58 protein-coding genes, 2 tRNA genes and 1 other annotated feature (1 of these 61 running past the window's edge) are annotated in these 54,201 nt (G+C 59.1%); of the genes, 35 read left to right on the forward strand and 25 right to left on the reverse strand.

From position 1 onward, the window contains the following. The 6 genes in view from EDC28_RS12520 to rnm are tightly spaced (at most 42 nt apart) and all read right to left on the reverse strand, a layout consistent with a single transcriptional unit that may run on beyond the window. A protein-coding gene (locus EDC28_RS12520; protein ID WP_123421839.1) for a c-type cytochrome crosses the window boundary here: on the reverse strand, positions 1–330 show its beginning. The gene continues 408 nt to the left of window position 1, outside the view; 330 of the gene's 738 nt are visible here — the first part of the coding sequence; it begins with the start codon at positions 328–330; its stop codon lies off the left edge, out of view. A gap of 42 nt (positions 331–372) precedes the next feature. Beyond that, complete coding sequence (rluB, locus tag EDC28_RS12525; protein ID WP_123421840.1) at positions 373–1,254, reverse strand: 23S rRNA pseudouridine(2605) synthase RluB; 882 nt, start codon at positions 1,252–1,254, stop codon at positions 373–375. Beyond that, positions 1,247–1,813, reverse strand: a complete 567-nt coding sequence (gene scpB, locus EDC28_RS12530) for an SMC-Scp complex subunit ScpB (RefSeq protein ID WP_123421841.1) — start codon at positions 1,811–1,813, stop codon at positions 1,247–1,249. The genes rluB and scpB overlap by 8 nt, the downstream gene beginning before the upstream one ends. Then, positions 1,797–2,621, reverse strand: coding sequence for a segregation and condensation protein A (locus tag EDC28_RS12535; RefSeq protein ID WP_050659452.1), 825 nt, complete (start codon positions 2,619–2,621; stop codon positions 1,797–1,799). The genes scpB and EDC28_RS12535 overlap by 17 nt, the downstream gene beginning before the upstream one ends. Further along, on the reverse strand, positions 2,618–3,238 hold the full coding sequence (locus EDC28_RS12540) for an L-threonylcarbamoyladenylate synthase (RefSeq protein ID WP_123421842.1): 621 nt from the start codon (positions 3,236–3,238) through the stop codon (positions 2,618–2,620). Before EDC28_RS12540 ends, EDC28_RS12535 begins: the two co-directional genes overlap by 4 nt. Beyond that, the gene (rnm, locus tag EDC28_RS12545) at positions 3,235–4,062 is read right to left on the reverse strand and encodes an RNase RNM (protein WP_123421843.1); all 828 of its coding nucleotides are present in this window, start codon (positions 4,060–4,062) and stop codon (positions 3,235–3,237) included. The genes EDC28_RS12540 and rnm overlap by 4 nt, the downstream gene beginning before the upstream one ends. A gap of 250 nt (positions 4,063–4,312) precedes the next feature. Next, positions 4,313–4,413 (forward strand) — a sequence feature (Trp leader region). Between the two features lie 24 nt (positions 4,414–4,437). Here rnm and aroF point away from each other — a divergent pair. The 8 genes from aroF to EDC28_RS12585 are packed head-to-tail and all read left to right on the forward strand — an operon-like array spanning position 4,438 to position 12,095. Beyond that, the gene (gene aroF, locus EDC28_RS12550) at positions 4,438–5,451 is read left to right on the forward strand and encodes a 3-deoxy-7-phosphoheptulonate synthase (RefSeq protein WP_050659449.1); all 1,014 of its coding nucleotides are present in this window, start codon (positions 4,438–4,440) and stop codon (positions 5,449–5,451) included. Beyond that, entirely contained in the window at positions 5,448–6,962 is a 1,515-nt protein-coding gene (locus tag EDC28_RS12555) for an anthranilate synthase component 1 (protein WP_050659448.1), read from the forward strand. The genes aroF and EDC28_RS12555 overlap by 4 nt, the downstream gene beginning before the upstream one ends. Then, positions 6,959–7,537, forward strand: coding sequence for an anthranilate synthase component II (locus tag EDC28_RS12560; RefSeq protein ID WP_123421844.1), 579 nt, complete (start codon positions 6,959–6,961; stop codon positions 7,535–7,537). The genes EDC28_RS12555 and EDC28_RS12560 overlap by 4 nt, the downstream gene beginning before the upstream one ends. Next, on the forward strand, positions 7,534–8,544 hold the full coding sequence (trpD, locus tag EDC28_RS12565) for an anthranilate phosphoribosyltransferase (protein ID WP_123421845.1): 1,011 nt from the start codon (positions 7,534–7,536) through the stop codon (positions 8,542–8,544). Before EDC28_RS12560 ends, trpD begins: the two co-directional genes overlap by 4 nt. Further along, on the forward strand, positions 8,537–9,877 hold the full coding sequence (gene trpCF, locus EDC28_RS12570) for a bifunctional indole-3-glycerol-phosphate synthase TrpC/phosphoribosylanthranilate isomerase TrpF (RefSeq protein WP_123421910.1): 1,341 nt from the start codon (positions 8,537–8,539) through the stop codon (positions 9,875–9,877). The genes trpD and trpCF overlap by 8 nt, the downstream gene beginning before the upstream one ends. Further along, positions 9,874–11,052, forward strand: coding sequence for a tryptophan synthase subunit beta (gene trpB, locus EDC28_RS12575; RefSeq protein WP_050659444.1), 1,179 nt, complete (start codon positions 9,874–9,876; stop codon positions 11,050–11,052). The genes trpCF and trpB overlap by 4 nt, the downstream gene beginning before the upstream one ends. Then, positions 11,049–11,831, forward strand: coding sequence for a tryptophan synthase subunit alpha (trpA, locus tag EDC28_RS12580; protein WP_123421846.1), 783 nt, complete (start codon positions 11,049–11,051; stop codon positions 11,829–11,831). Before trpB ends, trpA begins: the two co-directional genes overlap by 4 nt. A 42-nt stretch (positions 11,832–11,873) precedes the next feature. Continuing rightward, positions 11,874–12,095 carry a DUF3820 family protein gene (locus EDC28_RS12585; protein ID WP_050659442.1) on the forward strand — a complete coding sequence of 74 codons (222 nt, stop codon included), beginning with the start codon at positions 11,874–11,876 and terminating at the stop codon, positions 12,093–12,095. Positions 12,096–12,141: 46 nt separating this feature from the next. On the opposite strand, the gene cspE is transcribed toward EDC28_RS12585, so the two are convergent. Then, positions 12,142–12,351, reverse strand: a complete 210-nt coding sequence (gene cspE / locus EDC28_RS12590; RefSeq protein ID WP_050659441.1) for a transcription antiterminator/RNA stability regulator CspE — start codon at positions 12,349–12,351, stop codon at positions 12,142–12,144. 279 nt (positions 12,352–12,630) lie between these two features. Continuing rightward, positions 12,631–13,713, reverse strand: a complete 1,083-nt coding sequence (locus EDC28_RS12595; protein WP_123421847.1) for a GNAT family N-acetyltransferase/peptidase C39 family protein — start codon at positions 13,711–13,713, stop codon at positions 12,631–12,633. Positions 13,714–13,863: 150 nt separating this feature from the next. Between EDC28_RS12595 and EDC28_RS12600 the strand changes: the two genes are divergently transcribed. Then, the gene (locus tag EDC28_RS12600; RefSeq protein WP_050659439.1) at positions 13,864–15,282 is read left to right on the forward strand and encodes a RimK family protein; all 1,419 of its coding nucleotides are present in this window, start codon (positions 13,864–13,866) and stop codon (positions 15,280–15,282) included. A 33-nt stretch (positions 15,283–15,315) separates the two neighbouring features. Next, positions 15,316–15,849 (forward strand): septation protein A, encoded by a 534-nt coding sequence (locus tag EDC28_RS12605; RefSeq protein WP_123421848.1) that lies wholly within the window; start codon positions 15,316–15,318, stop codon positions 15,847–15,849. Between the two features lie 24 nt (positions 15,850–15,873). Here the strand turns inward: EDC28_RS12605 and EDC28_RS12610 are convergent, their stop codons facing one another. Beyond that, positions 15,874–17,898 carry a methyl-accepting chemotaxis protein gene (locus EDC28_RS12610; protein ID WP_170164118.1) on the reverse strand — a complete coding sequence of 675 codons (2,025 nt, stop codon included), beginning with the start codon at positions 17,896–17,898 and terminating at the stop codon, positions 15,874–15,876. Between the two features lie 180 nt (positions 17,899–18,078). Next, positions 18,079–19,680, reverse strand: a complete 1,602-nt coding sequence (locus tag EDC28_RS12615; protein WP_050659436.1) for a methyl-accepting chemotaxis protein — start codon at positions 19,678–19,680, stop codon at positions 18,079–18,081. A gap of 331 nt (positions 19,681–20,011) precedes the next feature. On the opposite strand from EDC28_RS12615, the gene EDC28_RS12620 reads away from it, so the two are divergent. Continuing rightward, a complete protein-coding gene (locus EDC28_RS12620) occupies positions 20,012–20,311 on the forward strand; it encodes a YciI family protein (RefSeq protein ID WP_123421850.1) in 300 nt (99 codons plus the stop codon). A 39-nt stretch (positions 20,312–20,350) separates the two neighbouring features. Here EDC28_RS12620 and EDC28_RS12625 read toward each other — a convergent pair whose 3' ends face one another. Then, positions 20,351–21,208: an NAD(P)-dependent oxidoreductase gene (locus tag EDC28_RS12625; RefSeq protein ID WP_123421851.1), complete on the reverse strand. Its 858-nt coding sequence runs from the start codon at positions 21,206–21,208 to the stop codon at positions 20,351–20,353. A 187-nt stretch (positions 21,209–21,395) separates the two neighbouring features. On the opposite strand from EDC28_RS12625, the gene EDC28_RS12630 reads away from it, so the two are divergent. Genes EDC28_RS12630 through cdd form a run of 4 tightly spaced genes read left to right on the forward strand, consistent with a single transcriptional unit; the run spans position 21,396 to position 24,293 of the window. After that, positions 21,396–21,740 (forward strand): CidA/LrgA family protein, encoded by a 345-nt coding sequence (locus EDC28_RS12630; protein WP_244946590.1) that lies wholly within the window; start codon positions 21,396–21,398, stop codon positions 21,738–21,740. Then, positions 21,709–22,425: a CidB/LrgB family autolysis modulator gene (locus tag EDC28_RS12635; RefSeq protein ID WP_123421853.1), complete on the forward strand. Its 717-nt coding sequence runs from the start codon at positions 21,709–21,711 to the stop codon at positions 22,423–22,425. The genes EDC28_RS12630 and EDC28_RS12635 overlap by 32 nt, the downstream gene beginning before the upstream one ends. Then, entirely contained in the window at positions 22,422–23,411 is a 990-nt protein-coding gene (locus EDC28_RS12640; RefSeq protein ID WP_123421854.1) for a 2-hydroxyacid dehydrogenase, read from the forward strand. Before EDC28_RS12635 ends, EDC28_RS12640 begins: the two co-directional genes overlap by 4 nt. A 3-nt stretch (positions 23,412–23,414) precedes the next feature. Beyond that, complete coding sequence (gene cdd / locus EDC28_RS12645; RefSeq protein ID WP_123421855.1) at positions 23,415–24,293, forward strand: cytidine deaminase; 879 nt, start codon at positions 23,415–23,417, stop codon at positions 24,291–24,293. Here the strand turns inward: cdd and EDC28_RS12650 are convergent. Further along, the gene (locus tag EDC28_RS12650) at positions 24,290–24,472 is read right to left on the reverse strand and encodes a type II toxin-antitoxin system antitoxin (RefSeq protein ID WP_050659429.1); all 183 of its coding nucleotides are present in this window, start codon (positions 24,470–24,472) and stop codon (positions 24,290–24,292) included. The two genes, cdd and EDC28_RS12650, sit on opposite strands and share 4 nt — an antisense overlap. A gap of 3 nt (positions 24,473–24,475) precedes the next feature. Beyond that, positions 24,476–25,330, reverse strand: coding sequence for an SPFH domain-containing protein (locus EDC28_RS12655; protein WP_050659428.1), 855 nt, complete (start codon positions 25,328–25,330; stop codon positions 24,476–24,478). 124 nt (positions 25,331–25,454) lie between these two features. Between EDC28_RS12655 and EDC28_RS12660 the strand changes: the two genes are divergently transcribed. The 7 genes from EDC28_RS12660 to EDC28_RS12690 all read left to right on the forward strand — a co-directional run bounded on the left by EDC28_RS12660 (position 25,455) and on the right by EDC28_RS12690 (position 34,342). Further along, on the forward strand, positions 25,455–26,498 hold the full coding sequence (locus EDC28_RS12660) for a patatin-like phospholipase family protein (RefSeq protein WP_148049849.1): 1,044 nt from the start codon (positions 25,455–25,457) through the stop codon (positions 26,496–26,498). Between the two features lie 66 nt (positions 26,499–26,564). After that, positions 26,565–27,317 carry a triose-phosphate isomerase gene (gene tpiA / locus EDC28_RS12665; protein WP_123421857.1) on the forward strand — a complete coding sequence of 251 codons (753 nt, stop codon included), beginning with the start codon at positions 26,565–26,567 and terminating at the stop codon, positions 27,315–27,317. Positions 27,318–27,443: 126 nt separating this feature from the next. Then, positions 27,444–28,376: an isopenicillin N synthase family dioxygenase gene (locus tag EDC28_RS12670; protein ID WP_123421858.1), complete on the forward strand. Its 933-nt coding sequence runs from the start codon at positions 27,444–27,446 to the stop codon at positions 28,374–28,376. A 333-nt stretch (positions 28,377–28,709) separates the two neighbouring features. Next, positions 28,710–30,617, forward strand: a complete 1,908-nt coding sequence (locus tag EDC28_RS12675) for a winged helix-turn-helix domain-containing protein (protein WP_123421859.1) — start codon at positions 28,710–28,712, stop codon at positions 30,615–30,617. 147 nt (positions 30,618–30,764) lie between these two features. Next, positions 30,765–31,832 carry an OmpA family protein gene (locus EDC28_RS12680; RefSeq protein WP_232338724.1) on the forward strand — a complete coding sequence of 356 codons (1,068 nt, stop codon included), beginning with the start codon at positions 30,765–30,767 and terminating at the stop codon, positions 31,830–31,832. 54 nt (positions 31,833–31,886) lie between these two features. Continuing rightward, a complete protein-coding gene (locus EDC28_RS12685; RefSeq protein WP_123421860.1) occupies positions 31,887–32,504 on the forward strand; it encodes a DUF502 domain-containing protein in 618 nt (205 codons plus the stop codon). A gap of 50 nt (positions 32,505–32,554) precedes the next feature. Beyond that, a complete protein-coding gene (locus EDC28_RS12690) occupies positions 32,555–34,342 on the forward strand; it encodes a DUF885 domain-containing protein (RefSeq protein ID WP_123421861.1) in 1,788 nt (595 codons plus the stop codon). Here the strand turns inward: EDC28_RS12690 and EDC28_RS12695 are convergent. After that, the gene (locus EDC28_RS12695; RefSeq protein ID WP_123421862.1) at positions 34,316–34,951 is read right to left on the reverse strand and encodes a putative metalloprotease CJM1_0395 family protein; all 636 of its coding nucleotides are present in this window, start codon (positions 34,949–34,951) and stop codon (positions 34,316–34,318) included. The two genes, EDC28_RS12690 and EDC28_RS12695, sit on opposite strands and share 27 nt — an antisense overlap. Positions 34,952–35,060: 109 nt before the next feature. Between EDC28_RS12695 and yfbR the strand changes: the two genes are divergently transcribed. Both yfbR and EDC28_RS12705 read left to right on the forward strand, forming a co-directional pair. Then, the gene (yfbR, locus tag EDC28_RS12700) at positions 35,061–35,681 is read left to right on the forward strand and encodes a 5'-deoxynucleotidase (protein ID WP_417355231.1); all 621 of its coding nucleotides are present in this window, start codon (positions 35,061–35,063) and stop codon (positions 35,679–35,681) included. Then, the gene (locus EDC28_RS12705) at positions 35,641–36,954 is read left to right on the forward strand and encodes an anti-phage deoxyguanosine triphosphatase (RefSeq protein ID WP_123421863.1); all 1,314 of its coding nucleotides are present in this window, start codon (positions 35,641–35,643) and stop codon (positions 36,952–36,954) included. Before yfbR ends, EDC28_RS12705 begins: the two co-directional genes overlap by 41 nt. A 24-nt stretch (positions 36,955–36,978) precedes the next feature. Here EDC28_RS12705 and EDC28_RS20160 read toward each other — a convergent pair whose 3' ends face one another. Together EDC28_RS20160 and EDC28_RS12710 are read right to left on the reverse strand one after the other, a co-directional pair. Beyond that, the gene (locus tag EDC28_RS20160) at positions 36,979–37,134 is read right to left on the reverse strand and encodes a hypothetical protein (protein WP_170164119.1); all 156 of its coding nucleotides are present in this window, start codon (positions 37,132–37,134) and stop codon (positions 36,979–36,981) included. A gap of 56 nt (positions 37,135–37,190) precedes the next feature. Beyond that, positions 37,191–37,823, reverse strand: coding sequence for a YchE family NAAT transporter (locus EDC28_RS12710; RefSeq protein ID WP_050659418.1), 633 nt, complete (start codon positions 37,821–37,823; stop codon positions 37,191–37,193). Between the two features lie 214 nt (positions 37,824–38,037). Here EDC28_RS12710 and EDC28_RS12715 point away from each other — a divergent pair, with 214 nt between their 5' ends. From EDC28_RS12715 to EDC28_RS12725, 3 genes are all read left to right on the forward strand, one after another. Next, positions 38,038–38,694: a 2OG-Fe dioxygenase family protein gene (locus EDC28_RS12715; RefSeq protein ID WP_050659417.1), complete on the forward strand. Its 657-nt coding sequence runs from the start codon at positions 38,038–38,040 to the stop codon at positions 38,692–38,694. Next, positions 38,684–39,124 (forward strand): YchJ family protein, encoded by a 441-nt coding sequence (locus EDC28_RS12720; protein WP_123421864.1) that lies wholly within the window; start codon positions 38,684–38,686, stop codon positions 39,122–39,124. Before EDC28_RS12715 ends, EDC28_RS12720 begins: the two co-directional genes overlap by 11 nt. A 67-nt stretch (positions 39,125–39,191) precedes the next feature. Then, entirely contained in the window at positions 39,192–40,475 is a 1,284-nt protein-coding gene (locus EDC28_RS12725) for a short-chain fatty acid transporter (protein WP_050659415.1), read from the forward strand. 43 nt (positions 40,476–40,518) lie between these two features. Here EDC28_RS12725 and metA read toward each other — a convergent pair whose 3' ends face one another. The 4 genes from metA to EDC28_RS12745 all read right to left on the reverse strand — a co-directional run bounded on the left by metA (position 40,519) and on the right by EDC28_RS12745 (position 44,058). Beyond that, positions 40,519–41,472, reverse strand: coding sequence for a homoserine O-acetyltransferase MetA (metA, locus tag EDC28_RS12730; RefSeq protein WP_123421865.1), 954 nt, complete (start codon positions 41,470–41,472; stop codon positions 40,519–40,521). 104 nt (positions 41,473–41,576) lie between these two features. Continuing rightward, positions 41,577–42,212 (reverse strand): pyridoxamine 5'-phosphate oxidase, encoded by a 636-nt coding sequence (gene pdxH, locus EDC28_RS12735; protein ID WP_336391534.1) that lies wholly within the window; start codon positions 42,210–42,212, stop codon positions 41,577–41,579. A 42-nt stretch (positions 42,213–42,254) separates the two neighbouring features. Continuing rightward, entirely contained in the window at positions 42,255–43,487 is a 1,233-nt protein-coding gene (locus EDC28_RS12740; protein WP_050659412.1) for a cysteine desulfurase-like protein, read from the reverse strand. Between the two features lie 88 nt (positions 43,488–43,575). Next, complete coding sequence (locus EDC28_RS12745) at positions 43,576–44,058, reverse strand: VC2046/SO_2500 family protein (protein WP_050659411.1); 483 nt, start codon at positions 44,056–44,058, stop codon at positions 43,576–43,578. A gap of 113 nt (positions 44,059–44,171) precedes the next feature. Here EDC28_RS12745 and EDC28_RS12750 point away from each other — a divergent pair. The 7 genes from EDC28_RS12750 (at position 44,172) to EDC28_RS12780 (ending at position 47,413) form a co-directional block, all read left to right on the forward strand. Further along, a tRNA-Tyr gene (locus EDC28_RS12750) sits at positions 44,172–44,256 on the forward strand. A 50-nt stretch (positions 44,257–44,306) separates the two neighbouring features. Beyond that, positions 44,307–44,391, forward strand: a tRNA-Tyr gene (locus EDC28_RS12755). 71 nt (positions 44,392–44,462) lie between these two features. Beyond that, entirely contained in the window at positions 44,463–45,191 is a 729-nt protein-coding gene (locus EDC28_RS12760; RefSeq protein ID WP_050659410.1) for a hypothetical protein, read from the forward strand. Between the two features lie 79 nt (positions 45,192–45,270). Next, positions 45,271–45,567, forward strand: a complete 297-nt coding sequence (locus tag EDC28_RS12765) for a hypothetical protein (RefSeq protein WP_050659409.1) — start codon at positions 45,271–45,273, stop codon at positions 45,565–45,567. Positions 45,568–45,604: 37 nt separating this feature from the next. Beyond that, positions 45,605–45,985 carry a RidA family protein gene (locus tag EDC28_RS12770; RefSeq protein WP_050659408.1) on the forward strand — a complete coding sequence of 127 codons (381 nt, stop codon included), beginning with the start codon at positions 45,605–45,607 and terminating at the stop codon, positions 45,983–45,985. 86 nt (positions 45,986–46,071) lie between these two features. Continuing rightward, positions 46,072–46,881 carry an exodeoxyribonuclease III gene (xthA, locus tag EDC28_RS12775; protein ID WP_123421867.1) on the forward strand — a complete coding sequence of 270 codons (810 nt, stop codon included), beginning with the start codon at positions 46,072–46,074 and terminating at the stop codon, positions 46,879–46,881. Positions 46,882–46,939: 58 nt separating this feature from the next. Next, positions 46,940–47,413: a DMT family transporter gene (locus EDC28_RS12780; protein WP_336391535.1), complete on the forward strand. Its 474-nt coding sequence runs from the start codon at positions 46,940–46,942 to the stop codon at positions 47,411–47,413. Here EDC28_RS12780 and EDC28_RS12785 read toward each other — a convergent pair. The 4 genes from EDC28_RS12785 to EDC28_RS12800 form a co-directional block, all read right to left on the reverse strand. Then, positions 47,410–47,766: a hypothetical protein gene (locus EDC28_RS12785; RefSeq protein WP_123421868.1), complete on the reverse strand. Its 357-nt coding sequence runs from the start codon at positions 47,764–47,766 to the stop codon at positions 47,410–47,412. The two genes, EDC28_RS12780 and EDC28_RS12785, sit on opposite strands and share 4 nt — an antisense overlap. Positions 47,767–47,847: 81 nt before the next feature. After that, positions 47,848–49,539 (reverse strand): NAD-dependent malic enzyme, encoded by a 1,692-nt coding sequence (locus EDC28_RS12790; RefSeq protein WP_050659404.1) that lies wholly within the window; start codon positions 49,537–49,539, stop codon positions 47,848–47,850. A 3-nt stretch (positions 49,540–49,542) separates the two neighbouring features. Further along, positions 49,543–49,941 (reverse strand): acyl-CoA thioester hydrolase YciA, encoded by a 399-nt coding sequence (yciA, locus tag EDC28_RS12795; protein WP_050659403.1) that lies wholly within the window; start codon positions 49,939–49,941, stop codon positions 49,543–49,545. A gap of 58 nt (positions 49,942–49,999) precedes the next feature. Next, positions 50,000–50,431 carry a DUF412 domain-containing protein gene (locus tag EDC28_RS12800; protein ID WP_050659402.1) on the reverse strand — a complete coding sequence of 144 codons (432 nt, stop codon included), beginning with the start codon at positions 50,429–50,431 and terminating at the stop codon, positions 50,000–50,002. A gap of 269 nt (positions 50,432–50,700) precedes the next feature. Here EDC28_RS12800 and pta point away from each other — a divergent pair, with 269 nt between their 5' ends. Beyond that, entirely contained in the window at positions 50,701–52,740 is a 2,040-nt protein-coding gene (gene pta, locus EDC28_RS12805) for a phosphate acetyltransferase (RefSeq protein WP_123421869.1), read from the forward strand. Between the two features lie 336 nt (positions 52,741–53,076). Here pta and rssA read toward each other — a convergent pair whose 3' ends face one another. After that, positions 53,077–54,054 carry a patatin-like phospholipase RssA gene (gene rssA / locus EDC28_RS12810; protein WP_123421870.1) on the reverse strand — a complete coding sequence of 326 codons (978 nt, stop codon included), beginning with the start codon at positions 54,052–54,054 and terminating at the stop codon, positions 53,077–53,079. Positions 54,055–54,201: the final 147 nt, after the last annotated feature.

A 54,201-nucleotide genomic window follows, 5' to 3' on the forward strand; every position in this document is an offset into this window, starting at 1 on the left:
GCTTTTTCCGGGTAGCGCTGGCCAGGGCTGGTCCTCCACGGCCAGCCATGGCTCGCCCTTGGCGATAAGGCGGGTTGGCAGCTGCGCCACAAAGCCGTCGGTGGCGCGAAACGCCAAAGTGCCGTTTGGGGGCACCTTCAGCAGTGCCTTTAACGGCAGCGCCCGGTAATCGGCGGGGCGGTGGTAGGCCACGTCGTCATCCACATGCACCGTTTTGGCTTGCGGGCTGGCCAGCAGCGCCGCGCTGTCAAAGGTCTTCCCCAAAATGGCTATCTCGGCCGCCGAGGCGGGCAATGCCGTCAGCAGCAGCGCGAAAAAGGCGGTTTTCATGGTTCTGTTCTCATAAAAAAACGCCGCTAAGCGGCGTTTTTTTCAGGTCGGCTTACGGGCACGGCGCCCTTGGGTTTGGGTGCTTTCCCGGGCGCGGTCGCGTTTGACGGCGCGGCGAATACGGGCGGCACGCACATAGGGGTTGTCCTTGGCTTCGGCGCGTTCATCAAGCATCGAACGGGTCTCTTCCTTCAGGCCCACCATGGCGCGCAGGTAGTTAACATCTACCTTCTGAAGCTCTTTCCAGCCACCTTGGGGCAGCTTGCGGTCCAGCTCCATTTTGCCGTACTGGGTACGGATAAGGCGCGAGACCTTAACGCCCTGGGACTCCCAGAGACGGCGTACTTCGCGGTTACGGCCTTCGGCCAGGGTAACGGCAAACCACTGGTTGATGCCTTCACCGCCGGTGCGCTTGATGGTATTGAAGCTGGCCGGGCCGTCTTCCAGTTGCACCCCTTTACGCAGGCTTTGCACCATGGCCTCCGGCACCTCGCCAAAGACCCGTACCTGGTATTCCCGCTCCACCTGGTGGCTCGGGTGCATCAGACGGTTGGCAAGCTCGCCGTCGGTGGTAAAAAGCAGCAGGCCTGAGGTGTTGATATCCAGGCGCCCTACCGCCACCCAGCGGCCTTGCTTGAGGCGCGGCAGGCGGTCAAACACGGTCGGGCGGCCTTCGGGATCTTTACGGGAGCACAGCTCGCCTTCGGGCTTGTTGTACATCAACACCCGGCAGATCACCTCTTCTTCGCTGGCAATCGCCACCTGGTGACCGTCGATACGCACCTCGGCGCTGCTGTCGATACGGTCACCCAGGGTAGCGACCTTGCCGTTGACGCTGATGCGGCCGGCGGAGATCAGGGTTTCCAGTTGGCGGCGGGAGCCATGGCCGGCACGGGCCAGGACTTTTTGCAGTTTTTCACTCATGTGTTACCTCTTCGAGCCTCTCGGCTGGGTTGGTGATTTCCATCAGCTCGGGCAATTCGCTCAAGCCTTTTAAATTCATGTCGTCCAGAAACTGGCGGGTGGTGCCATACAGCGATGGCCGCCCCGGTACTTCCTTGGTGCCCACCACTTTTATCCAGCCGCGCTCTTCAAGGGTGCGGATGATCTGGGTGCTGACCGCCACCCCGCGCACTTCTTCGATTTCGCCGCGGGTCACCGGCTGGCGATAGGCGATAAGGGCCAGGGTCTCCAGGGTGGCCCGGGAGTACTTGGGGGCCTTTTCCACCCACAGCCTTGACAGCAGCGGGCTTAGGGCATCGTCAGCCTGAAAGCGCCAGCCGCTGGCCACTTCCACCAGGTGAATGCCGCGGGGCCGGTAGTCCAGCTCCAGCGCTTTAAGCGCCTTGACCAGTTTGGGACGCGAGATTGTAAAGCCTTGGAAGACGCTGTCCAGCAAATCCTGCGGCGTCATGGGCCGGCCGGCCACCAGCAAGGCGGCTTCCAGCACCTGTTTGAGCTGCTCGTCACTGATCTTCGCCATGGCGGATCTCCACACGAATGGGGCTAAGGGGCTCGGGCTGGATAATGCGTATTGCCGCCAGCTTCTGTAACTCAAGGATAGCCACGAAGGTGACCACCACCCCGGCACGCCCCTCTTCGAGGGTAAAAAGCGCCACAAAAGGCAGGTGCCCGGCCTCACTTAAGATCTCCAGCACCCGCGCCATGCGCTCGCGAGTAGACAGCTTTTCCTTGCTGATCTGGTGCTTTTCAAACATGGCGGCGCGCTTGAGCACCCCGGCAAGGGCGGTAACCAGCTCGTCGAGCTCGACATCAGGCAGCAGCCGGATGGGGGCGCAGCTCGGGCCGGTGTCGGCATCGGCGAGGAAGGTATCGCGCTCTACCCGTGGCAGAGCGTCGATGTCTTGGGCAGCCTGTTTGATGATTTCGTATTCTTGCAAGCGGCGAATAAGCTCGGCCCTAGGGTCTACCTCGATTTCGCCGTCTTCGCTGGTGCGCCTTGGCAGCAGCAGCCGCGACTTGATCTCGGCCAAAATGGCCGCCATCACCAGGTATTCGGCGGCCAGCTCCAATTTGAGCTCCTGCATCAGCTCCACGTACTCCATGTACTGGGCAGTGATGCGGGCGATGGGCATGTCGATGATGTCGATTTTGTCGCGGCGGATAAGGTAGAGCAGCAAGTCCAGCGGGCCCTCAAAGGCCTCCAGGAACACTTCCAGGGCCTCGGGCGGAATGTACAAGTCTTCGGGCAGCTCGGTGAAGGGCTGCCCGTGCACAAAAGCCAGCGGCAGGGGTTGCTGGACAGGTTGGGTTGGCGCGTCCTGGGTCATTGAAAGGGGGTCACGTCTCCGGAGCCTACCCTGACAATCTCAACGGCCTCTTCGCTCATGTCAATGACGCTGGTGGGCTTTTCACCCAGCACGCCGCCATTGATGATGAGGTCCACCTGATTCTCCAGCCCATAGCGGAACTCCTCCGGGTCGGCCTCAGTGAAATCGTTACCGGGCAAAATAAGGGAGGTGGACATCATCGGCTCGCCCAGGGCGTCAAGCAGCGCCAGGGCAATGGCGTTGTCCGGCACCCGAAGACCGATGGTTTTACGCTTGGGATTCAACAGCCGCTTGGGCACTTCTTTGGTGCCTTTCAAAATAAAGGTGTAAGGCCCCGGCGTATTGTTGCGAATAAGGCGAAACGCCTGGTTATCGACCCGCGCATAGAGGGACAACTCCGACAAATCCTTGCAGACCAAAGTGAAGTTGTGGTCGTCCTGCAACTTACGGATGCGAATAATGCGCTCCAGAGCGCCTTTGTCGCCCAGGTGGCAACCCAGGGCGTAGCCCGAATCGGTGGGGTAAATAATGACCCCGCCACCACGAATAATGGCCACCGCTTGGCTTATCAGCCGCGCCTGCGGGTTCTCTGGATGGACATAAAAAAACTGGCTCATACTGGCTCCCTTTCCCAGACTGCGCGGCAACCGGCCGGCAGGTAAAGGTTTCGCCCAAGCTCGGCATAGGGGCTTGGGTAGTGAAAATCAGACCCTTGGGACCCGGCCAGCTGATGCTCGGCGGCCAAATCGGCCAAAAAGCGCCGCTCATTTTGCGGCTGCTGGCATTGGGCCACTTCCAGGGCGCCGCCGCCCATGGCGGCAAAGTCACTGATCAGCTGACGCAGCCACTTGCCACTGAGGCTGTAGCGGCCGGGGTGGGCCAGCACCGCCACCCCGCCGCTGGCGGCGATGGCGTCAATGGCCTGGCTCATCTCGGGCCAGGGCGGCGGCACATAGCCGGGGTTACCACGGGTCATGTACTTTTTAAAAACACCCTGCATGCTGGTGGCTTTACCCAGCTCCAACAGGTACTGGGCAAAATGGGCGCGGGTTAAGGTCCCTTCCCCCGCATAACGGCGGGCACCGGCCAGGGCATCGGGTATACGGGCTTTTTCAAGGCGCCGGGCGATTTCCTCACCGCGGGCCTCGCGGCGCGAGGCCTGGGCGTCAATCAGCGCCAGCAGCCCCGGATGCGAAGGGTCAACCCACAGCCCTACTATATGTATCTCTTTGTTTTTCCAACAAGTAGAAAACTCGATACCGTTGATAACCGTCAGCTCGGTGCCGCTGGCCGCCGCCTGGGCTTCGTTAAGGCCAGACACCGAGTCATGATCGGTAATGGCAAGGTGAGTCACCCGCCGCTCAAGAGCACGGTTAACCAGCTCAGTGGGGCTCAGGCGACCATCAGAAAAGTGGGTGTGGCTATGGAGATCATGATGCATGGCGCCATTCTACCTGAAATAAGCCGTTGACAGCGGTAAAAAACGGCTTTAGTTTGAAGGCGACTTTTAAAGACGGCAGAGACAAAACTCATGCAAAATCAAGCAATCAACCTCATCTGGTGGTGGCACAACCCATAAGCGGGCTGTGTGCTTGGTGGTATCCGTCAAAGCATTCCTAAGGCCCGCAGCAAAGCGGGCCTTTTTCGTTTAAGAGCAGATAAAAATGAACACTTTCGCAAGCAACATGAAACTTTGGTGGTGGTGGCATTCCTGGCGTCAGGCGGGCTAGCTGCACCTTGTTGTTTGCAAACAAAGATTGCTAAAGCCCGCCCCCAAAGCGGGCTTTTTTATTTTTTAAATTCAAAGAGAAACATCATGATCATCGTACTCAAACCCCATGCCACCGAAGCCGATGCCCAAGCAATCCTGGCCCGCATCGAAGCCAAAAACCTCAAGCCCCTTTACATGCCGGGGGTCGAGCGCATCGTGCTGGGCGCCATCGGCGACGAGCGGGTGCTGGCTGAGCTCAATATCGAAGCCGACCCCATAGTCGAAGAAGTCAAACCCATCCTCTCCAAGTACAAGCTGGTTGCCCGCGAACTGCACCCCCACGACACCCAGGTGCCGCTGGGCAACACCCAGATCGGCGGCGAGCGCTTTGTGGTGATCGCCGGACCCTGCTCGGTGGAGTCTCGCGAGCAGTTGATGGCGGTATCAAAGATGGTCAAGGCCAATGGCGCCGTGGCCATTCGCGGCGGCGCCTACAAGCCCCGCACCAGCCCTTATGCCTTCCAGGGCCTGGGGGTTGAGGGCCTCAAACTCCTCAAAGAAGTGAACCAGGAGCTGGGCATCCCTACCGTGTCGGAAGTGATCAGCCCGGAAGATGCCGAGATGATGGCGGGCTATGTGGACATGCTGCAAATCGGCGCCCGCAACATGTACAACTACCGCCTCTTAGAAGCGGTGGGTAAAACCGGCAAGCCGGTGATGCTCAAACGTGGCCTGAGCGCCACCATCGAGGAGTTCCTGTTGGCCGCCGAATACATCCTCGCCCAGGGCAACCCCAATGTGGTGCTTTGTGAGCGCGGCATTCGCACCTTTGAAACCGCCACCCGCAACACCTTGGATTTGAACGCGGTGGCGCTTCTTAAACAAAAAACCCACCTGCCGGTGGTGGTGGACCCTTCCCACGGTACCGGCATCCGCGAGTTGGTGATCCCGCTGTCCCGCGCCGCCGCCGCCGTAGGCGCCGATGGCATCATCGTCGAGTCGCACATGAACCCCAAAGAAGCGCTGTCTGACGGCCACCAGGCCCTGACCCAGGACCTGTTCGAGCAGCTGATGCGTGAACTCAAACCCTTTGTGGCCGCCGCCGGGAGAACCCTGTGAGCCCTGCCCTGCTGCGCCTGCGTCTGGGCAACTGCCCAGACCCGTTAAGCGCTTATAAAACCCTGGCCGACAGGCCCAATACCTTGCTGCTGGAATCGGCTGAGCCCAGCGCCGGCAACGCCACCCAGAGCCTTATCATCACCGATGCGGCCCTGAAAATTACCGCCCTTGGCCGCGAGTTGACGGTCAAGGCCCTCACCGCCAACGGCCAGACCCTGCTGCCGCGCCTTTGCGAGCGCCTCGGCATGAATGCCAGCCTCACCGGCGACACCCTGACCCTGTCGGTGCCCAAGCCCGACCCAGAGCTGGACGAAGACTCCCGGCTCAAAGCGCCCTCGGTGTTTACCCTGGTTCGTGAGCTGCTGACCTTACTGCCCAAAGACGCCGACATGCCTTTTTCCAGCATGGTGGCCGGGCTCTTTGGCTTTGATTTGGTGGCAAGCCTTGAAGAGCTGCCCGAGGTGGGCGGCGATGAAGACGTGCCGGATTTGTGCCTTTACCTCGCCGAAACCGTGCTCTACATGAACCATCGCAACCAGAGCGCCACCTTGCTGGCCCTGGCGCTGGAAGGCACCCAGTCAGCTGCGTACTTCGAACTGTCCCGGCGCCTGGCAAGCTACCAGCAGCTGCTCAAATCCCCGGTGGCGCTGCCCAAGGTGGCCATCGAGGCCCCGGCGGTGCCCACAGTAGTGCCGGAAGACGACGCCTTCAAAGCGCAAGTAACCCAGCTTAAAGAGCACATCCTCGCCGGTGATTGCTTCCAAGTGGTACCGTCCCGGCGCTTTCTGGCGCCCTGCCCGGCGCCGCTTATCACCTACCAGGCGCTGCGCAGCCAAAACCCCAGCCCCTACATGTTCTTTTTAAACGCCGGCAGCTTTAGCCTCTTTGGCGCCAGCCCGGAAAGCGCCCTGACCGTGGACAGCCAAAGCCGCGAACTGGCGGTCTACCCCATCGCCGGCACCCGCCCCCGTGGCGTCGATGCCGACGAAGACGGCCGCTTTGAGCTGGAAATGCGCCTGGATGAAAAAGAACAGGCCGAACACCTGATGTTGGTGGATTTGGCTCGTAACGACGTGGCCCGGGTATCAGAGCCTGCCAGCCGCACCGTGACCGATCTCTTGAAAGTGGACCGCTACGAGCGGGTGATGCACCTCGTTTCCCGGGTTAAAGGCACCTTGCGCCGCGACCTTGACGCCCTGCACGCCTACCAGTCGGCGCTCAATATGGGCACCTTGACCGGCGCGCCGAAAATCATGGCCACCCACCTTATTCGTAAAGTAGAAGGCCGGCGCCGCGGCGCCTACGGCGGCGCCATTGGTTACGTGACCGCCCGTGGCGACATGGACACCGCCATCGTTATTCGCTCGGCAGTGGTGCGAAACGGCGAGGCCTGCGTGCAAGCGGGCGGCGGCGTGGTGTTTGACTCCACCCCGCAATTTGAGGCCGATGAAACCCGCCACAAGGCCGCCTCGGTGCTGCGCGCCCTGGGCGCCAAGGAGGTCAAAGCATGATAGTGCTGCTCGATAACCTCGACTCCTTTACCTACAACCTGGTGGACGATTGCCGCCGCCTGGGCGAAGAAGTGGTGATTTACCGCAATACCGTGTCGGTAGACACCATTATGAACAAGCTGGCCAGCACCCCCGATGCGGTGCTGCTGCTCTCCCCCGGCCCCGGTAACCCGCAATCGGCCGGCAACCTGATGGCAGTGCTGCAAAAAGCCCTGGGCCGCTACCCCATTCTTGGGGTTTGCCTGGGTCATCAGGCACTGGTGGAAGCCACCGGCGGCAGCCTCAAGCGCTCGCCTTTGCCTCGCCACGGCAAGGCCTTTCGCCTGAACATCAAGCCCCATGCCCTCTTTGACGGCATGGGCGAAGCGCCCATGGTTGGCCGTTACCACAGCTTGGTGGCCGATACCGTTTCAGCAGAGCTTGACGTGGTGGCCGACACCGAACAGCAAGTGATGGCAGTAGTGCACAAATCGGCGCCCGCCATTGGCCTGCAGTTCCACCCCGAATCTCTGCTGACCCGCGATGGCCATAAGCTGCTGGTAAATGCCCTGAGACTGTTGCGGGGGGCGGCATGAGCCTTGAAAAACTCCTTAAAGGCGAGCGCCTGAGCGCCCTTGAGTCCCAGGCCTTTTTTGCCAAGATGGCCGCCGGCGACATGGACCCACTGCATCTGGCCGCCGCCCTTGCCGCCATGAAGGTACGCGGCGAAACCAGCGAAGAGCTGCAAGGCCTGGCCCAGGCGCTGCTGGCCGCCGCCAAGCCCTTCCCGCGCCCGGCCGGCGATATCGTCGATTGCGCCGGCACCGGTGGCGACGGCGCCAACACCCTCAACATTTCCACCACCGCCGCCTTTGTGGCGGCAGCGGCCGGGGTGCGGATAGCCAAGCACGGCAACAAGGCGGTGTCGTCCCAGTCTGGCAGCACCGACGTGTTGAGCGCCCTTGGCATCCCGGTGCTGGTAGAACCCGAGTTGGCCAGAAAGGCCCTGGAGGCCACCAACCTATGCTTTTTGGCGGCGCCCCAGTACCACCCCGGTATCAAGCACGCCATGCCGGTACGCCAGGCGCTCAAAACCCGCACCCTCTTTAATCTGGTAGGCCCCCTGGTCAACCCGGCGCGGCCCAACTTTCAGCTGATGGGGGTGTATGACCCGGCGCTGCTGGAAACCATTGCCCAGGCGCTAATGGCCATGGGCGTGGAGCGGGGCCTGGTGGTGCACGGCAGTGGCCTTGACGAACTGGCCCTGCACGGCCCCACACAAGTGGTGGAAATTCGCGACGGCGCCCTTATCCAATACCAGCTGACCCCGGCCGATCTCGGCCTTAACAGCGCCAGCATCGAACAACTGGCCGGGGGCGACGGCGCTTTTAATGCCCGCGCCCTTGAAAAACTGCTGGCAAGGGGCGAGCCAGGCCCGTACTTTGATGCAGTTGCAGCTAATGCAGGTGCCCTGCTCTACTTGGCCGACATTACCCACACCTTGAAGGAAGGGGTGGCCAAGGCCGGCGACATCATAAGAAGCGGCCAGGCCATGGCCACCCTTGTTCAGTTAAAGGAGACTCTCCGTGGCCACAGTGCTTGAAGAAATCGTTGAACGTAAAAAGGCCGATTTGCCCGAGTTGAAGGCTCGCTACCCACGTGCCGCCACCATGACCCTGCCGCTGTCCAAACGCTCGTTGGAGCACAGTTTGCGCTACGGCAGCGGCTTCATTCTGGAGTGCAAGAAGGCCAGCCCCTCCAAGGGCCTTATTCGCCAAGACTTTGACCCTAAAGCCCTGGCCGCCATTTACCAGCAATATGCCTCCGGCATTTCGGTACTGACCGACGAGCCTTATTTTCAGGGCCACCCCGATTACCTGGCTGCCGTGGCGCAAAGCGTCAAGGTGCCGGTGCTGATGAAAGACTTTTTCATCGACCCCTTCCAGGTGCGCCTGGCCCGCTACCTGGGAGCCGATGCCATTTTGCTGATGCTGTCGGTACTGGATGACGCCAGCTACCTGGCCTTGGCCGAAGAAGCGCAAAAGCTGAATCTCGATATCCTCACCGAGGTGGCTACCCCGGGAGAGCGCGACCGCGCCGTCAAATTGGGCGCCCGCATCATCGGCATCAACAACCGCAATCTGCACGACATGACCATTGACCTGGCCCGCACCGAGCAGTTGGCCAAAGCCATTCCCGAAGACCGGGTGGTCATTAGCGAGTCCGGCATCAAAACCCACAGCGATGTTAAGCGCCTAAAAGCGGTGGCCAAGGGCTTTTTGGTAGGCTCGGAGCTGATGAGCAAACATGATGTGAACCTTGCCTGCCGCCAATTGGTGCTGGGCGAGCACAAGGTCTGTGGCCTGACCAAAGCGGCCGACGCCAAGGCCGCCTATGACGCTGGCGCCACCTACGGCGGTTTGATTTTTGCGGGCAAAAGCCCGCGCGCCGTCACCGAAGCCGAAGCGGCCACCATCAAGGCTGGCGCGCCCCTTGCCTATGTCGGCGTCTTTGTGGACGCCCCTGCCGAGCAGGTGGCGGCCATTGCCGATCGCCTGGGGCTGTTTGCGGTGCAGCTGCATGGCAACGAAGATGCCGCCTATGTGGCGGCGCTTCGCGGCAAGACCCAGGCCCAAATCTGGAAGGCCTGCACCGTCGATGCCGTGCCGGCATTGGCGGTTGACCGGCTGGTGGTGGATTCGCAACACCAAGGGCAATTTGGCGGTACCGGCGCCACGTTTGATTGGGCCAAACTGCCCCAAGACGCTGCCGTGCCGCTGATGCTGGCCGGCGGCCTTGGCCCGGACAACGTCCAAAGCGCCCAAGATGTACCCGGCATCATCGGCCTTGACCTTAATTCCAAACTGGAGCTGGCCCCCGGCGTCAAAGATCCAGCCCTTATTCAAAAGACTTTTCAGTTGATGAGGCAAGCATGAGCCATTTCTCCCCCTACTTTGGCGAATTCGGCGGCACCTATGTGCCGGAGATCCTGGTCCCGGCCCTGGACCAACTGACCGAGGCCTTTGAAAGCGCCCTGGTCGACCCGAGCTTTCAAGAAGAGCTGGGCAAGCTGCTCAAGCACTATGCCGGCCGCCCCACTCCGCTTTATGAGGCGACTCATTTAAGCCCCAACCCCTTGGTGCGCATCTTCCTAAAACGTGAAGACTTGGTGCACGGCGGCGCCCACAAGACCAACCAGGTTCTGGCCCAGGGCCTGCTGACCCAGCGTATGGGTAAAAAGGAAATCATCGCCGAAACCGGCGCTGGCCAGCACGGGGTGGCTACCGCCATGGTGGCGGCCATGCTGGGCCTGAAGGCCCGCATCTACATGGGTGCCAAAGACTGTGAGCGCCAGCAGCCCAATGTCTATCGCATGAAGCTGATGGGCGCCGAGGTTATTCCGGTGCATTCGGGCTCCGGCACCTTGAAAGACGCCGTCAACGAGGCGCTGCGCGATTGGGCCGCCAACTACGACAGCGCCCACTACCTGCTGGGCACCGCTGCCGGCCCGCACCCCTTCCCGCATCTGGTGCGCGAGTTCCAGCGCATTATCGGTAAAGAAGCCAAGGCCCAGATGCTCGAAGCCATCGGCCGCTTGCCCGATGCCGCCATCGCCTGTGTGGGCGGCGGCTCCAATGCCATTGGCCTTTTTGCCGACTTTATCGAAGAAAAAGGCGTGGAGCTTATCGGCGTCGAACCCGGCGGCGAAGGCCTGGACACCGGCAAGCATGGCGCCCCTATCCACCTGGCCCGGGTCGGGATTTTGCACGGCATGAAGAGCTACCTGATGCAGGACGGCGAAGGCCAGGTGGAAGAGTCTCACTCCATCTCTGCCGGCCTTGATTACCCGGCGGTGGGGCCGCAGCACGCCTATCTCGCCCAGACCGGCCGCGCTCAGTATGTGGCCATCACCGACGATGAGGCCATCGAAGGCTTTAAAGCCCTGTGCCGCTCAGAGGGCATTATCCCGGCTATTGAGTCTTCCCACGCCTTGGCTTACGCCCTCAAGCGCGCCAAAGCCGCCACCAAAGAAGAAGTGCTGCTGGTGAACCTTTCCGGCCGTGGCGATAAAGATCTCAACACCATCATGAACCTGGAGGCCGCGCAATGAGCCTGTATGACGCGATGTTTGAGCGCCTGCGCGCCGACAAGGAAGGGGCTTTCATTCCCTTTTTGACCCTGGGTGACCCGGACCTGGAAACCAGCTTCGAACACCTTTGCATCATGGCCGAAAACGGCGCCGACGCCCTGGAGCTGGGCATGCCCTTTTCCGACCCGGTAGCAGACGGCCCCACCATCCAGGCCGCTACCTTGCGCGCCCTAGGGGCCGGCACCACCCCGAAAAAGGCCCTCGGCCTTATTCGCCGCTTAAAAGACAAGTACCCAGAGCTGCCGGTAGGGCTACTCACCTACGCTAACCTGGTGTTTGCAGCCGGTATCGAGCAGTTCTACCAAGATGCCAAAGCCGCCGGGGTGGACTCGGTGCTGGTGGCCGACGTGCCACTCAAAGAATCCGCACCTTTTGTGGCCGCTGCCAAAGCCGCCAGTGTGGCGCCGGTGATGATAGCCCCCCCCAACGCCACGGATGCCACCTTAAAAGCGGTGGCCGAGCTTAGCGAGGGCTATGTGTATCTGGTGTCTCGCGCCGGGGTAACCGGCACCGAAACCGCCGCCGGCAAGCCCCTTGGCCACATCATCGAGACCTTAAAGGGCTATAACTCGGCGCCGGTGGTGCTGGGCTTTGGCATCAGCGAACCATCTCAAGTCAAAGCCGCCCTGGCCTCTGGCTGCGACGGCGCCATCAGCGGCAGTGCCACGGTTAAAGCTGCCGAGCGCAGCCCCCATGCCCTGGCCCGCTTTGTCGAAGGCATGAAAGCGGCCAGCCGCTGAGCATTAAAGGGCCCAACCGGGCCTTTTTCACAAGAGAGACCGATGCTGGATAAAGAAAGGATTTTAACGCTGGCCAACACCCGGATGCCTTTTGGCAAGTACCAGGGCAAGTCGCTGATGGCGCTGCCGGAGGAATATCTTTTGTGGTTTCAGCACAAGGGCTTTCCCGAAGGGGAGCTGGGCCAGCTGATGGCCCTGGCACTGGCGCTGAAGGTAGAAGGACTGGACCGGTTGCTCGACCCGCTGCAGAAAACGCAGCCATAAAAAAAGGACGCCTAAGCGTCCTTTTTATTCACCGCGATATTGTCTCTTACTGAGCAATAACGTTGGCAGCTTGAGGGCCTTTTTGGCCTTGCTCAACGGTGAAAGAAACTTTTTGGCCTTCTTTCAGTACTTTGAAGCCAGTACCTTGGATAGCGCGGAAGTGAACGAATACGTCAGCACCGCCGTTCTCGGGGGTGATGAAGCCGTAACCTTTCTCTTCGTTGAACCATTTTACGGTGCCAGTAGTGTTGGACATGGTAGTCTCCTGAAGTTTGACTGTGCGCCTGCGCGCATTAAACAAATTACTTATGATTACAAACAGTTAGTGAAGCTTCAGGACAACATTACTGGGTAAAGCGAATGTGTAGATGAAGTATTCAAATCTTGACTGTTACATAAAGTAAGACCGCACTTTGCGGCCGGTGCAAATAATAGCACAAGGTTACCGGCCGTACAGGACTATTTTTGAGACCTGGAATAAAATGCAATCGGCTGTTTCTTAACGACAATCCCTCAAGGCAACGTTTTGGGCTGCTCATCTGAGCAGCAATGCCGCCGAATATTGCCGCCGCCCGAGCCGGGCCATTCGCAAAAAAGCCTCTAAGGGCACCGGCATGGCGATGTTGTCGGTGACGCTTTCCACGTCTTCGAGATCCGGGTCGTGGAGGTAGACAAAACGCTGGTCCATGGCCACCACCAACACCCAGTGCGGCGCCTTCTCGTTGTGCATCAGGTAGGTGGAGATAAGCACCAACGCCAGGCCGCCACCGTCTAAGTGCCGGGCCAGGGCGTCAAGCTCCAGTCGCTGATAGATGCGCTGAATACCGGCTTTTTTAAGACGCTTGGAAAAATCCTCGTGGACCACGGTGATAATGCGCTTTTTCTCCGGGTTCCTAACCCCTTCAATAAAAGGCACCTCCCGGTCCGACACGCACAGGCCCACCTCCAAGCCCTGGGCGGCAGCGGCCAGGGCCAGGCCTTCACCGGAGCAGCCGCCGTGGCCGGAAGTCATATAAATGGTGGTGGACTCGCGCCAGAGGTTGAGCTCGTCGCTGATGCGCGGCTTGTGTTTTTTCTTGAGCGCCGACAGCGCCATCAGCAGGCAAGACGGGCCGCAGGTAAAGCGAGTTTGCTGCGGGTAAAAAGGCACCTTGAGGCTACCTTTGGGCAGCTTTCCCTTGATGCGTTTTTCCATGCGCAGGCCGTCACTGCCGTCTTCGTAGTAAGCCAGCAGCGGAGCGATGGTCTTAAAGCCAAAGCGCTCATAAAGGCCGATGGCGGCCACATTGTCGCCCTGCACTTCCAGACGAATAGCCACCGAGCCCTCGGTAATGGCGGCCGCTTCGATTTTTTCCATCAGCAATTTGGCAATACCGCGGCCGCGGGCAGCAGGGTCCACCGCCAGCGAATACAGGCGGGCCAGCGCCGTGCCCTTTTTCAGCAGCAGCACCGCCGCTCCCAGCAGTTTGGTCTTGTCTTCGGCCACCCACACCTGGCCGTGGGCGTCTTTTAACAGGTGGCGCCAGCGGCGCCGGTCCAGGCGGTCATGGGTAAAGGCTTTGTTCTCCAGGGCGTGGAGATCGTCAAGGTCGGCAATGGTGGCCAGGCGCGCTTTCATGGGTCATACCCTTTACAGGACTGGCTGCACAATAGCCACAATTAACACCAACTTACAGCAAAGGATATTTGTCCTTAGAACAAGAAATCCTTGTTTGCGAGCCCCGCTTATTACGCGCATCCTTTGTGCCAATTAACACAGGAGTGACCCATGACCCGGCTTTACATCCTCCTCAAGGACACCAAACAGTGGGGAGGCCTCTACCCTTCCGACGATCTGCTCACCGCCCGCCAATACCTGAAATTGCCGCCGACCAAAGGCGACGACAAAGTCCAGGTGCTGAACCTCACCGGCAGCTACCGCTATCTGGGTGAAGGTTACTATTGCTCCCTGCTGGCCGAAGCCCGTGGTCACCGGGTGCTGCCCTCCGTTGCCACCTTGAACGATTTGGCCAGCCGTGGCTTGTACGGCCCTGAAGTCAAGACCATCAAGGCCCCCAAAGAGGCGGATATCACCTTTCGCATCTTCTTTGGCCGCACGCTAAACCCGGAGTTTGCCGAACTCGGTTTGCAGCTTTTTGACCGTTTCCCAGCCCCTATTCTGGAAGCGAGCCTCAAAGACGGCATCATTACCAAGCTAAAACCCAAGGGGCTTTCCAATCTCACCGATGAAGAAGAAACCCTCTTTGCCGAGGCGCTGGACGCCTTTTCTCACAAGATTTGGCGCGTCAAAAAGCCCAAACGCAAGTACCGCTTTGACTTGGCGATGCTGGTGGACCCAGAAGAAAAGCTGCCGCCGTCTGATACCGGCGCCCTTAAGCGCTTTATTCGCGCCGGCCGCACCCTGGGGGTGCAGGTAGACCTGATTACCCACAAGCAGGCGGCGCGCCTGGCCGAATACGACGGCCTTTTTATCCGCGAAACCACCAGCATTCATGGCCCCAGCTTTCAAATGGCGCGCCGCGCCGAGAACCTGGGCCTGGCGGTGATTGACACCCCGGAAGCCATCTTGCGCTGCACCAATAAGATTTATCTGGCCGAGCGGATGGAGCAGGCCAAGGTGGCCATTCCCAAAACCCGGGTGGTACAGCGCGGTGACGACGACGCGCTGGAAGCGGCGGCCGCCGATCTGGGCTTTCCGCTGGTGATGAAAATTCCCGACGGCGCCTTCTCGCGTGGGGTAGTCAAAGCCCAGAGCCTGGAAGACGTGCGCAAGCATGCCGCCGGTTTCTTCAAGCAATCGGCGATGATCTTGCTGCAAGAGTATTGCTACACCGAGTTCGACTGGCGGGTGGGCGTGCTTAATAAAGAGCCGCTTTTTGTCAGCAAGTATTTCATGAGCCGCGGCCACTGGCAGATCTACAACCACTCGGGCAAGAAAACCCAGTCCGGCGGCTTTGAAACCCTGCCGGTAGCGGCGGCACCGAAAAAGGTGGTGGAAACCGCCGTCAAGGCCGCCAACCTGATGGGTGACAGCCTGTTTGGGGTGGACCTGAAAGTGGTAGACGGCAAGCCGGTGGTGATTGAGGTGAACGACAACCCCAACGTCGACTCCGGTGTCGAGGACAAGGTCCTCGGCGACCAGCTGTATCTCACCATCATGCAGGAATTGGTCAAGCGCATGAGTTGACGTAGACTGGGCGGCAGTTGTTCGGAGGAATACATGGCTTTTCTCGATTACCTGCCGCTTATCGCGTTTTTTATTGCATACAAGTTGACCAATATTTACACCGCCACCTGGGTACTGATCGGGGCCAGCGCCCTGATGCTGGTGGTGGTGAAACTGGTTAAAAAATCGGTTTCCAAGCAGCAGTGGTGGCTATTTGCCGCCGTGGTGGTCTTTGGTGGCCTGACCCTGGCCTTCCGCTCCGATCTCTTTATCAAGTGGAAAGTCACGGTGGTTTATGCCGCCTTCGCCATCGCCCTTATCGGCGCCCAGATGAGCGGTAAAAGCCTGCTTAAATCCATGCTGGGCGAGCAACTCAAATTGCCTGACGGGGTGTGGCGCAACATCACCTTTGGCTGGGGCGGGTTCTTCCTGGTGATGGCGGCTTTGAACCTGGTGGTGGCCTATCACTTCTCCCAGGATGCCTGGGTTAACTTCAAGCTGTTTGGCACCACGGCCCTTAGCCTGCTGGCCTGCGTGATAACCGGCATGGTGATTTACAAGCACTTGCCGGAAGAAGAAAAATCCTAAAAAAGCCGCCATCTGGCGGCTTTTTCATATCTTAAATCGCCCCACTACCTGGCTTAGCCGCAGCGCCGTGTCTTCTACCGCGTCTCCTTCTTCAGCGCTTTGCCGGGCGTGGTCGGCACTTTGCTTGGCCATGCCGTCGATATTGCTCAGGTTCTGGTTGATGTCGCTGACCACCATCGATTGCTGCTCGGTAGCGGCCGCTATCTGGTCGGCACGGTTACTGACGGTACTGAGCCGCATCTGAATTTGGGCAAAGGCCTGGGTGGCCTCTTCCACCGCCGCCAAGGTGCCGTCTACCTCGATAAGGCCACTTTCCATGGCCTCCACCGTACCTTTCACGCCGCTTTGCAGGCGGGTGATCATCTGCTGGATATTCTGGGTGGACTCCTGGGTGCGCCCGGCAAGGGTGCGCACTTCATCCGCCACCACCGCAAAGCCCCGGCCAGACTCACCGGCCCGGGCCGCTTCAATAGCGGCGTTAAGGGCTAAAAGGTTGGTCTGCTCGGCAATGGAGCCAATCACATCCAGCACCGTGACAATGTTCTGGGCTTCTTTTTCCAAAAGCGATACCGCTTCAGAGGCCTGGGCCATGGTGCTGGATAACGCGCGGGTCTGGCTCACCGATTTACCGGCAAGCTCGGAGCCGTGCTCGGCGTCCAAACTGGCGGCGCGGGCTTCTTTGGCCGAATCGCCGGCGCTTTGCGCCACTTCCTGGATGGAGGCGGTGATTTGTTCGGTGGCGGTCACCAGCTGCTCCAAGGAGCGCACCTGATCGTTAATGACCCCCAAGGTCCGTGAGCCGCTGCCTTTGACCTCCTGGGCATGGCTGCTCATCTCCTTGGCGACCCCGGCCACTTCCTGCATTTGCAGCTGCAACTGGCGCATCAAATCGTTGAAGTGGTGCGCCAGTTGGCCCAGTTCGTCGTTGTTGGTGACCTCAACCCTTGCCGTGAGATCCCCTTCCCCTTCAGCAATATCCTTGATGCGGCGCTGCAAGTGGCCGGTGGTGCGGGCCACGTAGCTTGGAATATAGAGTCCGATGGCAATAAAAATGGCAAGGATCACCGCCGCCGCCCCCCAGAGCATAAAGAGGCGCCGCTCGGCCGCGTCATGGGCGGCCTTGGTGGTGTCCTTGGTGTAGCCGTCGATAAGCTCGGTGCTTTGGTCGAGCAAGGTGCGGATCTTTTCAAATTCTTCGCTCGAATCAAGGCTACTCAAGCTGGTGCGGTTGGCAAGTTGGGCGTCCGAGTGCTTGAGCCACTGCTGGGCGTTGTTGTGAAAGGCGGTGACCAATTGAGTGACCTTGGGCAGCTGCGACTTCTCGGCAGCGGTAGCAGAGCGGGTCATGGCCTGCTGGAAGTTGTGGTCGCGAATGGCAAGGGCTGCTTTGGTGTCTTTACCTTCCATAGACAGCACCATGGCCTCCTGCTGGGCCACCAGCGCCTGGTAAAAATCCCGGTCAGCCTGAATAACGGCATCGATGGCCGGCAGCAGTTTGGCAAGCTCGCTACTGCCCATAATTTCATTGCCATCGCCACTGGCCTTTAGCAGCGCATTGATATGTTCTTCAATCAGTTCGGTGCTTTGGTCCATGTAAAGGCGGATTTTTTCAAAATCATCGGTGGAGTCGATGCTGCTAAGAGACACCTGGGCATTGAGCTTGGCGGTGGCCTTTTGCTGCCAGTCCACCACCTGGCGGCGAAAGTCGCTAACAAGGGCATCGACTTTTGGCAAGGGAGTGAGGTCGGCCGCCAGCTGCGAGCGTTTTAACGCCTGGCCGATATTGTCATTGAGGGTGGCCATGGCCTCGGCGGTGTCCTTGCCTTCCATTTTGCGCACCATGGCCTGCTGGCGGGCCACTAGCGACTGATAAAAATCTCGGTCAGCCTGCAACACCGCATTGACTGCCGGTATCAACCTAACCAAGGTATCGTCATTTTGCTGCTGCAGCGCCTTGGTGCCAAAATGGGCCAGGGCAGTCAGGCTTAAGGTAAGCACCGTCAGCACCAGCAAGGCAATGCGTATTTTATTGCTAAGGGAAAGCGACATAGGAGGCCCCGGTGTGAGTGAACCAGTCATCGGCATCCCGCCTTAAATGACCGAAAAAACAACCACAAACGACACCTTATAGATAGTCAACAATCCTTGACCCGTAAAATGCGCCCCCCAAAAGCCCCCCTCTAGCACCCATAAAAAAGGCCTGCATGATGCAGGCCTTTGGTCATTGGCTTAGAGCCTGAAGCGCCCTACCACCTGGCTTAGGCGCCGCGCGGTTTGTTCCACCGCTTTACCCTCCTGGGCGCTGCTTCTGGCATGCTCGGCGCTTTGCTTGGCCATGCCGTCGATGTTACTCAGGTTCTGGTTGATATCGCTGACCACCATCGATTGCTGCTCGGTGGCCGCCGCTATCTGGTCGGCGCGGTTACTGACGGTGGTGAGCCGCACCTGAATTTGCGCAAAGGCCTGAGTGGCTTCTTCCACCGCTACCAGGGTGCTGTCTACTTCAATAATGCCGCTTTCCATGGCTTCCACCGTGCCTTTCACGCCGCTTTGCAGGCGGGTGATCATCTGCTGGATATTTTGGGTGGACTCCTGGGTACGCCCGGCAAGGGTGCGCACTTCATCCGCCACTACCGCAAAGCCCCGGCCAGACTCCCCAGCCCGGGCCGCTTCAATGGCGGCGTTAAGGGCTAAAAGGTTGGTCTGCTCGGCAATGGAGCCAATCACATCCAGCACGGTAACGATGTTCTGAGCTTCTTTTTCCAAGAGCGACACCGCTTCGGAGGCCTGGGCCATGGTGTTTGACAGCGAACGGGTCTGGTTGACCGATTTACCGGCAAGCTCGGAGCCGTGCTCGGCGTCCATACTGGCGGCGCGGGCTTCTTTGGCTGAGTCGCCAGCGCTTTGCGCCACTTCCTGGATGGAGGCGGTAATTTCTTCAGTGGCGGTGACCAGTTGCTCCAGGGAGCGCACCTGCTCGTTGATGGTCGATAGGGTCATGCCGCCAGCGCTTTCCACTTCCTGGGCATGGCGGTTCATCTCACCGGCCACCTCCGTCACCTCCTGCATCTGTTGATGCAGCTGGCCCATCAGTTTGTTGAAATGCCCGGCCAGTTGGCCCAGCTCATCGTCACTGGTGATCTTGACCCTGGCAGTAAGGTCACCATCGCCCTCGGCGATATCTTTGATACGCCGCTCGATACGGCCGGTGGCGGTGGCTACCGATGCCGGTACCAGCCAACCTATCAGCACAAAGATAACCAAGATAATGCCGCCAGCGACCCACAGGGTTACCAGCCGGCTATTAGCCGCGTTGTGCTCACGGGTCGCAATTTGCTGAATGTGGTTTTCAATCAGCTCGGTGCTTTTATCGAGGTAACGGCGGGCATCTTCAAAGCCGTAGTGATCTTCGATGCTGGCCACGGCTGCCGTCCCTTGCAGCATGGTTTTGGCTTTTTGCTGCCAGCCAGCCACATCTTGGCGAAAGGATTTAATTAACTCGTCCACTTCTGGCAGCGGTGTGAGATCGGCCGCTTTTTGCGAGCGATCCAGCGCCTGCTGGATGTTTTCGTCACGGGTTTTAACGGCGGCGGAGAAATCCTTGCCCTCGGCCTTTCTGACCATGGCGTCACGCTCGGCTACCAGGGCCTGATAAAAGTCGCGGTCGGCCTGCAATACCGCATTGATGGCCGGGAGCAACTCGGTAATGGTGTTGTCGTTCTGCTGCTGGAGCGCCCTTGTACCGAAATGGGCCAAGGTCAGCAGAGAAAGGGTTAATAGGGTCAGCAGCAGCAGCGGCAGGCGAATTTTGTTGGCTAGGGACAACGACATGGCAACATCTCAACAAAACAGGTTATCGGTGTTATCGGCAGGTACAACGAAAACTCAACCGAAACTTTTTCTTTGTATCAGCAGCTTAACGGGCATCGCTCGCCGCTGACACAGCCTTTTGCAATGACGCGCCAAGGCCGTTTGCCAAGGCCAGAGACGTCATCAAAGCGTTTTCAACAAGTCATAAAACTGTCACCCCATTTGGGCAGAATGCTCGCAACTGGCATTGCGATACAGTGTCTGTGCATCTCTGAGACATCCTGATATTTTGGCCCCTGGTACCTTACCCGGGGCTTTTTTCTTTTTGGCCCTTTTTTCAGGAGACACCACAGTGCTGTACACCATTATCAGCGAAGACGTACCCAATTCCTTGCCGCTGCGCAGCAGCGTTCGGCCCGCTCACCTGGCCCGCCTCGAAGCGCTTAAAGCGCAAGGCCGCCTGGTACTGGCCGGCCCCAGCCCGGCCATCGACAGTGAAAACCCCGGCGACGCTGGCTTTACCGGTTCGGTGGTGATTGCCGAATTTGCCAGCCTTGTAGAAGCCCAGGCCTGGGCCGACGCCGACCCTTATGTAGAGGCCGGTGTCTACAGCGCCGTTAAGGTAAAGCCGTTTAAGAAGGTATTGCCCTGATCTCAAACAAAAAACGCAGCCAACTGGCTGCGTTTTTTTTCAGCTGTTCTGTAGCCTCACCAAGAGGCTTGAGGTGTCCCAGCGACTCCCGCCTAAACGCTGCACGTCGGCGTAGAACTGGTCCACCAGGGCGGTGAGCGGCAAGGCGCTGCCGTTTTTGCGCGCCTCACTCAGGGCAATAGCAAGGTCTTTACGCATCCAGTCCACCGCAAAGCCAAAATCGTACTGGGCCTTGTCCATGGTCAGGGCACGGTTCTCCATCTGCCAGCTTTGGGCGGCCCCTTTGGAGATAACCTCTACCACGTCGGCCACGTTGAGCCCGGCTTTTTGAGCAAAGTTGATGCCCTCGGCAAGGCCCTGCACTACCCCGGCGATACAGATCTGGTTGACCATTTTGCAGAGCTGGCCGCTACCGGCATCACCCAGGCGCTTGATTTGCTTGGCGTAGGTGGCAAGTACCGCTTCGGCGCGCTGGTAGACCGCCTCGTCGCCTCCCACCATGATGGTGAGCTGGCCGTTCTCGGCGCCGGCCTGGCCGCCGGAGATGGGGGCATCCAAAAAACCGAGGCCCAAGGCGCCAAGGGCCTGGTTGAGCTCGCGGGCCACGTCGGCGCTGGCGGTGGTGTGGTCCACCAGGATGCTGCCCGGCGCCATGGCGTCTTTGGCCTGGTAGGCCACGGCGCGCACGTCGTCATCATTACCGACGCACATCATCACCAGCTCAGCGCCTTGCACCGCGCCGCTGATGGTGGCGTCAAAACGGCCACCGTGCTGCTTGGCCCATTGCTCGGCCTTGGCGGTAGTACGGTTGTAGACACAAACCTCATAACCGGCGGCCTGCAGATGCCCTGCCATGGGGTAGCCCATGACACCCAATCCCAAAAATGCGACTTTCATTACCACTCCTTAAAAGGACGCTTGGCGCTCACAAGGGGCCTAGCTTGCCACAAGCGGGTCAAGATGTCCGGCCCGGCGCCCTGGGGCGCTCTTTGCTTGCGGCCAAAGACACCGGCGCGGCTTCGCAGCCTGTGGGGCTCATGCTAGACTGGCCCGAGGTTAATTGCATTTTGTTATTAAAATGAAGATGTTACGGGCAGTATTTATCATCGTTGCCTGCCTTTGGGCCGGCAAGGGCCTGGTGGCTTTGCTGCCGGTGCCCATCCCTGGCAGCATCATCGGCATGTTGCTGCTGTTTTTGCTGCTCTCCAGCAAGCTGGTCAAGGCCGACTGGGTGATGCCGTTCAGTGCCCCTCTTATCCGCCACATGACCTTATTGTTCATTCCAGCCGGGGTGGGCCTGATGAATTACCTCGATGTGATTAAGGCTCACGGCCTGGTGCTGGTGGGGGCCTGTTTTTTCTCCACGTTGTTGGTGCTTATCACCATAGGCCGCTGGCATGACCGCCAGGGAGGCCGCCGTGGTGACTGAGTCCTTGCTGTATCTCGTCCTGACCTTGGCCATTTATGCCTTGGTGAGAAAGGCTCAGGCCCGCTTTAAAACGCCGCTGTTAAACCCGGTGCTGATTGGCATTGCGGTATTGGTGCCGCTGCTGGTGGCCCTTAAGGTGCCCTACCAGAGCTACATGCAGGGCGGGCGCTTTATCAACTTCTTTTTAGAGCCGGCGGTGGTGGCCCTCGCCTACCCCTTGTACCAGCAGCTTGATCTTATCCGCGCCCAGTGGAAGGCGCTGCTCAGCACCTGCCTGCTGGGGGTGCTGGTGGCTATGACCTCGGGGCTGGTCATTGCTTGGCTGCTGGGGGCCGACAGACCGGTGCTGCTGTCCATGGCAGCAAAATCGGTGACCACCCCTATCGCCATGGGGGTGAGCGAGCGCATCGGCGGCATTGCCTCCCTGACCGCCGTGTTGGTGCTTTTTGCCGGGGTGACCGGCGCCATCCTCGGCCCTTGGCTGTTGACCCTTTGCAAGGTGAAAAGCCCCCAGGCCCGCGGCCTTGCCATGGGCTGCGCCGCTCACGCCATCGGTACCGCCCGTATTGTTGAAGAAAGCGCCGAAGCAGCGGCCTTTTCCAGCCTGGCCCTGAGCCTGTGCGGCATTATCACCGCCTTTGTGGCACCCTTAGTGGTACCCCTGCTAACGGAATGGATGCTATGAAAGTCGCGGTATTTTCGGCCAAGCCCTACGACCAAGCCTCCCTGGGCGCAGTGCAGTGCCCGCTCACCTGGCATTATCTCGAGCCCAAACTTGATGTGGAGACCGCCAAGCTCGCCCATGGCCACCAGGTGGTGGTGGCGTTCGTTAACGACGATTTGTCCGCCCCGGTGCTGGCCGAGCTAAAGAAGGCTGGGGTAAAAATGGTGGCGCTTCGCTGCGCCGGTTTTAACAACCTCGACCTCGACGCCGCCAACGCCCTTGGCATAAGGGTGGCAAGAGTGCCGGCCTACAGCCCCGAAGCGGTGGCCGAGCACGCTATCGCCCTTATCATGATGCTCAACCGGCGCCTGCACCGGGCGTACAACAGGGTTAGGGAAAACAACTTCAGCCTTGACGGTCTCTTAGGCTTTAACCTGCACGGCAAAACCGCTGCCGTTATCGGTACCGGCGCCATTGGCCTTGCCACCGCCCGCATCCTGGCAGGCTTTGGCTGCACCCTCACCGGCTTTGATGTCAAACCCAACCCAGCCTTTAGCGCCCTTGGCGGCCAGTATCTGGGCTTTGACCAATGCATCGAAGGCGCAGACATCATCAGCCTGCATTGCCCCCTGACCCCAGACACCTACCACCTCATCAACGCCCAGCGCCTGGGCGCCATGAAACGTGGCGTTATGTTGATTAACACCAGCCGCGGTGCTCTACTAGACACCCAGGCGGCCATAGACGCACTCAAATCGGGGCAGTTGGGTTACCTGGGCCTGGATGTGTACGAACAAGAGGGAGACCTGTTTTTTGAGGATCTGTCCAACCGTATCATCCCGGACGATGTATTCCAGCGGCTGCTGACCTTTCCCAATGTGGTGATCACAGGGCACCAAGGGTATTTCACCCAAGAAGCCCTGAGCGCCATTGCCTGCACCACGGTGCAGAACATTGAAGCCTTCGCCAAGGGTGGTCGCAGCGGCAACGAATTGACCAAGGCTTAATGGATGAACAAATCACTGCTGGCGGCTTCATTGCCGCTTTTGCCGTCTGCGATTGAAAAGCAGGCCGCCGCCTGGCTCAGCCAGACCCCTTTTATCGCCCAATTACCCCCCGCCGAAGTGGCAAACTGGTGCGCCCTGACCCACTTGAGCAAAGACGAGCTGATGCTGGCGCTATTGCCCTTGGCCCGCTGCTTTGCCAATGCCCCCATCTCCGAGTTTTATGTGGGCGCCATTGCCGAAGGTGCCAGCGGCACCTGGTATTTTGGCGCCAACCAGGAGTACAGCCCGGCCCCCCTTGGCATGACGGTACACGCCGAGCAATGCGTTATCACCCACGCCCGCCAAAGCGGCGAGCAGCAAATCACCACCCTGGCGGTTAACTACAGCCCCTGTGGCCATTGCCGCCAGTTTATGAGTGAGATGAGTGAAGCGCTGGATTTACGGGTGCTGCTGCCGGGCCGCCCGGCACGGCTGCTGGCTGATTACCTGCCGGACGCCTTTGGCCCCTGGGATCTGGATAAAAGCGAGCGCCTGCTAAAACCGGCGCCCACGGCTTTTACGCAACATTCGCCAGAGCCGCTGATACAAGCCGCCATCGATGCGGCAAGTGCCAGCCACGCCCCTTACACCCAAACCCGGGCCGGGGTGGCCCTTGAGGTGGCCGGGCGCATTGTCACCGGCAGTTACCTTGAAAACGCCGCCTACAACCCCAGTTTGCCGCCCTTGCAGGCCGCACTGGTGATGCTGGCAGTGCAAGGTTTACCCTTAAGCGCCGAGCGCCTGGTACTGGCCGAGCAGCAAGGGAAGGTGTCACTGCTGGCCAGCACCCAGGCCTTGGCCCAGGCTCTTGGGCTGCCAGCCCCCGAGTACATCGCCCTTTAGTCCTGACTGTCTTCCAAGGCTTTTGGCTTGGGCGGCTTTAGCCGCCCCTGCTGATACAAAGCCTGGCGCAGCAGGTATTCAATCTGGGCGTTCAACGAGCGCAGCTCGTCGTCGGCCCAGCCTTGCAAGGCGCTAAGCACTTGGGGATCGATACGCAGCGGATAGGCTTTTTTCGCCATGACTCAGTAAAGGCTACCGGCGTTAACCACCGGCTGGGTGTGGCTTTCACTACAGAGCACCACCAGCAGGTTGGACACCATGGCCGCCCGGCGCTCTTCGTCCAGTTCCACCACCCCTTGCGCCTTTAACTGCTCCAGCGCCAGTTGCACCATGGAAACCGCCCCTTCCACCACCTTGGTACGGGCCGCCACCACCGCAGAGGCCTGTTGGCGGCGCAGCATGGCTGAGGCGATTTCCGGCGCGTAGGCCAAGTGCGAGATACGCGCTTCAATTACCTCTACCCCGGCTTTGTCGAGGCGAGCCTGAATTTCGGCCTTGAGCTGCTCGGCAATGTCCTGGGTGTGGCTGCGAAGGGCCACTTCACCGGTTTCGTGCTGATCGTAGGGGTAGGAGGTGGCGAGGTTACGCACCGCCGCCTCGGACTGAATGGCCACAAAGTCGGTAAAATCGTCCACCTCGAATACCGCGTCGTAGGTGTCTACCACCCGCCACACCACCACGGCGGCAATCTCGATGGGGTTACCGGCTTCGTCGTTGACCTTGAGCTTGTCGCTCTCGAAGTTACGGATACGCAGCGACACCCGCTGCTTGCTGTAAAAGGGGTTGGCCCAGCGCAGGCCAGGGGCCACCACGGTGCCGGTGTAGCTGCCAAAAAGCTGCAACACCTTGGCCTCGTTGGGGGCCACCATAAAAAACCCCAGCAGGCTTACCACCGCGCAAATGCCCACCACGATGGCAACCAGCTTGAAGAATATCCCTGGCGCGGCCGCTACCCCCAACAGTGCCAGCACGATCAATACCGGCAGTACCAGCAACATCAGGTAGCCGGAGGCTACGGTTCTACGTTGTTCTTGCATTCCCTAACCCCTCAAATTGATATCACTATGATATCTAGTTGAGGCTTTCACTTCGGTCAAGTCGTTGTCCCGCCGCCACGGCTTTGGCATCCTTGGCCCATTCACAAGCCAGCGGGCAACCACCATGACCTTACCCTTCGTAATAAAAGCAGGCACCAGCGCCCGGGCAAAACTGCTAAAAGACGGCTTCGAGCCAGCGCAATTCTCCGCCATGCTCGGCGCCTCCGGCGGCCCCAAATGGTTTGTGCTAGCAGGGCTTGACCAACAGCTGGCCAGCGACTTTTTACCCAAAGCCGGCCCTCTTAAATTGCTGGGAAGCTCCGTTGGCGGCTGGCGCATGGCGGCCCATGCCACCGCCGAGCCGGTAGCGGCCATTGAGCGGTTTAGGGATTTTTACCACCACCTTTCCTACGCGGATGGCGCCACCCCGCGACATATCTCCGATTCGAGCCGGGCCATGGTGAAAGCGCTGTTGGGTGATAGCGGTATTGATGAGATCCTCACCAATCGCCAGCGCCAGCTGCACCTGGTGACCGCCGGTTGCCGGGGGCTCCTTAAAAGCGAGCGCAAGGGCCCGCAGATGCTGGGCCTGGGCCTGGCGGCCCTTGGTAACCTCATCAGCCGCAACACCCTTGGCGCCTTTTTTGGGCGCAGCATCTTTCATACTGGTTCCCACAGCCCCTGGCTTGGCCGCGATGCCATTGCCACCGAGTTTGTGGCCCTTGACCGCCACACCCTGCCCCTGGCCCTGGAAGCCACCGGCGCCATTCCCCTGGTACTGGAAGGGGTAAAACTCGCCGCCAGCCGCCATCGCCTGCACCGGGACGGCGGCATCATCGACTACCACTTCGACCTGCCGCTAGACACCGAGGGCCTGGTGCTCTACCCGCACTTTTACGACAAAGCCATTCCCGGCTGGTTTGACAAAGGCCTTAGCTGGCGCAAGCCAAAGCCCGAGCATTACGACAAGGTGGTGATGGTGGCGCCAAGCCCGGCGCTGGTGGCTTCCTTGCCGCATCAAAAGATCAGTGACCGCAAGGATTTTGAGCGTTTTGATGACAAGGCACGCATCGAATATTGGCAACAAGTTATTGATGCCGGTAGGAAAATGGCAGATAGCTTTGCGCAAGCTGTCAAAAACGGACAATGGCAACAAGCTCTGGTTTAAGCTGTGGTATTCTCCCGCACCATAATAATATCGTTACCCTACAAAGCTTAAGGAGACCAGAAAAGGATGCGACGTCCACTGGTAATGGGAAACTGGAAGCTACACGGCACCAAGGCTTCCGTTGAGAAACTGCTGGTCGACCTGATGGCGAGCACCAGCGAGCTTAAAGACGTCGATATCGCCGTCTGCCCTCCTGTCATTTTTATCAATCAAGCCGAGCAGCTGCTGCACGATGCCGCTATCGAGATTGGTGCCCAAAACATCGACGTTAACCGCCAAGGCGCCTTCACCGGTGAAATCGCGGCCGACATGCTGGGCGAGTTCGGTGTCAAATACGTGCTGGTGGGCCACTCCGAGCGCCGCGCCATGCATCACGAAAACGACGATTTGGTGGCCCGCAAGTTCGAGGCCGTCAAGGAAGCGGGGCTCATTCCGGTGCTGTGTGTCGGTGAAACCCAGACCGAGCGCCACAACGGCGAAACCAAAGACGTGATTGGCCACCAAATTCAGGCGGTCATCAAGCGCTGCGGCCGCAAGAGCTTTGAAAATGCGGTGGTGGCTTACGAGCCGGTGTGGGCCATCGGCTCAGGCCAGGCCGCGAGCCCGGTAGACGCTCAAAAAGTGCACCAGTTTATCCGCGAGCTGGTTGCCGCCCAGGACAAAGACAGCAGCGAGGCGCTGCGCATCCTTTACGGCGGCTCGGTCAAAGCCAGCAACGCCCAGGCGCTCTTTTCCATGGACGACGTAGACGGCGCCCTGGTGGGAGGAGCCTCCCTTGATGCCGGCGAGTTTGCCAGCATCATCAAGGCCGCCAAGTAACGCAAACGAACCGCCGCAAGGCGGTTTTTTTATGGCCTCAACCCTTGCCTCGCGGCAGCGGCATGACTAGTATCCTCAGGCTTTTTTGGCTTACAAAAACCGCTTTCCAATAATAAGGAACAGAACATGGCTTCCATCCCGCATATCGACATGAGTCGCTATGACACGGACTTCGACGCTTTCGTTCAGGACATCGGCCAGGGCTATGAGTCCTTCGGCTTTGTGGCCCTGACCGACCACGGCATCGACAGCGACACCATCCATGGTGCCCTGGACATCAGCCGCGAACTTTTTGCCCTGCCGGAACAAACCAAGAAAAAATACTACCTGCAAGGCAAGGGCGGCGCCCGTGGCTACACCCCCTTTGGCACCGAGATCGCCAAAGACGCCAAACATGTCGACTTGAAAGAGTTTTGGCACGTCGGCCGGGAACTGGAAGGCCAAGCGCCCTACCCGCAGCTCACCCCCAATGCCTGGCCCGAAGAAGTGCCGGCCTTCAAGCCGCGCATGGTCGAGCTATACAAGGCTCTGGACGCCCTGGGCAACAAGGTACTGGACGCCCTGGCGGTTTACCTAGACCAACCTCGCGACTACTTTCGCGACAAGGTTAACCTGGGTAACTCCATCCTGCGCCCGCTGCACTACCCGCCCATTATCGACGAGGGCACCCCGTCGGTACGCGCCGCCGCCCACGAAGACATCAACGTGCTGACGTTGCTGGTGGGTTCCCGCGAGCCGGGCCTGGAAGTGCTGGCCAAAGACGGTAGCTGGATTGAAGTGTCCATCATCGAAGGGGCCATCATCTGCAACATCGGCGACATGCTGCAGCGCCTCACCAACTACCGGCTGCCTTCTACCACCCACCGGGTGGTGAACCCGCCGCTGCCCTACAGCGCCAGCTCCCGCTATTCCATTCCGTTCTTCCTGCACTTCAACCCGGACGTCATCATCGACGCCCTTGAAAGCTGCGTTAGTGACGAGAACCCCAAGAAGGACTCGGCCATCAGCGCCGACGATTACCTGATGGAACGGCTGCGGGAAATCGGCCTTATCAAATAAGGTCAACCCTTACAAAAGGCGCCCTCTGGGCGCTTTTTTTATGCAAAAAAAAGCGGCTTCCCGAAGGAAGCCGTAGAGGGTGCGTCCAAAAAACCGCTGGGAAAATCCAGGGTTATAGCGATGCGACGCCGGACTGAAGTGAGCCTCCAAGACGCTGCCTGTCCCTCTCCCTTGCCTGGCTTACCGGTATCAAACCGGCTTGCCTTAGCAGAGCAGGAGGCGCGCTTCACCCCGACGCATTGACAGGTTGCCCGCTGTTTTGGCCAAGGGGCATGATAAGAAGGTGAGATATTGATGATCTTTTTATTTTATAAATAAAATCAGGAAGATACATTGACGAAAAACCGGGACGTTGCCCTTGATAGCATCAAAAGCGCCTTTGTTATTGGCGATTTTGTGGTGCGCCCGGAGCACCACAGCCTGGTAAAAGACGGCCAGGAACAGCTACTTGAACCCCGGGCCATGACCATTCTGATGCTGCTGGCACGCCAGGCCGGCGAGTTGGTCAGCCGCGAAGCGCTGCTCCTTGAAGCCTGGCCGGGGCGAGTGGTGTCGGACAACGCAATCAACCAGTTCATCACCAAACTGCGGCGCAGTCTGGGCGACGACGCCAAAGAGCCCCGCTACATCGTGACCGTTCCCAAGCGGGGCTATCGGTTGATTGCCCCGGTAGAAGAAGTGCTGCTTGAGGCGCCGCGCCTGCCGCAGCCTCTGACCAACCAGCCCCCGGCGCCGCCAGAGCGCGCCACTTGGCCGGGCTGGGCCCTGGCCCTGATATTATTGCTGCCGGTGCTGCAAGGGGTCTTTACCACCTTGAAGCGCCAAAGCGGCTTTAGCCACCAAGAGCCGCTGGTAAAGCTACCGGGGAGCCAGCAACAGCCAAGGCTCTCTGCTGACGGCCAATACCTTGCCTTTAGCTATCGCGAAGACGCCAGCCCAAACCAGCTTTATATTCAGAAATTAGCCAAGCCCCATCAGCCGCCCCCAAGGCCGCAGCCTCTGACCGGCCAGGATGCCGACCGCCAGGCGCCAGCCTGGTCACCCGACGGCAAGGCGCTGGCTTACCTGTGGCGCCATGGCCAGCAGTGCCAAATTCGCCTTGCCGCCCTTGACCGGCAAAGTGGCCGGCTAAGCGGGGTACGCGCCCTGACCTTTTGCCAGCCTGCCGATACCCGCAGCCGCTTGGCCTTTAGCCGCGACGGCAAAAGCCTGTATTTCAACCGCCGCCCGAAGCCGCGCGCGCCCTATCAGCTTTATCAGTTGCACCTTGGCACCGGCCGTTTGACGGCCCTGACCCACCCGAGCGAACCCGGTGATGGCGACCTGGCCTTTGCCTTGTCAGAAGACGGCCGCCAGCTGCTGGTGGCCAGAGACCATTACTGGCAGAGCCAATCTGTGTACTTAAAAGACCTTACCAGTGGCCACGCGGTGCGCTTGCTGCAAAATACGGCCATCACTGCTTTGGCCTGGGGGGAGGATAACCGCCACTATTACCTGGCGCGGCCAAGCGGCGAGGTAAGCCGTTACGCTCTTGGTAGGCTCAAGGGCGAGGCGCTGGCGGTTAGCTCTGTTGAGGGATTGTCCTTTGCCGGCGGCAAGCTGGTGGTAAGCCAAGGCCACTGGCAGAGTGCGTTATTGGAGCTAACGGCGCCTTTTAACGGCGATCAGCCCACACTCAAGGCGCTACAAACGGGCCGGGCTGTCCCTGATGTAGCTGGCCTTGACACCCGCCAACCCAAAGCCACACCAGACCTGCCCTCAGGGGCCCGAAATATCGCCTGGAGCAGCGATGGGCAAAGCCTGTATTTTGCCTCCAACCAGCAAGGAGACTGGCAAATCTGGCGCTACCAGGACGATGACCAGAGCATGGGTCAAGTGACCGAGCACGGCGGCTTTTGCGGCCGGCCGGATAGCAAAGAGCACTTTCTTTATTTTACCCGTCTGCATAAAGCCGGCCTTTGGCGGCAGAATTTAAAAACCGGCACTGTTACCTCTATCAATGCAAACATCGACTGGCAACACTGTGAAAGCTGGGCAATAACCGAGCAGGCTGTTTTTTATTTAACGCCGGACTCTCATCCTAAATTGATGCGTTTTGATTTCAGCCTGGGTTTGGAAAATGAAGTCGCGCAATTAGCAGGCGCCGAGCAAACACAATTTGCCATAGCCAAAGATGAATCACGGATACTTTTCACCCAACAAAGCCGCGATAAATCCGTCATTTCATTACTGCGCCGTTAAGGGGTATCATTTGCGCCCTTTCTGGCTTAATGGTCAGTAAACCCTTGGCTAAATTGCCATTGTCGCAATTTAGTATCCTTGCCTAAACTTTGCCCCGTCGTAACCCCTTTGAGAGGGCTGCGCCTTTTACCTTTGCAGGGAGTGATTATGAAAAAGGTTAGTGCTTTTCGTTTGTCTGCTGCTGCCACTTTGATGGCGTTCGCTTTTGCTTCTCAGGCTGCCGATGTCTCCAAAGACGATTTGGCAGGTCGTGTTTACCTGGGTGGCCACATTGGTGCCATGGACCTCGACTCTGATCGCATGATCGAGAAACATGGTGGTATCTATGAACCCAAGCAAGATTTCAAAACCTTCGTTCCTGGTTTGGAACTGGGTTACCGTATTTCCCCGCTGTGGGAAGTACGTGGTTACTATGACTACCTGCAAGCCGATCTGAAGAACAGCAATTCTTCCGGCTACGGTGAGTCTTACGGTGCCGATGTATTGTTCAACATCACCGACCACTTCTACACCGGTCTGGGTATCAACCGCACCAAAGTTGAAAACCTGAGCGACACCTTTGCTCGCCTGACCCTGGGTTACCGCACCTTCCTGACCGACAACCTGGCGTTCCGCACTGAAGTGGCGGCCCAGCAGGATGACAGCAACTTTACCGACTACGTGGCCAACGTTGGCTTCCAGTACTTCTTCGGTGGCGCGCCCAAACAGGAAGTGGCCCCCAAGCCCGCCCCAGCCCCGGTGGTGGTTGACTCCGACGGTGACGGCGTACCGGATGACCGCGACGCCTGCCCGGGCACCCCGGCCAACTACAAGGTCGACGAGCGCGGCTGCACCAAGTACGAAACCCAAACCGTTACCGAAAAACTGCTGGTGAACTTCGACACCAACTCGGCCAACGTCAAACCTCAGTACTTCTCTGAGATTGAGCGCGTTGCCAAGTTCATGAAGGACTTCCCGCAGCTGGACGTAGTGATCGAAGGTCACACCGACGACACCGGCGCTGCCAGCTACAACCTGAAGCTGTCTGAGCGCCGCGCCAAAGCCGTTGGCGACGTGCTGGCCAGCCAGTTTGGCATCGACAAATCCCGCATCAAAACCGTAGGCTACGGCGAGAGCCAGCCGGCTGTTGAAGGCACCAGCAAAGAAGCCCGTGCCGCCAACCGCCGCATCGAGGCCAAGCTGTCCGCCACCAAGCGGGTTCCAGACACCAAGTAAGTTGACCTGGGTGCAGGGGGAGCCTTAGGCTCCCCTTTTTTATGGGAGAGTGACATGTTTAAACCGCTGCGCTGGTTGCTCCAGGGCTTTTTAATCACAGCGCCGGTGCTGCTCACCATCTACTTGGTGTGGGCCCTGTACCGGTATTTTAATAACGGCCTGTTCCAACCCATTGCCCTGTTGCTCGAACCGGTATTGGGGACGCCTATCCCCCAATGGCTGGTGGCCCCGGTCGGTTTAGTGCTGACGCTGCTTATCATCATGACCATTGGCCTTTTGGCCGGTCACTTTCTTGGCCGGCAGCTCTTTAGCCTGGTGGATAACATCATGGAGCGCCTGCCCCTGGTCAAGCTGCTCTATGGCGCCATCAAAGACGTGCTGGGCGCCATTACCGGCCAGGACAAACGCTTTTCAAAGCCGGTGCTGGTCAGGATCAATGCCGATATCGAAGTCATCGGTTTTGTCACCCGCGACAGCCTTGATGAAATGGGCCTTGAAGGCCGAGTGGCGGTATACCTGCCCCAGTCTTTTAACTTTGCCGGCAACCTGGTGTTGGTGGCCAAAGACAAGGTGACTCCTCTGAACATGACGGCGGCCGAAGTGTTGCCCTTGGTGGTGGCTGGCGGCGTTTCAAAACAAGGAAATGGCGACTCGTCCCGCCAGGGATTGTAAAGACGGCTACCCTGTTGGATGCTCGCCGCGACCACCACAGGGAAAACACAATGAAAAAGACCCTTCTTTGCCTGGCGCTGTCCAGCTCCTTACTGGGCTGCGCTACCACCACCAGCGCACCGCAAAGCACCATGGCAACCAGCCAGGTTGCCCCGCAGCAACAATTTCAGGCACTGGTTAACGACTTCATCCCGGCCTTCTGGCAGCAGTTCCCTACCTGGGGGCTGTACGTGGGTTACACCCGCTACGCCGGCGAGCTGGTTATCCCCACCCCGGCCGCCCGCCAGCAGGAGCTGGCCTTTGCCAAGCACTGGCAGGACAAGCTCCATAGCCTGGATTTCGAGGCCCTGAGCCCGGCCAGCAAGATTGACTACCTACTCATCCAAAACCAATTGGGCAGCATCGTTTTTGATGTCACCGAGCTTAAAAGCTGGCAGTGGGATCCGTCCCAGTACAACATCGCCGGCGCCATCGCCGAGCTTGGCGCCAGCAAGGCCATCAGTGAACCCGATGCCCTTAACGCCATCAGCGCCCGCCTGGAAAAGGCGCCGGCCTATTACCAGGCTGCCCGCCAGAACATTGAGCGCCCCACCCTCGAGCACACCCAGCTTGCCATAGTGCAAAACCAGGGCGCGTTCTCGGTGATAAACGATGCGCTGCTTTCCCGCGCCGACGCCAGCGCCCTGAGCGCCGCCGACAAAGCCCGCTTTCATGCCAACTACCAAGCGGCCCGCAGCGCTATCAATAGCCAGATTGACTGGCTCAAGGCCCTGGCAGCCAAGCTTGAAAAAGGCGGCAATGCCCGCTCCTTTCGCTTGGGTAAGGCCCTTTACGAACAGAAGTTCGCCTTTGACATTCAGTCCGGGCTGACCGCCAAAGAGCTGTACGACAAAGCCCAGGCTGACAAGGCCAAGGTACTTGGCGAGATGAATCGCATCACCGACAGCCTGTGGAGCAAGTATTTCCCGGGAGAGCCGCGCCTGGCCGGCAATGCCGGGGTGAAAAAGCTCATCGACAAACTCTCGGCCAACCACGTGAAGCGCGATGCCTTTGTTGACGCCGTCAAGGCGCAGATCCCAACCCTGGAGGCCTTCGTCAACCAGCACCAGTTGCTGACCCTGGACCCGAACAAACCGCTGGTAGTGCGGGAGACCCCCGAGTACATGCGCGGTGTGGCCGGCGCCTCGGTATCAGCCCCTGGCCCCTACGACAAGGGCGGCAACACCTACTACAACGTCACCCCCCTTGATGGCATGAGCGACGCCCAGGCCGAGAGCTACCTGCGCGAATACAATCATTGGGTGTTGCAGGTACTGAATATCCACGAGGCCATCCCTGGCCACTACGCCCAGTTGGTGTATTCCAACCAGTCGCCGAGCCTGGTCAAGAGCCTGTTCGGCAACGGCGCCATGGTCGAAGGTTGGGCCGTCTATGCCGAGCGGATGATGCTCGAAGCAGGCTACGGCAACAACGAGCCAGAAATGTGGCTGATGTACTACAAGTGGAACCTGCGCACCATCTGCAACACCATCCTCGACTACAGCGTGCATGTGCTTGGCATGAGCCGCGACCAGGCGCTGGACTTGCTGATGAACCAGGCCTTCCAGCAACAAGCCGAAGCCGAAGGCAAATGGCGGCGAGTAACCCTGTCTCAGGTGCAGCTCACCAGCTATTACGCCGGGTTCAGGGAGATTTACGATTTCCGTGACGCGCAGAAAAAGGCCCTGGGTACAGGCTTTAACCTCAAGGACTTTAACGAAAGGTTTTTGAGTTATGGCTCGGCGCCGGTGCGGTATATCAAGGCGCTGATGTCAGGCGAAAAGATCGAGCCCCAGTGACGCCTTGGGTTTAGCCGCCGTTTCATAGGCACGCTCAGGCGTGCCTTTTAATTGCTCCTGCTGCTGGGCAAGGATGGCGGCCCGGGCTTCGGTGATCATCTGCCGCGCTTCGCTGGCAACTTGCTTGTCTTGACCCGACGGCTGGGCCGGGGCCAGGGCCGCTTTTAAGATGGTCTGGGCTTTGCTGAGGGTGGCTTGAGGGTCCCCCGCTACCTTTGAGGTATCAATCTGCACCTCGCCGTCCACCGCATAGCGGCGGCCATCGGCGCCCTTTTCAAAGCTTAAGTGCATCCCTTTGGAATAACTGCCAGCCGCGCTCTGGTGGGCCTGCTCGTGGCTGCGCACTTCCTGGTCGCGCGCCTTGAGGGAATCAAGCTCGGCTTGGTCAGTTTCATTCAAGAGGGGCTGGCCAGGCGCTTGGCCTTTACTGGCTGGCGCGTTACGGCTTATTTGATCTGAAGAGGCCTTGTCTGGCGCTGGGGTGGGATTGGCCTTATCGGTAGCACTGGCGCCAGTCGCCGCGGGTTGCGACGCAACAGCACTTGCCGCCGGCACCTGGGTGTCAGCAGCAATAGACTGATTGTAAGAAGAGGCCCCAACCTGAAGCATCAACGCTCCCGCTCAAAAATTGGTCACATACCTGCCATACACTAATCGCCCTTGCGCCCTTTTGCCACAAGTGTTACCTCTTTTGTGAGCCAATCTTTAGGAGTGTATTTTGGCGAGCCACTTATTTGCCCAACTAGCCCGACTGCGGCTTATTCGCCGCTGGCCACTGATGTATAACGTGCAACCCGAGAACGTCGCCGAACACAGCCTGCAGGTGGCCATGGTGGCCCATGCCCTGGCCCTTATCAGCAATCATTGCTTTGGCACCCAGTTGGACGCCAACCGGGTGGCGGCCCTGGCGCTGTTTCACGACGCCTCGGAAGTGCTCACCGGCGATCTGCCGACCCCGGTCAAGTACTACAACCCGGCCATCGCCGATGAATACAAGAAGATTGAAGCGGTTGCCGAGCAGCGCCTGGTGGACATGGCGCCGCCGGAGCTTCGCGAGGCGTATCGCCAGCTCTTTGTAGCCAGCGCCGACGAAGCGCCGCTGCAAAGCCTGGTTAAAGACGCCGATACCCTCTGCGCCTACCTCAAATGCCTGCAGGAGCTCAACATGGGTAACCACGAGTTCACCCAGGCCAAGGGCCGCCTGGAGGCAATGCTGGCCAAACGCATGAATCCGCCGATGCGCTATTTTCTCGACCAGTTCGTGCCGAGTTTTTCCCTTTCCCTGGACGACATCGCCGATGACCCAGAACACCCTCTGGTCCGCCCGGGCCAGCAATAACAACAGCCAGCGCCAGGACGACCATCGCAGCCCCTTTCAGCGTGATAAGGCAAGGGTGCTGCATTCGGCCGCCTTTCGCCGCCTGCAGGCCAAAACCCAGGTGCTGGGGGTCGGCCAGAGCGATTTTTACCGCACCCGCCTCACCCACTCACTGGAAGCGGCGCAAATTGGCACCGGCATTCTTAACCAGTTAAAACGCAAGGCGCCACAGCATCAGGCACTCTTTGCCGAAGAGGCCCTTATTGAGGCCATTTGCCTGGCCCATGACATTGGTCATCCACCTTTTGGCCACGGCGGCGAGGTGGCCCTTAATTACCTGATGCGCCACGACGGCGGCTTTGAGGGTAACGCCCAGACCCTTCGCATTCTCGCCAAGCTCGAGCCCTACACCGAGGGCAACGGCATGGATCTTTGCCGGCGCACCCTGCTTGGGGTGGTGAAATACCCGGTGCTGCAAAGTGCGGTCAGAGGCCCCTTGGCGCCAGAGCCCGCCAATCCGCGGCAACTGAAAGTCAGCGACTGGTACCCGGCCAAGGCCAATTACGACGAAGACGCCGATATCCTCGAGTGGATCCTCGCGCCCCTTGGCAACCACGACCGAGATCTTTTCAGCCAATTCCAACCCCTCGCCCCCCACGGCAAGGCCAAATTCAAATCGTTGGACAGCGCCATCATGGAGTTGGGGGACGATATCGCCTATGCCATCCACGACATGGAAGATGCCATCGTCATGGGCCTGGTTGGCCGTGAGGTGTGGGACAGTGACGTGGCCAGCGAGCTTAAAGCGCTGTCGCTGCCCGGTTTTGCCATGAGCCTTGAGGAGCTCGGCAGCCAGCTTTTCTCCGGCCAGCACCACCTTCGCAAGCAAGCCATCGGCGCCCTGGTCAACGGCCTTATCACCGCCACCACCCTGGTGCCGGTCGACGGCTTTGAATCGCCGCTGCTGGCCTTTAACGCCGGCCTGCCCGAGCACTACGCCCGGGCACTTAAAGTGTTCAAGGATTTTGTCTACAACCAGGTGGTAACCAAGCCGGAGCTGCAGCTTCTGGAATACAAGGGCCAGCAGATGGTGATGGCGCTCTTTGAGGCCCTGGCCTCTGATCCGGCCCGGCTACTGCCGCACAATACCCGTCGCCGCTGGCAAGCCGCCGGCCAAAGCCCGAGGGTCATTGCCGATTATATTGCCGGCATGACCGACGAATACGCCGGCCGCCTTTACGGCACCTTATTCCTGCCCAAAACCGGTACGGTGTTTGAGCGCCAGCCCCATTAAAAAGGCGCCCTTGGGCGCCTTTTCTTAGCAACGGCCCTTTTTGGCCTGGCCGGGCGGGCAGTGGGTGCCCTGGCCATCAACCACCACTTCCGGCGCCTTGACCCGGACCTCAGGGCCCCTCAAGGTACAACCGGCCAGTAACGATAGCGCTGCCAGGGCAGCGAGCAAGCGAACGGACATGACATTCTCCTTTATTTGTTTTGCCTAAAGTCTAGGAGAATTGCCCTAACCTGCCCTTAACCTGCCAGAGCCGGGAACAGCCCTTTGAGGCCCTTGGCCATAAATTCCACCGCCAGCGCCATCATGATAAGGCCCATCACCCGGGTAATAAGGTTGATACCGGTGGTACCCAGCCAACGCGCCAGCATCGGCGCGCATAAAAACACCCCCCAGGTCACCAGGCCCAGCAGCGCAATGGCAATGCCCAGCGCGCCTTTGTCCATGACGGTATGGTGAGCCTGGGTAAAGACGATGACCGTGGTAATGGCGGCGGGACCAGCGATCAGCGGCAGTGCCAGGGGCACCAGGGTCACCGAGTTCATGTGCGCCGCTTCACGGCCTTCTTCTGTGGTGCGGCGGGTCTCGCCGAGCTTACCTTGCAGCATCGACAAGGCGGTAAAGCTCAGCAACACGCCGCCCGCCACCTGGAAAGAGGACACCGAAATGGAGAAGAAATCCAGCAGGCTTTCCCCCAACAGCAGCACCACCCACAGGATCACCGCCGAGGCAAAAGAAGCCATCATGGCGGTGCGGCGCCGCTCAACCAGGGATTGATCCGAGGTCAGGCCGATAAACACCGGCAGCAGCCCAAAAGGGTTGACGATAGCCAGCATGGCCACAAAAAATTGAGTGTAAATAGCGTAATCCACTGCTGGCGCCTCCCCTAATGAGACCTTAAGTGGCGCAGAGTCTAAACGCCTTGCAGGGCGCCGTATAACGAGATATTTTGGCCCGCAAGCATTAGTTTTTTTGATTATTCCCTGTACGTTAAAGTTGACGTTTACGCCTGCGGCAACGCGCTGACAATGCCAGCTGTTCTGCGTATAATGCCGCCCCTGTTGCATAACAGAGGTTTTCCCGCGTATGACAAAGGTTCTCGAACACAGCACCGATTTCAGCCTGGTCCAGGGCCTGCTGGCAAAAGACACCGGTTTTGAAATGCTGGCATCGAGCTTTGCCGACCTGCCGCTGGACCCCTACATCCAGGGGGACTTTCGTTACCGCTGCTATTCCAATGTCAAAATCGAGGCCGGCCACATTCGCCGCCAGCCCACCAAGACCTTTATGCAGCCCAGCCACATCAACCAGTACCTGGGCGATGTGGAGCGCCAGTATCAGGAGATCCCCGAGCAGACCCTGACCGGCGCCGCCATGAGCAGTATGCTCAAGGATTTCAAAGACCAATGCGCCCTGAGCGACGACGCGGTGATTGAAATTCACCAAATTCGCATCAAGACCCAGTCACGCAATGCCACCCCGCCGGCTCCCGAGGGCGTCCATCAGGACGGCTTTAACTACTTAGGGATCTACGTGATTGGTACCCAGACCGTGGAAGGCGGCGAGGTGATGCTGTACGAAGCCAAAGACGAGGCGCCGTTCTTTTGCGAGCGTTTTGCCGACGGCCAGTACGTTATCCTCAACGATGCCCGTTACTTCCATAACGCCGCGCCGGTCCTGCCCCTCCCAGGCCAGGACCAAGGTTACTGGGATGTGGTGGTACTGACGGCCCATGCCGGCTGATTGCCCCTGCGGCAGTGGCCGCCAATATCCAGAATGCTGTGGCCCCCTGCATCAGGGGGCCACAGCCGTTACCGCCGAGGCGCTGATGCGGGCCCGCTACTGCGCCCATGTGGTCAACGCGCCGCAGTTTATCCTCGATAGCTGGCACCCGGACTCCCGCCCCACCCTTGCCGATATCGCCCCTTTTATCGCCCTGCCCTGGCATGATTTGCAGATCCTTGGGCACCTGCCTGGCGAGCAAGAAAGTTTTGTCACCTTTCTTGCCCGTTACCAGCAAGATGATGGCCTTGCCTTTCATCTGGAAAAAAGCCGTTTCCTGAAAATAGACGGGAATTGGTTATTTCATTCAGGCACTTACCCTGAGCCCGAGCGTAATGCCCCCTGCCCCTGCGGCTCTGGACGAAAGTATAAGACCTGTTGCCGCCGTTAATTGCTAATCTAGCCCCAGGCAAGTTGTGCCCTCTTTTCATAACAATCAATAGAAAAAGGAACCGTTTATGGGGTGGTTAGTTAAAGGCGCGGTGCGCATGGTGGAGCGGTATCTTCCCGATCCTTTTGTGCTGGTACTGCTATTGACCATGCTGGTACTGGGCCTGTCCATCGGCGTGCAAGGCATGGCGCCTATGAATGCGGTCGATGTCTGGGGTAAAGGGTTCTGGAACCTGCTGAGCTTTGCCATGCAGATGGCCCTGATCCTGGTGCTCGGCCACCTGGTGGCCTCCACACCGCCGGTGAGAAAAGCCCTGGGCGCCCTGGCCCGTCGGCTGCCGGGGCCGAAAAGCGCCATCGTTACCGTCACTTTGGTGGCTTTGGTGGCCTCCTGGCTCAACTGGGGTTTTGGCCTGGTGGTAGGTGCCTTTTTTGCTCGTGCCATCGCCCGGGAAATCGCCATTGATTACAAGCTGCTGGTGGCCTCGGCCTACTCGGGGTTCCTTATCTGGCACGCCGGCCTGTCAGGCTCCATTCCCCTGACCATCAACACCCCTGGCAACTTTACTGAAAAGCAAATCGGCCTTATCCCCACCAGCGAAACCATCTTCGCCTCTTATAACCTCATCATCGTGGTGGCGCTGCTGATTGTAATGCCGCTGCTGAACATGCTGATGCTCGATAAAAGCAGCAAGCTCAGCAAGGTACAAAGCCAAGAAGAAGAAAACCGCGTTGCCGGCCACGGCCCCATGCTCAACCAGCGCTGGCCCATGTACCTGGGCGGCGCCATCATGCTGGCCTACTTGGTGCCCTATTTTATGGGCGGTGGCGGCCTTAACCTGAACGTGCTGAACCTGGTGTTTTTGATGCTGGCCATGGTGCTGTTCGGCACCGCTTCGCGCTTTTTGGGCGCCCTGCCTCCGGCGGTGGCCAGTGCCGGCGGCATCCTTATTCAGTTTCCCTTCTACGCCGGCATCATGGCCCTGATGCAAGGCTCTGGCCTTGCCACCCGCCTGGCCGAGTTTTTTGTGCATGTGTCCACCGCCGACACCCTGCCGCTGTGGAGCTTCCTCTCTGCCGGCCTTATCAACCTCTTTGTGCCCTCCGGTGGTGGCCAGTGGGCGGTGCAGGCGCCGGTTATGCTGCCTGCCGCTCAAATGCTGCACGTGGACGTGGCCAAGGTGGCCATGTCGGTCGCCTGGGGCGATGCCTGGACCAACCTGCTGCAACCCTTCTGGGCACTGCCGGTGCTGGCCATTGCTGGCCTTGGCGCCAAGGACGTGATGGGCTATTGCCTCATCCAGTTGCTGGTATCCGGGGTAGTGATAGGCTTGGGCCTGAGCTTCCTGTAAGCCGCATTGGACAGAAAAAAGGCCGCAGTAGCGGCCTTTTTTATTACCCGGCAAGTTGCTTGGCCTGGGGCTCGTCTTTGGGGGGCATCTTGGCCAGATCGTAAGGGGTTATCTGGTAGACGCAGTAGTTTATCCAGTTGCTGTACAGCAAGCTGGCATGGCTGCGCCAGCGTGCCCTTGGGGTTTGGCTGGCGTCGTCTTGCGGGTAGTAGTTCTCCGGCAGCACCGGGTTGATACCGGCCTTGAGGTCGCGCTGGTATTCCTGGTCCAGGGTGTCGAAATCGTATTCTGGATGCCCGGTCACAAAAATCTGCCGAAGGTCGTCGCTTGCCGCCAGATAAACCCCGGCCTCGGGGTGGTCGGCAAGGATCTGCAACTCGGTGTGCTCGCCGATAAAGCCGGCGTCAAAGTCGGCATAACGGCTCAGCGGCGCCAGGAAGTAATCGTCAAAGCCGCGCACCAGCGGGTTGTCGCGGTTGAGGGTGCGGTGCTCATAGACCCCGGAAAGCTTCTGGCCGCGGGTCATCTTCGGCAGGCCGTAGAGGTAGTTCAGGGCCGCCTGGGCCGCCCAGCACAAAAACAGCGTGGAGGTGACATGGGTGCGGGACCACTCGATGACATTTCGCACATCGTCCCAGTAATACACCTCGTCAAAAGGCACCTGCCCCAGGGGCGCGCCGGTCACGATAAGGCCGTCAAAGTTCTGGTCCTTGATGTCGTCAAAATCGCGGTAAAAGCGCTCCAGGTGCGAGCTTGGGGTGTTGTTGGACTCGCGATGATCGATACGCAGCAGCTTGACGTTGACCTGCAACGGGGTGTTGGCCAAGAGCCTTAAGATCTGGTTCTCGGTATCGATTTTCTTGGGCATCAGGTTGAGCAGCACCACCTCCATGGGACGGATGTCCTGGTGGATGGCGCGGGTTTCATCCATCACAAAGATGTTTTCCTTGCGCAGCACTTCGGCGGCCGGCAAGGCATCGGGAATTCGGATGGGCATGGCAATCTCCGCGGCATTAGCCTGGATATTTAAACGTCTAAACGTCTAAATGTCCACTTCCAAGCCAATAACAGCCACAAAAAAGGCGCCCACCGGCGCCTTGTTCAGGGTTGCAGCCATTGCAGCTGCCATTTGTTGTCGGTGCGCTGGTAACGCACTCGGTGATGCAGGCGATTCTCCCGGCCTGCCCAGAATTCCATCAGGCTGGGTACCAGCACATAACCGCCCCAATGCGGCGGGCATGGCACGGTATCGCCAAAGCGCGCCTCGGCCTCGGCCAGTTGGCGCTCCAGAACCGAGGCATCGCTAATGGGCTCAGACTGATGCGAGGCCCAGGCACCGAGCTGCGAGCCTCGGGGGCGGGAGGCAAAATAAGCCTCTGAGTCGCTACGCGGCAGCTTGGTGACCAAGCCCTGTACCCGCACCTGGCGGGCCAGATGAGGCCAGTAAAAATTTAGGCTGGCCCGCGGGTCGGCCGCTAGCTCAAGACCCTTGTGGGACTGGTAGTTGGTAAAAAACTGCAGGCCCTGCTCGCTTATCCCCTTTAAAAGCACGATGCGGCTTTGGGGAAAGCCGTCCAGCCCCTGGGTACAGAGGGTCATGGCGTTGACTTCCAGCCAGTCCACCGGGGCGCTGTCTTTGGCTTCGTCAAACCAATGGCCAAATTGTTTGAGGGGGTTGGGGTCCAGTTCGGTAAGGGGGGCGTGGCGGAACACCCGGCGCATGGCATCAATGCTCATCATGACTCCAAAGAAAAAAGGCAGTCCAAAGACTGCCTTAGCTTACTGCACCAGACCTTGCAGCACATCAAAGAAGCGCGCCAGCTCCTCGGTGGTGTTGTAGTGCATGCACCCCACTCGCACTATGCCACTCTCCTCCAGCCCCAGTTGGCGCACCAGGCCCAGGGCATAGAAGTTACCATCGCCAAGACAAATACCGGCCGCCGCCATGGCTTCGGACACCGCTCTGTTAGCCACACCTTCTAGGGTAAAGGCGAAAGTGGGGGTGCGCTCGGCAAGGCGGGCCGGGTCGGTAATGCCAAAGATGCGAAGCCCAGGCACGGTCGCGGCGCGTTCCAAAAAGTACTGGCTGAGCTGCATTTCATGCTGCTTGCTGGCGCTATAGGTGGCCGCCAGGCGCTGGCGCCGGGGCAAGTCGGGGCTCAGGCCACTGAGCTCGGCCAGATGCTCGACCGTCGCCACGAACCCAGCCAAGGCTTCAAAGCTCTGGGTGCCGGTTTCAAACTTGTTCGGCGCAAGGTTGGTGGCAGGCTCCACCTTATATGGGGTGATGGCGTCTAGCAGCTGGTGGCGGCCAAAAACCATCCCCAGGTGCGGGCCAAAGAACTTGTAGCTGCTACACGCCAGGAAATCGCAACCGATGGCCTGCACGTCCACCAGTTCATGGGGGGTAAAGTGCACGGCATCGACCCACACCAGCGCCCCCACCTTATGGGCCGCTTCCACCACCTTTTTGACATCGACGATAGAGCCGGTGGTGTTGGAGGCGTGGGTCAGGGCCACCAGCTTGGTGCGCGGCGACAGCTTGGCAAAGAGCGCCTGGTAATCGAGGGTGCAATCGGCCTCGACCAGCGGCACTTGGTGCACAGTGGCGCCTTTGTCGGCGGCAGCCTGCGCCCAGGACGACACGTTGGAGTAGTGGTCCAATGCGGTGACGATAACCTCGTCCCCGGCTTGCCAGCCGCGGCTGATGGCGCGGCTCATGGCAAAGGTCAGGGTGGTCATGTTGGGGCCGAAGATGATTTCATCGCTGCTGGCCGCGCCCAATAAATCCCGGGCGGCGGCTCGCGCTTCGCTCATTACGGCGGTGGTTTTTTTCGACGAGAAATAGGCGCCGCCCAGGTTGGCATTAAAGCGGCCCAGGTAGTCGGTCATGGCCGCCAGCACCGAGCTTGGTACCTGGGCGCCGCCGGGGCCGTCCAGGAAGATGGGGGTCAGGCCGTCTACTTGCTGATTAAGGGCGGGGAATTTTTCACGCAGGGCTGCAATATTCACAACTGGGTTTCCGTTCACGTCAAGGCGGCGCCAGTGTAAAGAGCCCCTTCGGGCAAGTCCAGCCTGGGGCTGTGCGGGGCGTCACCTTTCAGAACGGTTGCTGCTGCCAGCGGGACAACACATCCCCAAGATCGGCATTGGCGGTCAGCCCTGGCCGGGCAGGCAGAGGCTCACCTTTCACCTGCCAGGCGGCTTTGGGATCAAGGTCGGCCAGCACGTCATCTTGAATAAAGCGGGCATCCTCGGCGCGGCCCAATTGCGGCTCGGGGTCGAGGCAGTCAAACAACCTGGCGGCCACCATGCCCTGCTGGTGAAACACCTCAGACAGGGCGACGGAGCGGGCCGGGGTACGGGCATCGGCGCCAAAGGGCCTTTTAGGAGCTGTGTCCAGCGCGCCTTTTGGCAAGCCCTGTTGCAACTCGGGGCTGGCAATGCCGGGCTTTTCCAACAAATCGTTGCCCAACATCGCCAGCAGCAGTGCAAAATCCGAACGCTGACCAGACGCCACCGCTGACGCCAGTTGGGGCGCCAGGGTTAGTTCGTCTTGGAAGGCAAGGCCGTTGATTTGCACAGAAAATCATCATTTAACAGGGTTAAACCCTATATCGGCCGCTAAACCGGGATTTTTAGCAAATTTCTTCCTTTACATCAGATCGGATTTTGGTAGTATGGCGGCGCATCGGCGGTGGGGTTCCCGAGCGGCCAAAGGGATCAGACTGTAAATCTGACGGCTCAGCCTTCGAAGGTTCGAATCCTTCCCCCACCACCATCCTTTACAACGAAAGTGGCTCAAGCGGCGGCTTTCCATATACCGAACCCGGTGGGGTTCCCGAGTGGCCAAAGGGATCAGACTGTAAATCTGACGGCTCAGCCTTCGAAGGTTCGAATCCTTCCCCCACCACCATATATGCCGCCTTTGGGGCGGCTTTTTTTTTGGGTTATACTGCCCGCCCTTTTGCGACTAAGGCTTTGTCAGTGGAACTTCAGGAACTCACCGATCAGTTGGTTGCCCGCTACCAGGAAGGCCTGGAAATGTGGCAGTACAACCACGAAACCGAAGCCGGCCAGTTTACTGGCAGCTTTCTGGTGCATCGTGATTGGGAAACCCTGACCACCACCGAGCCCGGCAGCTGGCTGGCGTGCCTCATTTATTGCCTGGAAGTGGCCGCCGTGGTGCGCCTGGCTAACGAACTGCCAGGCCTCGGCACCCTGCCCGACGCCAAGCAATTGGAGCTTGCCGCTCTTATCAGCGAAGCGGAAATGAGCGCGGCGCTGCTTCGCGCCCTGCCCCAAGGCTTTGGCGACGATCACCCCAAGGGTGACGAAGAGCGCGAGTTTATTCCTGACGAAGCCCACGAGATGCTGGACATACTGGTGCGCCTAGCCGACTCGGCCCCCGAGGAGCACCAGCACGACGGCGACTCCTTTATCTGCCTGATGGACACTTTGCAGTCCGGCGCCGTGGATTTTGCCGCCCAGTACGTGGCCGAAGACAGCAATATGATGCAGCCAAGCCTCGGGGCCAGCGCCATTTTGCAAGACATGCTGGTGGAAATGACGGTGCTGGACCAAGACTACGTAGCCCAGCGGCTACTGACCTTTATCCAGCGCTTTTGTAACCCGCTGCTCACCGCCCAGCGCCTGGAAATGCTCACCGAAATGATGGGCAAACCCACCAAAGCTCCTATGGGCCGCCTGCACTAAAACACAGGTAAGCAACAGCGGACCTTGCGCCCCCTGGTTAAAAGTTCAACAATGAGAAGAACTTACCCAGGGGGATAACATGAAGACAACAGCCCTAGCCTTGCTCGGCAGCACCCTGTTGCTCAGCGCCTGTACCTCAACCAACCCTTGTGAACGTATTGTCGAAATGAGCGACCAGGCCCGGCGCTGCGATATGATGCGCCGCAACATGGACAACCTCAAAGACAACCCCCAGTTGATGAGCGCCGCCAAAGAGCGTTATCAGCAAGAATGCGTCAACTTCCTTTACTACCAAGAGAACTTTTCCGACGAAGAGCTCAAGTGTCTGAGCCCGGAAGAGAAGAAGGCATTGCGCACTCGCAGCCAGCAAAAGTAGCTGGTAACCTTCAGCCATCTGAAGGAGGAAAAGCGCGATGTCTCAAACCATTATCAACACCCAAGACGCTCCGGCGGCCATTGGCCCTTATGTGCAGGCCCGCCGCGTGGGGCCATTCCTTTATACGTCCGGGCAGATCCCCATCGACCCTAAAACCGGTGACGTAGTCGAGGGTATCGAAGCCCAGACCGAGCAGGCCCTTAACAACCTGCTGGCCATTCTCAAAGCCGCCGGTTTCGACAAAGAGCACGTGCTCAAAACCACGGTCTTTATCAAGGATATGAACCAGTTCGCCACCATCAACGGCATCTATGAGCGTTTCTTTGGCGACCACAAGCCAGCCCGCAGCTGCGTGGAAGTGGCGCGCCTGCCCAAAGACGTGCTGGTAGAAGTCGAGGCAGTAGCCTACGGCGAGTAAAAGAGGCGGCCCAGGCCGCCTTTCATCGCCGCCGGTAACGGCGGCCTGTGTTACCCTAGCCTCACCATTTAGCGATACTCCTAGCCATGAAAATTATCTCATTCAACATCAATGGCCTGCGCGCCCGCCTTCATCAACTGCAAGCCCTTATCGACAAGCACCAGCCCGATATCATCGGCCTGCAGGAAACCAAGGTGCATGATGACCAATTCCCGCTGGAAGAGGTTCGCGCCATGGGTTACGAGGTGCACTTTCATGGTCAAAAAGGCCACTACGGCGTGGCTATGCTCTCCAAGCAGTCGCCGGTATCGGTGCAAAAAGGCTTCCCCACTGATGGGGAAGAAGCCCAGCGCCGCATGATCATCGGCCGTTTCACCTTGCCGGACGGCAGCCCGCTGACGGTGCTGAACGGTTACTTCCCGCAAGGGGAAAACCGCAGCCACGAGCTGAAATTCCCGGCCAAGGAAAAGTTCTACGCCGATTTGATGCACTATCTTGAGCAGCACCACAGCCCCGATGAGGCGGTGGCGATCATCGGTGACATGAACATCTCCTGCACCGACTTAGACATCGGTATCGGTGAAGCCAACGCCAAGCGCTGGCTCAAAGAAGGCAAGTGCTCGTTCCTGCCCGAAGAGCGCCAGTGGATGGACAAACTGCTGGGCTGGGGTCTGGTGGATACCTTCCGCGCCGAGCACCCCGACACCGCCGACCGCTACTCCTGGTTTGACTACCGCTCCAAGGGCTTTGACGACAACCGTGGCCTGCGTATCGACCTGGTACTGGCCACCCGCCCCCTGGCTCAAAAGGCGGTGGAGACCGGCATCGACTACGAGCTGCGCGGCATAGAGAAACCCTCGGACCACGCCCCCATCTGGACCACCTTCAAGGTCTGAACAAAGCCGGTCGCCAGACCGGCTTTTTAACCTAAGGGCCATCTCAAGGACAGCATTTGTGACCGCATCAACCAAGGCAACTATGGACACCCTGACGCTTTTTATCGTTATCACCCTGGCAGCCGGCGCCATGATGCCGCTGCAGGCCGGTATCAATGCCCAACTGGCCGCCAACACCGGCGGCGCTATATGGGCCGCCTTTATCAGCTTTGGGGTAGGCACCTTGGTGCTGGCCCTATACCTGCTTTTGACCCGCCAAGGGGTGCCCAGCGCCGGCGCCTTGGCCGCCCTGCCCTGGTGGCAATGGAGCGGCGGCCTGCTGGGGGCCTTTTTCGTGGCGGTGGCGGCTTTTGTGGCGCCGCGGCTGGGGGCGGCGGCCTTTATCGGTTTTCTGGTGGCCGGGCAAATGCTGGCATCCTTGCTGCTGGACCATCAAGGCTGGGTGGGTTACCTGCAAAAGGAAATCAACCCTTACCGCATCGCCGGCGCCCTGCTGGTCATTGGTGGCGTGGTGCTTATTCGCCGCAATTAATCGCCGATAAGCTGGGTGTCTTGTTCGGTATGCAAGAACAGCCACAACAGCTTTTGGCTGGCTGACCAGAAGGCGTGGCCATACTCTAAGGGTGATTTGAAAAACGGCGCCGCATCAATACTTTGAAAATCCACAGGCACCTCGGTAATGGCCCGGCGCACCGCGCCGTTACCGATGAGGTTAAATAGCTGCGGGTCGGGAGGCGCCAGGGTATCGGCGTGGCATTGGGGCAGCTTGTCGAGCCCGACCTCGGCAAAAAACCACCAGCCGTGGCTGCCGTTATCGGAGACAAAACAAGTATGAAGCGGGGACAACTCCCCTAGATTGACGTAGCGGGGCAAAACAGTGGACATAGAACCCTCCTTGGTTTCCAAGGCCACAGTCTGCCCAAAATGGCTGCGAAAAAAAACCCGCCTTTCGGCGGGTTTTTCATATCAGAACGAGGTGCGGCGGTAATTGCGATAGCGCGGCAACCAGAAGTTCTTCTCGATAGCGGCGATCAGCGCCTCGTCAGAGGTGGTGAGTGCGACGTCATCGTCCTGAGCCTGTTTGGCCACAGCCAGGGCAATGTACTTGCTCACTTCCTGGATGTCGGATACCAGCGGCAGTACCGGGCCTGAGCCCTCGTTGGCAAGCGGTGAGCAGTCAGCCAGTGCCCTGGAGGCAGCCATCAGCATGTTGTCGGTCACCCGTTTGGCTTTGGCCGCCAGAACTCCAAGGCCGATGCCAGGGAAGATGTAGGAGTTGTTGCACTGGGCAATGGCCACCTTCTCGTCGCCTACCAGGGCAGGGGCAAAAGGGCTGCCTGTAGCGACCATGGCTTTGCCGTCGGTCCAGTTAAGGATCTCCTGGGGCGTGGCTTCCACCCGCGAGGTGGGATTGGACAGCGGCATCACAAACGGACGCTCGCAGCCGGCCAGCATGGTTTTGATAACTTCTTCGGTAAAGAGACCGCGCTGGCCGGACACCCCGACAAGGATGCTGGGTTTGGCGTTTTTGATCACTTCCAGCAGGGAAATGTTGTCCCCTTCGGTCTCCCAGCTGTCCAGCAGATCAACGTGCTGAGACAGGCGGCTTTGGAAGTTCATCAGGTTGGGCATGTCGCTGGTCAGAAGGCCCCAGCGGTCCACCATGAACACCCGGGCGCGGGCCTCGGCTTCGGTCAGGCCTTCGGTCTGCATGGCCGCCACGATTTGCTCGGCAATGCCGCATCCGGCGCTACCGGCGCCCAGAAACACCACTTTCTGGTCTTTGAGCAGCTCGCCTTTGGCCTTACAGGCAGCCCACAGGGTGCCGACGGTCACGGCAGCAGTGCCCTGGATATCGTCGTTGAAGCAGCACAGATCGTCTTTGTAGCGTTCCAGCAGCGGCATGGCGTTGGCTTGGGCGAAGTCTTCAAACTGCAACAGGGCATTGGGCCAGCGGCGTTTTACCGCCTGGATGAAGGTTTCGACGAAGGCGTAGTACTCGTCACCGCTGATGCGGTTTTGACGGCGGCCCATGTACATGGGGTCGTCCAGCAGATCGGGGTTGTTGGTACCCACGTCCAGTACCACCGGCAAGGTATAAGCCGGGCTGATACCGCCACAGGCGGTGTACAGGGACAATTTACCGATGGGAATGCCCATGCCACCAATACCTTGGTCGCCAAGGCCGAGGATCCGCTCACCGTCGGTCACCACGATGATCTTCACATTCTGCTTGGTGGCGTTTTGCAGGATATCGTCGATATGGTCTTTATCTTCGTAGGATATAAAGAGGCCACGGTGAGTACGGTAGATTTTGGAAAATTCCTGGCAAGCCTGGCCCACTGTAGGGGTGTAGATAATCGGCATCACCTCTTCGAGGTGCTCTTCCAGCAGGCGATAGAACAGGGTCTCGTTGTTGTCCTGAATGGAGCGCAAGTAAACGTGCTTGTCCAGATCAGAGGTGCAGCTGCAGAACTGGGCATAGGCCCGCTCTTTTTGTTCTTCAATGGTTTCAACATACTGCGGCACCAGGCCCAGCAAGTTGAAATGAATGCGCTCTTCCTGGGTAAAGGCACTGCCTTTATTGAGCAGGGGGGACTCCAGCAGGGCCGGGCCCGCGTAGGGGATGTACAGAGGGCGTTTCGGGCTTTGGCTCATTGATTAATCCTTCGGTACTGGGCGGGGGCGGCCAGCATCGTCGATGGCAACATAGGTGTAAGTGGCTTCGGTTACGCAATAACGTCCGGCATTTTCATCGCGCAGCAGCGGCTTGATCCACACTTCGAGTTTTATGGTCATGGAAGTCCGGCCGATGCGGGTACATTCACCATAGACGCAAACCACATCGCCAACCTTGACCGGTTGATGAAAGGTCATCCCTTCAACGGCAACGGTGGCAATACGGCCTTTGGCGATTTCGGTAGCGAGCATGCCGCCACCAAGGTCCATTTGGGACATGATCCAGCCGCCGAAAATGTCACCGTTTTGGTTGGTGTCGGCAGGCATGGTCTGGGTACGGATGATGAGATCCCCACTGGGATGGCGTTTGGCGTCGGTCATACAGCACTCCTCAAAAGAGGCTGTTAACTATACCGATATCAATGGCTTTTGACTACGTTCACTCGGTCCGACCAAAGGCCTTGTCGCCCTTGCTGAAAGCTTGCTCCATGGCCAGCGCCAGCTCCAGGTAACGGGCGCCCTCAAGCTTGACGCTGGGCTTGATGCCCTGGCCTTTCATGCGCTCGGAAAGCTGGGCCAACCAGTGCCGGTCGCCGGGGCTAAGAGGTTTGCGCCCCTCCCTGCCCAGCCACAGCAAGCCTTGCAGCGGCAGGCTCAGCATCAGCAGCGCCATCATGCCCTGTAGTGGGCTCAGGCTTTGGTGGTTGAGGTTAAAACTGACCAGCAACCAGGCAAAGGTCATGCCCGGCAAATAATAAAGCAAGCCTTTGGCGAGCAGCACCGTCTGGGTAAGGGGAAAACGCAGCATCAGGGAGCGACGCACCGGCCAGTGCTTGAGCAGACGGTAACCATCTCGAACCAGTTCCCACATGGCGGGGCCTCCTGATACAACCTTATAAGAAGCAGACACTCTACTTCCTCACACTAGCACGACTCAACGGATTTTGGGCGGCCAAACAGGCAAGGTTCAAATGCGTAACCTGTGATCTGCCGCCACGGCTTTACACCCCAGACGCAAGTCGAATAGCCAACAGGGGCAGCTTTGTGGCTTATGAATAGTTAAGCTTTCCCCCATACAACCATAAGAACCGGCTTTGCAGGCCGGTCAGCAGAAACGATGCAGCATAGAAAGGACATTCCATGACCAAGCCACTGTTGCTGGTTCCCCTTTGCACCGGTGTCGCCCAAACCTCCCTGAGCCTGGGGCTGGTGCACGCCTTGCAGCGGCAAGGCATCCGGGTTGGCTTTGGTAAGCTGATGCCCGCCGAGCGTGTCGATAAAGACCGGACCCTGGCCATCATGGCAAAGCTGGTAGAAAGCCCCGCGGCACTGGTTATCGACGATCTGGCACCTCTGGCCAGCCTGACAAAGCAGCTAACGGCCTTAACCGAAACCTCGCCTCTCCCCCTTATCATCGCCGGGCTTCCGGCCATCGACGGCGGCGCCAATCCGCTGAACCTGGAGCTGGCCAACGCCTTGGGACTAGATGTGCTGTTGCTGGGCAACGGCGCTCCGGCGAGCAAACTCCTTCCCCGTATTGAAAAGGTGCTGACCCAGCTTTCGAGCAGCCAGGTACAAGGGCTGGTACTGAACCAGTGGCCGGCCGATAACAGCGACGGGCCCATCAGTAAACTGGGCCAGGGTAGCCAGAGCAAGCCAGAAGACACCCTTGCCTCAGCGCTGCCGGTTCCGCTTTGGGCCACCATTCCCTGGGTGCCAAGGCTGCTCGCTCCCCGCATCGAAGACGTGGCCCGGCACCTCGGCGCCCTGCCCCTTTGCAGCGGCGATTGGTCTACCCGGCGGGTAAAGGAGGTGATCCTCGAGTCCCGCTCCCTGACCAATATGGCAACACTGTTTAAACCGGGCGCGCTGTTGGTGACCTCGGGGGACCGCAGCGACCTTATCGTTGCCGCCGCTCTTGCCACCCGCAACGGTTTGCAGCTTGGCGGGTTGTTGCTCACCGGCGGCTACCAGCCAGAGCCGGCGATCATGGATTTGTGTGAAGGCGCCTTTGACGATGGCCTGCCGATGCTGCTGGTGGAAGACGACACCTGGCATACCTCCCAGGCCCTACAAGCGCTGTCACTGCACCTGGAGGTGGACGACAGTAATCGCCAGCGCTGGATCATGGAATGGATAGCCGACCATCTCGACACCGAGGCGCTGCTGCGCCGCCATCAAGGTGAAGAAAAACGGCTCTCCCCCACCGCTTTTCGCTACCAGTTGATGCAAAAAGCCCGGCGCCAACGCCAGCGGGTGCTGCTGCCAGAAGGTGAAGATGCCAGGGTGGTGGAAGCGGCGGTCAAGGCGGCGCAGCTGGGAATAGCCCAGTGCCTGCTGCTGGGAAACCCGGCCCGCATCCGCGCCGTGGCACAAAGCCATGATGTGCAGTTAAGCCATGACGTGGTCATTATCGACCCCGATTCCATTCGGGAGCGCTACGTGGCGCCGATGATGAAGCTGCGCCAGCACAAAGGCCTGGAAGAAGTCATGGCCAGAGAGCAGCTACAAGACAACAACGTGCTGGGCGCCATGATGCTGGCCCAAGACGAGGCCGATGCCATGGTCAGCGGCGCCCAGGGCACTACCCTCAGCACCTTGCGCCCGGCGCTGCAGCTCATTAAAACAGCGCCGGGGCAATCTCTGGTTTCCAGCGCCTTTTTACTGCTGCTGCCTGATCAGGTGCTTATCTATGGCGATTGCGCCATCAACCCCAGCCCCAATGCCCAGCAACTTGCCGAAATTGCCTTGCAATGCGCCGATACGGCTGCCTTGTTTGACCTTACCCCGCAGGTGGCGATGATCAGCACCGCCAGCAGCCAGCCCAAGGTGCAACAAGCCACAGCGCAGGCCAGAGCCCAGGCACCCCGGCTGGTAATAGAAGGGCCTCTTGCCTACGACACCGCCATTATCGAGTCCCTGGCCCGGGCCAAAGCGCCGGGCAGCCCTATTGCCGGGCGCTCCAATGTTTTTATTTTTCCCGAACTCAACCTCGGATACAGCACCTTTCAAACCGTGCGGCGCTCTGCAGAGCTGGTGACCCTGGGACCCATGGTGCAGGGGCTTAAAAAGCCGGTGAACGACCTGTCACGAGACGCCAGTATCCATGACATCGTGCAAACCATCGCTTTGACTGCGGTACAGGCCGCAAACCCGGGCATAAAAAAAGCAGCGACTTAAGTCGCTGCTTTTCGCACAAAAAAGAAAAGGCCAGTCAGACTGGCCTTTTGGTTTTGTGTACCACTGCAGTGCAATGATTGCACAAAGTACCCCGTTTTTTTGCTGCTTGCTTTTATTTTATTTACCGCACTCGACGGTGGGCATTCTTATTTTTGTTTCCCTTTTGTGTAACCCCTGGCCATCCTTAGCCAAGTCTTCTCCCCCAACGAGAATTCTTTTTTGAGTCCGCATCTCGCGCCTCAAGTGGTGCTAACTATATGACCTCTTTACGCACACGTAAAGTGATAAATAGAAAAAACCAACTGAGCAGACCAGTTTCATTACCCTTGCGTAAACTCAAGGCTTAATTTCTTCGTCAGTGGGAGGGAGTTGTTCGGGTTGAGCGACTTCTTCTTCGCTTTCATCCACCGGCTCGGGATGGATCCCCAGGTAAGCCAACTCTGCCAATAGGAACTTGGACATCCTCTCGACACAGGCCTCGCCTTCGGCAATGGCTTCTTCGGCGCGGTGAAACTCCATGATGTTGATTTCCGACACCCGGGGCTTGAGTTCCATTTCCGGCGGGTCCCCTGCCATGCGGGCGCGGGTAATACGCTCTTGCATGATGTTGATGGCGCCGCTCATCACGTTCCACATGGACGGCAGGGCCGGCTCTTTCTCCTTGGCGCCGCGTTCCGGGCGAATTCGGCTGATCCACTGGCGCAGCATGCCCTCTTCTTCTTCTTCCTCTTCTTCTACTGCCACCTTATGGGGCTGATCGCCTGCCAGGTTGACGGCAATAACGATCTCGGCGCCCATGGCCCGAGCCAGGGACACTGGCACTGGATTTACCACGGCGCCGTCAATCAAGAGGTGATTGTCACGGTAGATGGGCACGAAGATCCCCGGCATGGCGCAGGAGGCACGCACCGCCGAGACCATGTCGCCGTCCTGGATCCACAGCTCGCGGCCGGTATTGAGGTCGGTCGCTACCACCCCAAAGGGCAGCTTGGTTTCAGAGAAGTCTTTGTGCTTCATGCCATTGGCAATCACGTTAAAGACCTTGTCGCCGGAAAAAAGCCCCCGGCCACTAAAGGTGGGGTCCAGCAGCGACATTACCTGCAGCTTGGTAAAACCGCGCACCCAGGATTCGAGCCGGCCAAGGTTCCCACCAGCATAAGCCGCGCCAACCAAAGCACCGATGGAGCAACCACTGATAAGGTCGGGCTTGATGCCCAACTTGGCCAGTCCATTGAGAATACCGATATGCGCCCACCCCTTGGCCGCGCCGCTGCCAAGGGCAATACCCAAAATCGGCCTATGACGACCTGTCATCTGTGGTTTCCTCCTCTTAATCCTGCTTAGGGCCAGACTACCAGTTTGCCGACCAGGGCCCAATAAAAAGGCTGTTTGCAGCTTTTACCATAACCTTAATCGGATATATCAATACTGACCGGCAACGCTGCGTAATCGCTTCGGGGA

The organism is Gallaecimonas pentaromativorans (assembly GCF_003751625.1).
Classification (GTDB): Bacteria; Pseudomonadota; Gammaproteobacteria; order Enterobacterales; family Gallaecimonadaceae; genus Gallaecimonas; species Gallaecimonas pentaromativorans.

Bases quoted from the DNA above. Each gene is read 5' to 3' on its own strand.
- EDC28_RS12800 (WP_050659402.1), bottom strand. From the start codon at position 50,431: ATGTGGGAACTGGTTCGAGATGGTTACCGTCTGCTCAAGCACTGGCCG.
- EDC28_RS12635 (WP_123421853.1), top strand. From the start codon at position 21,709: ATGACCGCCAGGGAGGCCGCCGTGGTGACTGAGTCCTTGCTGTATCTC.
- EDC28_RS12640 (WP_123421854.1), top strand. From the start codon at position 22,422: ATGAAAGTCGCGGTATTTTCGGCCAAGCCCTACGACCAAGCCTCCCTG.
- cspE (WP_050659441.1), bottom strand. From the start codon at position 12,351: ATGTCCAACACTACTGGCACCGTAAAATGGTTCAACGAAGAGAAAGGT.
- tpiA (WP_123421857.1), top strand. From the start codon at position 26,565: ATGCGACGTCCACTGGTAATGGGAAACTGGAAGCTACACGGCACCAAG.
- EDC28_RS12790 (WP_050659404.1), bottom strand. From the start codon at position 49,539: ATGAGCCAAAGCCCGAAACGCCCTCTGTACATCCCCTACGCGGGCCCG.
- EDC28_RS12655 (WP_050659428.1), bottom strand. From the start codon at position 25,330: ATGCAAGAACAACGTAGAACCGTAGCCTCCGGCTACCTGATGTTGCTG.
- EDC28_RS12695 (WP_123421862.1), bottom strand. From the start codon at position 34,951: ATGCTTCAGGTTGGGGCCTCTTCTTACAATCAGTCTATTGCTGCTGAC.
- EDC28_RS12770 (WP_050659408.1), top strand. From the start codon at position 45,605: ATGTCTCAAACCATTATCAACACCCAAGACGCTCCGGCGGCCATTGGC.
- EDC28_RS12690 (WP_123421861.1), top strand. From the start codon at position 32,555: ATGAAAAAGACCCTTCTTTGCCTGGCGCTGTCCAGCTCCTTACTGGGC.
- trpA (WP_123421846.1), top strand. From the start codon at position 11,049: ATGAGCCTGTATGACGCGATGTTTGAGCGCCTGCGCGCCGACAAGGAA.
- scpB (WP_123421841.1), bottom strand. From the start codon at position 1,813: ATGGCGAAGATCAGTGACGAGCAGCTCAAACAGGTGCTGGAAGCCGCC.
- EDC28_RS12615 (WP_050659436.1), bottom strand. From the start codon at position 19,680: ATGTCGTTGTCCCTAGCCAACAAAATTCGCCTGCCGCTGCTGCTGCTG.
- EDC28_RS12560 (WP_123421844.1), top strand. From the start codon at position 6,959: ATGATAGTGCTGCTCGATAACCTCGACTCCTTTACCTACAACCTGGTG.
- EDC28_RS12720 (WP_123421864.1), top strand. From the start codon at position 38,684: ATGCCGGCTGATTGCCCCTGCGGCAGTGGCCGCCAATATCCAGAATGC.
- rnm (WP_123421843.1), bottom strand. From the start codon at position 4,062: ATGCATCATGATCTCCATAGCCACACCCACTTTTCTGATGGTCGCCTG.
- EDC28_RS12610 (WP_170164118.1), bottom strand. From the start codon at position 17,898: ATGTCGCTTTCCCTTAGCAATAAAATACGCATTGCCTTGCTGGTGCTG.
- EDC28_RS12680 (WP_232338724.1), top strand. From the start codon at position 30,765: ATGAAAAAGGTTAGTGCTTTTCGTTTGTCTGCTGCTGCCACTTTGATG.
- EDC28_RS12785 (WP_123421868.1), bottom strand. From the start codon at position 47,766: ATGTCCACTGTTTTGCCCCGCTACGTCAATCTAGGGGAGTTGTCCCCG.
- EDC28_RS12705 (WP_123421863.1), top strand. From the start codon at position 35,641: ATGACCCAGAACACCCTCTGGTCCGCCCGGGCCAGCAATAACAACAGC.
- rluB (WP_123421840.1), bottom strand. From the start codon at position 1,254: ATGAGTGAAAAACTGCAAAAAGTCCTGGCCCGTGCCGGCCATGGCTCC.
- EDC28_RS12625 (WP_123421851.1), bottom strand. From the start codon at position 21,208: ATGAAAGTCGCATTTTTGGGATTGGGTGTCATGGGCTACCCCATGGCA.
- EDC28_RS12660 (WP_148049849.1), top strand. From the start codon at position 25,455: ATGACCTTACCCTTCGTAATAAAAGCAGGCACCAGCGCCCGGGCAAAA.
- EDC28_RS12715 (WP_050659417.1), top strand. From the start codon at position 38,038: ATGACAAAGGTTCTCGAACACAGCACCGATTTCAGCCTGGTCCAGGGC.
- yciA (WP_050659403.1), bottom strand. From the start codon at position 49,941: ATGACCGACGCCAAACGCCATCCCAGTGGGGATCTCATCATCCGTACC.
- pta (WP_123421869.1), top strand. From the start codon at position 50,701: ATGACCAAGCCACTGTTGCTGGTTCCCCTTTGCACCGGTGTCGCCCAA.
- EDC28_RS12585 (WP_050659442.1), top strand. From the start codon at position 11,874: ATGCTGGATAAAGAAAGGATTTTAACGCTGGCCAACACCCGGATGCCT.
- trpB (WP_050659444.1), top strand. From the start codon at position 9,874: ATGAGCCATTTCTCCCCCTACTTTGGCGAATTCGGCGGCACCTATGTG.
- EDC28_RS12605 (WP_123421848.1), top strand. From the start codon at position 15,316: ATGGCTTTTCTCGATTACCTGCCGCTTATCGCGTTTTTTATTGCATAC.
- EDC28_RS20160 (WP_170164119.1), bottom strand. From the start codon at position 37,134: ATGTCCGTTCGCTTGCTCGCTGCCCTGGCAGCGCTATCGTTACTGGCC.
- EDC28_RS12540 (WP_123421842.1), bottom strand. From the start codon at position 3,238: ATGAGCCAGTTTTTTTATGTCCATCCAGAGAACCCGCAGGCGCGGCTG.
- EDC28_RS12595 (WP_123421847.1), bottom strand. From the start codon at position 13,713: ATGAAAGCGCGCCTGGCCACCATTGCCGACCTTGACGATCTCCACGCC.
- EDC28_RS12725 (WP_050659415.1), top strand. From the start codon at position 39,192: ATGGGGTGGTTAGTTAAAGGCGCGGTGCGCATGGTGGAGCGGTATCTT.
- EDC28_RS12670 (WP_123421858.1), top strand. From the start codon at position 27,444: ATGGCTTCCATCCCGCATATCGACATGAGTCGCTATGACACGGACTTC.
- EDC28_RS12535 (WP_050659452.1), bottom strand. From the start codon at position 2,621: ATGACCCAGGACGCGCCAACCCAACCTGTCCAGCAACCCCTGCCGCTG.
- EDC28_RS12600 (WP_050659439.1), top strand. From the start codon at position 13,864: ATGACCCGGCTTTACATCCTCCTCAAGGACACCAAACAGTGGGGAGGC.
- EDC28_RS12630 (WP_244946590.1), top strand. From the start codon at position 21,396: ATGTTACGGGCAGTATTTATCATCGTTGCCTGCCTTTGGGCCGGCAAG.
- EDC28_RS12650 (WP_050659429.1), bottom strand. From the start codon at position 24,472: ATGGCGAAAAAAGCCTATCCGCTGCGTATCGATCCCCAAGTGCTTAGC.
- pdxH (WP_336391534.1), bottom strand. From the start codon at position 42,212: ATGAGCATTGATGCCATGCGCCGGGTGTTCCGCCACGCCCCCCTTACC.
- aroF (WP_050659449.1), top strand. From the start codon at position 4,438: ATGATCATCGTACTCAAACCCCATGCCACCGAAGCCGATGCCCAAGCA.
- EDC28_RS12765 (WP_050659409.1), top strand. From the start codon at position 45,271: ATGAAGACAACAGCCCTAGCCTTGCTCGGCAGCACCCTGTTGCTCAGC.
- xthA (WP_123421867.1), top strand. From the start codon at position 46,072: ATGAAAATTATCTCATTCAACATCAATGGCCTGCGCGCCCGCCTTCAT.
- EDC28_RS12685 (WP_123421860.1), top strand. From the start codon at position 31,887: ATGTTTAAACCGCTGCGCTGGTTGCTCCAGGGCTTTTTAATCACAGCG.
- rssA (WP_123421870.1), bottom strand. From the start codon at position 54,054: ATGACAGGTCGTCATAGGCCGATTTTGGGTATTGCCCTTGGCAGCGGC.
- trpD (WP_123421845.1), top strand. From the start codon at position 7,534: ATGAGCCTTGAAAAACTCCTTAAAGGCGAGCGCCTGAGCGCCCTTGAG.
- metA (WP_123421865.1), bottom strand. From the start codon at position 41,472: ATGCCCATCCGAATTCCCGATGCCTTGCCGGCCGCCGAAGTGCTGCGC.
- cdd (WP_123421855.1), top strand. From the start codon at position 23,415: ATGAACAAATCACTGCTGGCGGCTTCATTGCCGCTTTTGCCGTCTGCG.